Origin of the sequence: Rhodococcus sp. NPDC060090 (assembly GCF_042729855.1) — a bacterium.
GTDB lineage: Bacteria > Actinomycetota > Actinomycetes > Mycobacteriales > Mycobacteriaceae > Rhodococcus.
Genome location: NZ_JBHWXB010000025.1, coordinates 1 through 55,815, shown reverse-complemented (window position 1 = coordinate 55,815; position 55,815 = coordinate 1). Strand labels below are relative to the sequence as shown.

Annotated in this window: 58 protein-coding genes, 3 tRNA genes, 1 pseudogene and 2 riboswitches (1 of these 64 only partly in view); of the genes and pseudogenes, 21 read left to right on the top strand and 41 right to left on the bottom strand. The window is 64.3% G+C overall.

The window, feature by feature from the left end:
- Together ACFWCF_RS25005 and ACFWCF_RS25000 are read left to right on the top strand one after the other, a co-directional pair.
- Positions 1-1,017: the 3' portion of a DNA cytosine methyltransferase gene (locus ACFWCF_RS25005; RefSeq protein WP_378489462.1), read on the top strand. Its footprint begins 129 nt before the window's first position; 1,017 of the gene's 1,146 nt are visible here — the last part of the coding sequence; the start codon falls outside the window, past its left edge; it ends in the stop codon at positions 1,015-1,017.
- 22 nt (positions 1,018-1,039) lie between these two features.
- Positions 1,040-1,453 carry a very short patch repair endonuclease gene (locus tag ACFWCF_RS25000; protein WP_378489449.1) on the top strand — a complete coding sequence of 138 codons (414 nt, stop codon included), beginning with the start codon at positions 1,040-1,042 and terminating at the stop codon, positions 1,451-1,453.
- Positions 1,454-1,487: 34 nt separating this feature from the next.
- On the opposite strand, the gene ACFWCF_RS24995 is transcribed toward ACFWCF_RS25000, so the two are convergent.
- Together ACFWCF_RS24995 and ACFWCF_RS24990 are read right to left on the bottom strand one after the other, a co-directional pair.
- Entirely contained in the window at positions 1,488-2,636 is a 1,149-nt protein-coding gene (locus ACFWCF_RS24995; protein WP_378567459.1) for an acyl-CoA dehydrogenase family protein, read from the bottom strand.
- The gene (locus tag ACFWCF_RS24990) at positions 2,636-3,868 is read right to left on the bottom strand and encodes an acyl-CoA dehydrogenase family protein (protein ID WP_378489447.1); all 1,233 of its coding nucleotides are present in this window, start codon (positions 3,866-3,868) and stop codon (positions 2,636-2,638) included. The genes ACFWCF_RS24995 and ACFWCF_RS24990 overlap by 1 nt, the downstream gene beginning before the upstream one ends.
- A gap of 284 nt (positions 3,869-4,152) precedes the next feature.
- On the opposite strand from ACFWCF_RS24990, the gene ACFWCF_RS24985 reads away from it, so the two are divergent.
- Entirely contained in the window at positions 4,153-5,049 is an 897-nt protein-coding gene (locus ACFWCF_RS24985; protein ID WP_378489446.1) for a TIGR03619 family F420-dependent LLM class oxidoreductase, read from the top strand.
- Between the two features lie 61 nt (positions 5,050-5,110).
- Here the strand turns inward: ACFWCF_RS24985 and ACFWCF_RS24980 are convergent.
- The 3 genes from ACFWCF_RS24980 to ACFWCF_RS24970 form a co-directional block, all read right to left on the bottom strand.
- A tRNA-Arg gene (locus ACFWCF_RS24980) sits at positions 5,111-5,183 on the bottom strand.
- Between the two features lie 42 nt (positions 5,184-5,225).
- A tRNA-Ser gene (locus ACFWCF_RS24975) sits at positions 5,226-5,317 on the bottom strand.
- Between the two features lie 76 nt (positions 5,318-5,393).
- Entirely contained in the window at positions 5,394-6,140 is a 747-nt protein-coding gene (locus ACFWCF_RS24970; RefSeq protein WP_378489445.1) for a dienelactone hydrolase family protein, read from the bottom strand.
- A gap of 26 nt (positions 6,141-6,166) precedes the next feature.
- On the opposite strand from ACFWCF_RS24970, the gene hisC reads away from it, so the two are divergent.
- Entirely contained in the window at positions 6,167-7,246 is a 1,080-nt protein-coding gene (hisC, locus tag ACFWCF_RS24965; RefSeq protein ID WP_378567455.1) for a histidinol-phosphate transaminase, read from the top strand.
- Positions 7,247-7,345: 99 nt separating this feature from the next.
- Positions 7,346-9,031 carry a bifunctional metallophosphatase/5'-nucleotidase gene (locus ACFWCF_RS24960; RefSeq protein WP_378567452.1) on the top strand — a complete coding sequence of 562 codons (1,686 nt, stop codon included), beginning with the start codon at positions 7,346-7,348 and terminating at the stop codon, positions 9,029-9,031.
- A gap of 19 nt (positions 9,032-9,050) precedes the next feature.
- On the opposite strand, the gene ACFWCF_RS24955 is transcribed toward ACFWCF_RS24960, so the two are convergent.
- The 3 genes from ACFWCF_RS24955 to ACFWCF_RS24945 form a co-directional block, all read right to left on the bottom strand.
- Positions 9,051-10,022 (bottom strand): alpha/beta hydrolase, encoded by a 972-nt coding sequence (locus ACFWCF_RS24955; RefSeq protein ID WP_378489442.1) that lies wholly within the window; start codon positions 10,020-10,022, stop codon positions 9,051-9,053.
- Positions 10,023-10,168: 146 nt separating this feature from the next.
- Positions 10,169-10,840, bottom strand: a complete 672-nt coding sequence (locus tag ACFWCF_RS24950; protein WP_378489441.1) for a response regulator — start codon at positions 10,838-10,840, stop codon at positions 10,169-10,171.
- Positions 10,825-12,159, bottom strand: coding sequence for a sensor histidine kinase (locus ACFWCF_RS24945; protein ID WP_378489440.1), 1,335 nt, complete (start codon positions 12,157-12,159; stop codon positions 10,825-10,827). The genes ACFWCF_RS24950 and ACFWCF_RS24945 overlap by 16 nt, the downstream gene beginning before the upstream one ends.
- 133 nt (positions 12,160-12,292) lie before the next feature.
- Between ACFWCF_RS24945 and ACFWCF_RS24940 the strand changes: the two genes are divergently transcribed.
- From ACFWCF_RS24940 to ACFWCF_RS24930, 3 genes are read left to right on the top strand one after another with little or no spacing between them, the layout of a single operon-like run.
- On the top strand, positions 12,293-13,180 hold the full coding sequence (locus ACFWCF_RS24940; RefSeq protein WP_378567449.1) for an ABC transporter ATP-binding protein: 888 nt from the start codon (positions 12,293-12,295) through the stop codon (positions 13,178-13,180).
- Positions 13,177-14,715, top strand: coding sequence for a hypothetical protein (locus tag ACFWCF_RS24935; protein WP_378567446.1), 1,539 nt, complete (start codon positions 13,177-13,179; stop codon positions 14,713-14,715). Before ACFWCF_RS24940 ends, ACFWCF_RS24935 begins: the two co-directional genes overlap by 4 nt.
- A complete protein-coding gene (locus tag ACFWCF_RS24930; protein WP_378489437.1) occupies positions 14,702-15,346 on the top strand; it encodes a hypothetical protein in 645 nt (214 codons plus the stop codon). Before ACFWCF_RS24935 ends, ACFWCF_RS24930 begins: the two co-directional genes overlap by 14 nt.
- On the opposite strand, the gene ACFWCF_RS24925 is transcribed toward ACFWCF_RS24930, so the two are convergent.
- From ACFWCF_RS24925 to ACFWCF_RS24865, 13 genes and pseudogenes are all read right to left on the bottom strand, one after another.
- Positions 15,347-16,489 (bottom strand): LLM class flavin-dependent oxidoreductase, encoded by a 1,143-nt coding sequence (locus tag ACFWCF_RS24925; RefSeq protein ID WP_378567443.1) that lies wholly within the window; start codon positions 16,487-16,489, stop codon positions 15,347-15,349. It abuts the gene before it with no gap.
- Positions 16,486-17,256, bottom strand: a complete 771-nt coding sequence (locus tag ACFWCF_RS24920; protein WP_378567440.1) for a DUF1684 domain-containing protein — start codon at positions 17,254-17,256, stop codon at positions 16,486-16,488. The genes ACFWCF_RS24925 and ACFWCF_RS24920 overlap by 4 nt, the downstream gene beginning before the upstream one ends.
- Positions 17,253-18,629, bottom strand: coding sequence for an NtaA/DmoA family FMN-dependent monooxygenase (locus ACFWCF_RS24915; protein WP_378567437.1), 1,377 nt, complete (start codon positions 18,627-18,629; stop codon positions 17,253-17,255). Before ACFWCF_RS24915 ends, ACFWCF_RS24920 begins: the two co-directional genes overlap by 4 nt.
- 7 nt (positions 18,630-18,636) lie before the next feature.
- The gene (locus ACFWCF_RS24910) at positions 18,637-19,746 is read right to left on the bottom strand and encodes an LLM class flavin-dependent oxidoreductase (RefSeq protein ID WP_378567434.1); all 1,110 of its coding nucleotides are present in this window, start codon (positions 19,744-19,746) and stop codon (positions 18,637-18,639) included.
- Positions 19,736-21,187 carry a dipeptide ABC transporter ATP-binding protein gene (locus tag ACFWCF_RS24905; RefSeq protein ID WP_378567431.1) on the bottom strand — a complete coding sequence of 484 codons (1,452 nt, stop codon included), beginning with the start codon at positions 21,185-21,187 and terminating at the stop codon, positions 19,736-19,738. Before ACFWCF_RS24905 ends, ACFWCF_RS24910 begins: the two co-directional genes overlap by 11 nt.
- Positions 21,184-22,080, bottom strand: coding sequence for an ABC transporter permease (locus tag ACFWCF_RS24900; protein WP_378567428.1), 897 nt, complete (start codon positions 22,078-22,080; stop codon positions 21,184-21,186). Before ACFWCF_RS24900 ends, ACFWCF_RS24905 begins: the two co-directional genes overlap by 4 nt.
- On the bottom strand, positions 22,073-23,098 hold the full coding sequence (locus tag ACFWCF_RS24895) for an ABC transporter permease (RefSeq protein ID WP_378567425.1): 1,026 nt from the start codon (positions 23,096-23,098) through the stop codon (positions 22,073-22,075). Before ACFWCF_RS24895 ends, ACFWCF_RS24900 begins: the two co-directional genes overlap by 8 nt.
- 2 nt (positions 23,099-23,100) lie before the next feature.
- Positions 23,101-24,669, bottom strand: a complete 1,569-nt coding sequence (locus ACFWCF_RS24890; protein ID WP_378489461.1) for an ABC transporter substrate-binding protein — start codon at positions 24,667-24,669, stop codon at positions 23,101-23,103.
- Between the two features lie 260 nt (positions 24,670-24,929).
- Positions 24,930-25,024: riboswitch (SAM riboswitch) on the bottom strand.
- 242 nt (positions 25,025-25,266) lie between these two features.
- Positions 25,267-26,317 (bottom strand): annotated as a pseudogene (locus ACFWCF_RS24885) (LLM class flavin-dependent oxidoreductase).
- Positions 26,314-26,820: a GNAT family N-acetyltransferase gene (locus ACFWCF_RS24880; protein ID WP_378567422.1), complete on the bottom strand. Its 507-nt coding sequence runs from the start codon at positions 26,818-26,820 to the stop codon at positions 26,314-26,316. Before ACFWCF_RS24880 ends, ACFWCF_RS24885 begins: the two are co-directional and overlap by 4 nt.
- Positions 26,821-26,825: 5 nt before the next feature.
- Positions 26,826-27,791, bottom strand: coding sequence for an ABC transporter substrate-binding protein (locus ACFWCF_RS24875; protein ID WP_378567419.1), 966 nt, complete (start codon positions 27,789-27,791; stop codon positions 26,826-26,828).
- A 50-nt stretch (positions 27,792-27,841) separates the two neighbouring features.
- The gene (locus ACFWCF_RS24870; RefSeq protein WP_378567416.1) at positions 27,842-28,624 is read right to left on the bottom strand and encodes an amino acid ABC transporter ATP-binding protein; all 783 of its coding nucleotides are present in this window, start codon (positions 28,622-28,624) and stop codon (positions 27,842-27,844) included.
- Positions 28,621-29,592 (bottom strand): amino acid ABC transporter permease, encoded by a 972-nt coding sequence (locus tag ACFWCF_RS24865; protein WP_378567413.1) that lies wholly within the window; start codon positions 29,590-29,592, stop codon positions 28,621-28,623. The genes ACFWCF_RS24870 and ACFWCF_RS24865 overlap by 4 nt, the downstream gene beginning before the upstream one ends.
- 201 nt (positions 29,593-29,793) lie before the next feature.
- Positions 29,794-29,886: riboswitch (SAM riboswitch) on the bottom strand.
- Positions 29,887-30,105: 219 nt separating this feature from the next.
- Here ACFWCF_RS24865 and ACFWCF_RS24860 point away from each other — a divergent pair.
- Positions 30,106-31,338: a DUF222 domain-containing protein gene (locus ACFWCF_RS24860; RefSeq protein WP_378567410.1), complete on the top strand. Its 1,233-nt coding sequence runs from the start codon at positions 30,106-30,108 to the stop codon at positions 31,336-31,338.
- A gap of 79 nt (positions 31,339-31,417) precedes the next feature.
- On the opposite strand, the gene ACFWCF_RS24855 is transcribed toward ACFWCF_RS24860, so the two are convergent.
- Positions 31,418-31,633: a hypothetical protein gene (locus ACFWCF_RS24855; protein WP_378567408.1), complete on the bottom strand. Its 216-nt coding sequence runs from the start codon at positions 31,631-31,633 to the stop codon at positions 31,418-31,420.
- A 742-nt stretch (positions 31,634-32,375) separates the two neighbouring features.
- Here ACFWCF_RS24855 and ACFWCF_RS24850 point away from each other — a divergent pair.
- Complete coding sequence (locus ACFWCF_RS24850) at positions 32,376-32,609, top strand: hypothetical protein (RefSeq protein ID WP_378567406.1); 234 nt, start codon at positions 32,376-32,378, stop codon at positions 32,607-32,609.
- 117 nt (positions 32,610-32,726) lie between these two features.
- Here the strand turns inward: ACFWCF_RS24850 and ACFWCF_RS24845 are convergent, their stop codons facing one another.
- The 14 genes from ACFWCF_RS24845 to ACFWCF_RS24780 all read right to left on the bottom strand — a co-directional run bounded on the left by ACFWCF_RS24845 (position 32,727) and on the right by ACFWCF_RS24780 (position 40,280).
- Positions 32,727-33,260, bottom strand: coding sequence for a hypothetical protein (locus tag ACFWCF_RS24845; protein WP_378567404.1), 534 nt, complete (start codon positions 33,258-33,260; stop codon positions 32,727-32,729).
- Between the two features lie 386 nt (positions 33,261-33,646).
- A complete protein-coding gene (locus ACFWCF_RS24840) occupies positions 33,647-33,829 on the bottom strand; it encodes a hypothetical protein (protein ID WP_378567402.1) in 183 nt (60 codons plus the stop codon).
- Positions 33,830-34,094: 265 nt separating this feature from the next.
- Entirely contained in the window at positions 34,095-34,364 is a 270-nt protein-coding gene (locus ACFWCF_RS24835) for a hypothetical protein (protein ID WP_378567399.1), read from the bottom strand.
- 245 nt (positions 34,365-34,609) lie between these two features.
- Positions 34,610-35,401 carry a hypothetical protein gene (locus ACFWCF_RS24830; protein WP_378567396.1) on the bottom strand — a complete coding sequence of 264 codons (792 nt, stop codon included), beginning with the start codon at positions 35,399-35,401 and terminating at the stop codon, positions 34,610-34,612.
- A gap of 9 nt (positions 35,402-35,410) precedes the next feature.
- A complete protein-coding gene (locus ACFWCF_RS24825) occupies positions 35,411-35,686 on the bottom strand; it encodes a hypothetical protein (RefSeq protein ID WP_378567393.1) in 276 nt (91 codons plus the stop codon).
- Positions 35,683-36,039: a hypothetical protein gene (locus ACFWCF_RS24820; RefSeq protein ID WP_378567390.1), complete on the bottom strand. Its 357-nt coding sequence runs from the start codon at positions 36,037-36,039 to the stop codon at positions 35,683-35,685. Before ACFWCF_RS24820 ends, ACFWCF_RS24825 begins: the two co-directional genes overlap by 4 nt.
- Positions 36,036-36,212, bottom strand: a complete 177-nt coding sequence (locus ACFWCF_RS24815; RefSeq protein ID WP_378567387.1) for a hypothetical protein — start codon at positions 36,210-36,212, stop codon at positions 36,036-36,038. Before ACFWCF_RS24815 ends, ACFWCF_RS24820 begins: the two co-directional genes overlap by 4 nt.
- Positions 36,209-36,508: a WhiB family transcriptional regulator gene (locus ACFWCF_RS24810; protein WP_378567384.1), complete on the bottom strand. Its 300-nt coding sequence runs from the start codon at positions 36,506-36,508 to the stop codon at positions 36,209-36,211. The genes ACFWCF_RS24815 and ACFWCF_RS24810 overlap by 4 nt, the downstream gene beginning before the upstream one ends.
- A complete protein-coding gene (locus ACFWCF_RS24805; RefSeq protein WP_378567381.1) occupies positions 36,505-38,574 on the bottom strand; it encodes an AAA family ATPase in 2,070 nt (689 codons plus the stop codon). Before ACFWCF_RS24805 ends, ACFWCF_RS24810 begins: the two co-directional genes overlap by 4 nt.
- The gene (locus tag ACFWCF_RS24800; RefSeq protein ID WP_378567378.1) at positions 38,571-38,765 is read right to left on the bottom strand and encodes a DUF6011 domain-containing protein; all 195 of its coding nucleotides are present in this window, start codon (positions 38,763-38,765) and stop codon (positions 38,571-38,573) included. The genes ACFWCF_RS24805 and ACFWCF_RS24800 overlap by 4 nt, the downstream gene beginning before the upstream one ends.
- Positions 38,766-38,879: 114 nt before the next feature.
- Entirely contained in the window at positions 38,880-39,023 is a 144-nt protein-coding gene (locus tag ACFWCF_RS24795; RefSeq protein ID WP_378567375.1) for a hypothetical protein, read from the bottom strand.
- Positions 39,020-39,271: a hypothetical protein gene (locus ACFWCF_RS24790; RefSeq protein ID WP_378567372.1), complete on the bottom strand. Its 252-nt coding sequence runs from the start codon at positions 39,269-39,271 to the stop codon at positions 39,020-39,022. The genes ACFWCF_RS24795 and ACFWCF_RS24790 overlap by 4 nt, the downstream gene beginning before the upstream one ends.
- A complete protein-coding gene (locus ACFWCF_RS24785; protein ID WP_378567369.1) occupies positions 39,271-40,068 on the bottom strand; it encodes a hypothetical protein in 798 nt (265 codons plus the stop codon). The genes ACFWCF_RS24790 and ACFWCF_RS24785 overlap by 1 nt, the downstream gene beginning before the upstream one ends.
- Complete coding sequence (locus ACFWCF_RS24780) at positions 40,065-40,280, bottom strand: helix-turn-helix transcriptional regulator (protein WP_378567367.1); 216 nt, start codon at positions 40,278-40,280, stop codon at positions 40,065-40,067. The genes ACFWCF_RS24785 and ACFWCF_RS24780 overlap by 4 nt, the downstream gene beginning before the upstream one ends.
- 112 nt (positions 40,281-40,392) lie before the next feature.
- Between ACFWCF_RS24780 and ACFWCF_RS24775 the strand changes: the two genes are divergently transcribed.
- Positions 40,393-40,905, top strand: coding sequence for a helix-turn-helix domain-containing protein (locus tag ACFWCF_RS24775; protein WP_378567365.1), 513 nt, complete (start codon positions 40,393-40,395; stop codon positions 40,903-40,905).
- Entirely contained in the window at positions 40,892-42,055 is a 1,164-nt protein-coding gene (locus ACFWCF_RS24770) for a tyrosine-type recombinase/integrase (RefSeq protein WP_378567363.1), read from the top strand. The genes ACFWCF_RS24775 and ACFWCF_RS24770 overlap by 14 nt, the downstream gene beginning before the upstream one ends.
- 36 nt (positions 42,056-42,091) lie before the next feature.
- Here the strand turns inward: ACFWCF_RS24770 and ACFWCF_RS24765 are convergent.
- Both ACFWCF_RS24765 and ACFWCF_RS24760 read right to left on the bottom strand, forming a co-directional pair.
- Positions 42,092-42,179 (bottom strand) — tRNA-Ser (locus ACFWCF_RS24765).
- Positions 42,180-42,206: 27 nt separating this feature from the next.
- Positions 42,207-42,677, bottom strand: a complete 471-nt coding sequence (locus ACFWCF_RS24760; RefSeq protein ID WP_378489419.1) for a MarR family winged helix-turn-helix transcriptional regulator — start codon at positions 42,675-42,677, stop codon at positions 42,207-42,209.
- 110 nt (positions 42,678-42,787) lie between these two features.
- Between ACFWCF_RS24760 and ACFWCF_RS24755 the strand changes: the two genes are divergently transcribed.
- Entirely contained in the window at positions 42,788-43,774 is a 987-nt protein-coding gene (locus tag ACFWCF_RS24755; protein ID WP_378567360.1) for an NAD(P)H-quinone oxidoreductase, read from the top strand.
- 13 nt (positions 43,775-43,787) lie between these two features.
- Here ACFWCF_RS24755 and ACFWCF_RS24750 read toward each other — a convergent pair whose 3' ends face one another.
- Positions 43,788-44,987 carry a cysteine desulfurase-like protein gene (locus ACFWCF_RS24750; protein ID WP_378567357.1) on the bottom strand — a complete coding sequence of 400 codons (1,200 nt, stop codon included), beginning with the start codon at positions 44,985-44,987 and terminating at the stop codon, positions 43,788-43,790.
- 153 nt (positions 44,988-45,140) lie between these two features.
- On the opposite strand from ACFWCF_RS24750, the gene ACFWCF_RS24745 reads away from it, so the two are divergent.
- The 6 genes from ACFWCF_RS24745 to ACFWCF_RS24720 all read left to right on the top strand — a co-directional run bounded on the left by ACFWCF_RS24745 (position 45,141) and on the right by ACFWCF_RS24720 (position 51,798).
- Entirely contained in the window at positions 45,141-45,722 is a 582-nt protein-coding gene (locus ACFWCF_RS24745) for a bacterial proteasome activator family protein (RefSeq protein ID WP_378489416.1), read from the top strand.
- A gap of 59 nt (positions 45,723-45,781) precedes the next feature.
- Positions 45,782-46,615, top strand: coding sequence for an ABC transporter ATP-binding protein (locus ACFWCF_RS24740; protein WP_378567465.1), 834 nt, complete (start codon positions 45,782-45,784; stop codon positions 46,613-46,615).
- Complete coding sequence (locus ACFWCF_RS24735; RefSeq protein WP_378489415.1) at positions 46,608-47,498, top strand: glycosyltransferase; 891 nt, start codon at positions 46,608-46,610, stop codon at positions 47,496-47,498. The genes ACFWCF_RS24740 and ACFWCF_RS24735 overlap by 8 nt, the downstream gene beginning before the upstream one ends.
- Before the next feature lie 303 nt (positions 47,499-47,801).
- Positions 47,802-49,586 carry an AMP-dependent synthetase/ligase gene (locus tag ACFWCF_RS24730; protein WP_378489414.1) on the top strand — a complete coding sequence of 595 codons (1,785 nt, stop codon included), beginning with the start codon at positions 47,802-47,804 and terminating at the stop codon, positions 49,584-49,586.
- A gap of 174 nt (positions 49,587-49,760) precedes the next feature.
- Positions 49,761-51,050, top strand: a complete 1,290-nt coding sequence (gene nhaA, locus ACFWCF_RS24725) for a Na+/H+ antiporter NhaA (RefSeq protein ID WP_378489413.1) — start codon at positions 49,761-49,763, stop codon at positions 51,048-51,050.
- A gap of 49 nt (positions 51,051-51,099) precedes the next feature.
- Positions 51,100-51,798 carry a universal stress protein gene (locus tag ACFWCF_RS24720; RefSeq protein ID WP_378489412.1) on the top strand — a complete coding sequence of 233 codons (699 nt, stop codon included), beginning with the start codon at positions 51,100-51,102 and terminating at the stop codon, positions 51,796-51,798.
- 112 nt (positions 51,799-51,910) lie between these two features.
- Here the strand turns inward: ACFWCF_RS24720 and ACFWCF_RS24715 are convergent, their stop codons facing one another.
- Positions 51,911-52,891, bottom strand: coding sequence for a DEAD/DEAH box helicase family protein (locus tag ACFWCF_RS24715; RefSeq protein WP_378567354.1), 981 nt, complete (start codon positions 52,889-52,891; stop codon positions 51,911-51,913).
- Between the two features lie 137 nt (positions 52,892-53,028).
- Here ACFWCF_RS24715 and ACFWCF_RS24710 point away from each other — a divergent pair, with 137 nt between their 5' ends.
- Positions 53,029-53,151 carry a hypothetical protein gene (locus ACFWCF_RS24710; RefSeq protein WP_378567351.1) on the top strand — a complete coding sequence of 41 codons (123 nt, stop codon included), beginning with the start codon at positions 53,029-53,031 and terminating at the stop codon, positions 53,149-53,151.
- Between the two features lie 223 nt (positions 53,152-53,374).
- Here ACFWCF_RS24710 and ACFWCF_RS24705 read toward each other — a convergent pair whose 3' ends face one another.
- Positions 53,375-53,515 carry a hypothetical protein gene (locus tag ACFWCF_RS24705; protein ID WP_378567348.1) on the bottom strand — a complete coding sequence of 47 codons (141 nt, stop codon included), beginning with the start codon at positions 53,513-53,515 and terminating at the stop codon, positions 53,375-53,377.
- A gap of 243 nt (positions 53,516-53,758) precedes the next feature.
- Between ACFWCF_RS24705 and ACFWCF_RS24700 the strand changes: the two genes are divergently transcribed.
- Positions 53,759-55,444 carry an RNA-binding domain-containing protein gene (locus tag ACFWCF_RS24700; protein ID WP_378567345.1) on the top strand — a complete coding sequence of 562 codons (1,686 nt, stop codon included), beginning with the start codon at positions 53,759-53,761 and terminating at the stop codon, positions 55,442-55,444.
- Positions 55,445-55,815: the final 371 nt, after the last annotated feature.

Below are 55,815 nucleotides of genomic sequence, written 5' to 3'. Positions count from 1 at the left end.
CCTCTACATCCCGATGTGACACGCCTCCGCTCTCTCCCTCGGAACACAGAACTGGTCGCGGCCGGATTCCCCTGCCAAGACCTGTCCCAGGCCGGGCGGACGGCGGGCATCACCGGGTCGAAGTCGAGCCTCGTCGACGAGGTCTTCCGCCTCGTGAAGAGAAAGAACGGTCCCCGCTGGCTGGTCATCGAGAATGTGCCCTTCATGCTGCAGCTCGGACGAGGCGCTGCGATGCGACACATCACGGACGCGTTGGGTGAGCTCGGCTACGCGTGGGCCTACCGGGTCGTCGATGCTCGCGCCTTCGGTCTACCCCAGCGCCGTCAGCGCGTTCTGATGGTTGCCTCCCGTACCGACGACCCCCGCACCGTGCTGTTCGGCGAGGACGCCGGCATGCCCAGCGAAGGCAATCCCGACCTCTATCCATGCGGTTTCTACTGGACCGAGGGTGTTCGCGGCCTGGGCTGGGCGGTCAATGCAGTCCCCACGTTGAAGGGCGGCTCGACCCTGGGTATCGCGAGCCCTCCGGCGGTGCGGTTGCCGTCAGGAGAGATCGTCACCCCCGGGCTGATCGACTCCGAACGACTCCAGGGCTTCGATCCCGACTGGACGGCACCGGCCGTTCAGGCCGCAGGCGTCCGGCCCGGGCACCGGTGGCGGCTCGTCGGCAACGCAGTGAGCGTGCGGATGGCGTCGTGGGTGGGCCATCGGCTCAGCCACCAGGTCGAGTACTCCGCCGATCACGAGACGCCCATGGCACCGGGCGATTCCTGGCCGAGCGCGGCCTGGGGTGTGCAGGATAAGACGTTCCGCGTCCACGAATCGCTGTGGCCGGTCAACGCTCCGTACGAGGACCTGGGCGGATTCCTCGAAGAATCACGGTTGCTGTCGGCCAGAGCCACCGCAGGGTTCCTGCGCCGGGCACGCTCTGGCACGTTGCGTTTTCCTCCCGGATTCCTCGACGACGTGGAGAACCATCTCGACCGCATGGGCGGGTTCCCGATCGTCGCGGCATAGACAACGAGCACAGGGAATCCGTATGGCGTCGTCCGACCGACCCTCCACCGATCCGCGCACCCGCGCACGGATGAGCCGGCAGCGTCGGCGCGACACGGCACCCGAAATGGCCCTGCGCCGGGAACTGCATCGACGGGGGCTGCGGTTCTTTGTCGATCGCGCTCCGATTACCGGCATGCGACGACGTGCCGATCTGGTCTTCCCCCGGCGACGCGTCGCGGTCTATGTGGACGGATGCTTCTGGCATCGGTGTCCTCTGCACGCGACCGCACCGAAGAACAACGCACAGTGGTGGGACGAGAAACTGGCAGCGAATGTTCGACGCGACCGCGATACGGACGCGCGACTGACCGACGCCGGATGGACCGTCGTGCGGGTATGGGAACACGAAGACGCGACGACGGCGGCCGACCGCGTCCAACTTTTCCTCGAGTGAGGAAGCGCCGTCGCGGTCGGCCGCCGTTCCGTACCTATGCCCTGGTCAGTTCTGCGTATCGAGCGATGTGCTGTTCTGCGCTGCCGAACTCGTACTCGATAGCCGTCAAGCGCTTGAAGTAGTGCCCGACTGCGAGTTCCTCGGTCATGCCCATACCGCCGTGCAGCTGGACGGCGTTCTGGCCGATGAACCGGGCGGCGCGACTGATCGTCGCCTTCGCTGCCGAGACGGCACGTGCCCGGTCGGCGTCGTCGGAGTCGAGGTGCAGTACCGCCAGGTACACCGCGGAAACGGCCTGCTCGAGCTCCATGTACATGTCGACCATGCGGTGCTGGAGGACCTGGAAGCTACCGATGGCCTGGCCGAACTGCTGACGTTGTTTGCAGTACTCGACGGTGTCGGCGAGCACCTTGCGCATGAGCCCGACGGATTCGGACGCGACGGCGGTGATCGCCTCGTCGACCGTCCGGGAGATCGCACTCCAGGCCCGACCCTGCTCGCCCAGCAACGAATCGGCGGGCAACCGCAGTCCGGTGAACTCGAGATCGGCGGCACGCCGGTCGTCGATTGTCCGGTACGAGTGCACCTCGACTCCGGCGGGCGGGCTCGCTGCGTCGAAGTCCATCAGGAACAGCGAGATCCCGTCGGTGTCCAGGCGCCCGCCCTCGGTGCGTGCGGTGACGAGAAGATGTGTGGCCAGCGGTGCGCTCCCGGCGACGATCTTGGCGCCGTCGAGCACCCATTCGTCGCCGTCGCGTCGCGCGGTCGTGGTGACGTCGTGCAGCACGTATCCGGATGTCGGCTCGGTGGCAGCGAACGCGGTGACGGCTCGACCTTCCGCGATGGCCTCGAGGACGGACTTCGCGCGGTCGCCCCCTGCGCGGCCGAGAAGACCGCCCCCGAGAACCACCGTGTCGACGTACGGTTCGATGACGAGCACATGGCCGAGCGCTTCCGCGACCACCATGAGTTCGACGGGGCCGCCACCCATGCCGCCGACGTCTTCGGGGAGGGTCGCGCCGAGGATGCCGAGTTCGTCGGCGAATGCGCGCCACACTTCCGGTTGCCATCCCACACCTGTGGTCGCGGCCTTCCTGCTGCGGGCCAGGTCGTACCGGTTCGCAAGGAATTTGTCGACCGAATCACGAAGGAGCTCCTGCTCCTTGCTCAAACCGAAGTCCATCAGAGCCCCAATGCTGCTTTGGCGAGAATGTTTCGCTGAATTTCGTTGCTACCGGCGTAGATCGAGCCGGCGCGGTCGTTGAAGTAGCGCAGCGGTGCGACCGCCTGCCACTCCTCGCCGCTGAGGTAGTCGTCGCTCGGGGGCACGAAGTCTGCGACCGGACCGCCCGGCTTGGTCGCGTGCGGTTGGTAGACGCGGCCGCGGGGGCCTGCGGCTTCGAGCGTGAGCCGTGTGAGTGTCTGACTGAGCTCGGTGCCGAGCACCTTGAGCATCGACGACGCCGGCCCTGGGTCCTTGCCCGCCGCCAATGCGGCCAGCGTGCGGTATTCGAGAATCTCGAGGACTTCGGTGCGGATGCGCGCTTCGGCGAGTGCGGCGGAGAACGCCGGATCATCGATGAGTGTGCCTCCTGCCGGGCCTGGTTGTTCTGCTGCGGCGGTCGCGATCTTCTCGGCCATCACCTGCAGGGCCGGTGCCGCTGCTGCACCACCGCGTTCGAAGACGAGCAGGTACTTCGCGACGGACCACCCCCCGTCGATACTGCCGAGGACGTTGCTCTTGGGCACCCGAACCTCGTCGAAGAAGACCTGGTTCTGCACTTCTTCACCGGAGGTCATCACGAGCGGTCGGATCTCGATGCCCGGCGTCGTCATGTCGATGAGCACGAACGTGATTCCGTGCTGCTTCTTCTCGGACTTCGTCGTGCGTACGAGCGCGAACATCCAGTTCGCCTCGGTGGCGTGCGTCGTCCAGATCTTGCTGCCGGTCACGACGAGGTCGTCGCCGTCGTCGAGCGCCGCCATCGTGAGCGATGCCAGATCCGACCCGGACTCCGGTTCGGAGTAGCCCTGACAGAAGAACACCTCACCGGTGAGGATCCCGGGGAGGAAGAAGTCCTTCTGTTCCTGGGTTCCGTACGCGATGATCGCGTGCGCGACCATCCGGATGCCCATGGGCGACAGCGTCGGAGCGCCGGCGAGGACCGATTCGCGGCCGAAGATGTAGTGCTGGGTCTGCGTCCAATCACAGCCTCCGTGCTCGACGGGCCACGAGGGAGCGGCCCAACCACGTTCGTGCAGGATGCGCTGCCACTCCATGCTCGCATCGTGATCGGAGTACACGCTCGTCGCAAGCGTTCCTGCACGACGCAATTCGGGTGTCAGCCTATCGTCGAGAAACGAGCGGACCTCGTCTCTGAAGGCGGCTTCGGCCGCTGACCACGCAAGTTCCATGTTGTCTCCCAGCAGGGTCGCTCGCCGCAACCGCTTTGGTGCGAATCTCCGTTAACTTTTCAGGATGAAACGGAGGTTACTGGCGCGCGTACCCGAACGTCAACAGGAAATCTGTGAATGCAGAAACGGATGCGACCGACCGGATGGGCGCGACCCAGCGTTCACGTAACCTCCAGGCACCCCCGGGATGTAGAACTTCATTCTCAAATCCACCTATAGTGACTCTCATCACGGAGATTTCTCATCTTGCCAGGTGGACACATCCGACACAGGGAGCCGAGTACATGAAGTTCTGGAGCGGCACAGCGTTCATGAAGACCGCAGAAATGCCTGCGATCGCACGAATGCTCGACGAAGCGGGGTTCCACGGCATTCTGATCTCCGACCACCTCGTCTTCCCCAAGGAAATGAAAACGGTCTACCCGGGCCACGAGAGCGGAAAAATGTTCTGGCCTGCCGACACCGAATGGCCGGACGCCTGGGTCCTGGTCGGCGCCATGGCTGCCGTCACCGAGAACCTGCACTTCGGCAACAACGTCTACATCGCCCCCTCGCGCCCCATCATCGAGGTGGCAAAACAGATCGGCACCGCTGCGACGATCGCCGGCGGACGCGTCGCGATCGGGCTGTCCGCGGGGTGGATGCGCGAAGAATTCGAACTGCTCGGCCAGGACTTCGACAACCGGGGACCTCGACTCAACGAGATGATCCAGGCGCTACGCGAACTCTGGAAGGGCGGCTGGGTGTCGTGGAAGGGCGAGTACTACGACATTCCCGAGATGATGATCGAGCCCCATCCGCCGGAGCCGGTTCCGATCCTCTGCGGCGGCGAATCGAAGGCGGCCCTGCGACGTGCCGCGCGCTACTGCGACGGCTGGGTCGGCACCGCTTACACACTCGAAGACGCCGAGCAGTGGATCAACCGCATCAACGAACTCCGCCGCGAGTACGGCCGTGAGAACGAACCGTTCGATTTCATCATGGGGTTGCGCGACACCCCGTCCCTCGAGCTGTACAAGCAGGCCGAGAAGATCGGCGTCACGGGCGTCATGGTGTCGCCGTGGGCCAACTGGGAGCGCACGCACTCCGGCGACCAGGACCATCTACGCGGGACCGCCGAGCACTACCGTGCGTCGATCGAGGATTTCGCGGAGAAGATTGTTTCCGAGTTCACGAAGTAGGCACCACAGCTTGCAACATGAAGATCCCCTCGCCGCGAATGCGACGAGGGGATCTTCTGTGTGCGCCCGAAGGGATTCGAACCCCTAACCTTCTGATCCGTAGTCAGATGCTCTATCCGTTGAGCTACGGGCGCATAGGTATTCAGTTTTCTGTCGACGGTGACGCTACACCATCGTGGCGGAGGCGAGAGGATTTGAACCTCCGGTCCCCTGTAAGGGGGACAACTCATTAGCAGTGAGTCCCATTCGGCCGCTCTGGCACGCCTCCTTGCGGGGTTTCGATTCTCTCGAACCGCCGGGGCAAAACATTACACAACCCCGCCACAGAAAAGCAAAACACCTGGTCAACGCAGGTTACTGTCGAACCAATCGAAGATTCTTCGCCTCGCGTCGACGATCGCAGCCTCCCGCGGGTCTTCATCCGGGTCGACGGCCGAGTGCGTCGCCGGCGGTTCGTCGGGACGATGCTCGAGGCCGTCGTAGGTCACGACGAGGGTCGGCGCATCCGACTTGGCCGCGGAGTCGCTCAGTTGCTCGATGTCCTGCCGGGGAGTGGTCGGGTCGTCGATGCCGTACAGGCCCAACCACGGCGCGCGCAGCGACCGCACCAGATCGACGAGCGGCGGGACGACGGGCCGCAGCGACTCGATGATGCCCGGCGCCGCGACACTCACAACCGCGCCGACGGGACGCGTGGTCCCGACCCACATCGCCGCGGTACCTGCCTCGTCGAAGCCGATGAGGCCGACCACGTCCATTCCGATGCCTGCGTTCTCGATCCACGCGAACGTGGCGTCGGCGTTCACGCGGGCCGCCTCTGCGAACAGGGCTGCCTCATCCGATCCCGGACCCCGACTGTGGAGGTCGGGCGCCACGATCAACCAGCGTTCGTCGGCCAACGCCTGCATGAACTCGAGGAGCGTGGGCGAGAACACGCGTGCGCGGTGCAGCAGGACGATGCACCCGCGGGGACTGACATCCGGACGGACCACGGTAAGCGGCAGCTCACCCGCACCCCCCACCAACGGCGCAGCAACCTTGCTGATTTCCGGCATGGTCTCCACCATGGCACGACCATCGGAGTCGCGCATGCAAACTTCGGGAGCATAATCGGTTGGTGACTCCGCGTACTCGCCCCGACCTTGCATCGATCCCCGCCTACGTTCCCGGACGCACTGTTCCGAACGCGGTCAAACTCGCCAGCAACGAGACGACGCTCGGTCCCCTCCCCAGCGTTCGCGACGCGATCCTCGAGGCAGCAGCGACCGTCAACCGGTATCCCGACAACGGCTCCGCATCGCTGATCGCCGCGCTGGCGGCACGTCTCGATGTGCCTGCTGACCGCATCGCTGCGGGATGCGGATCGGTCAGTCTGTGCCAGGAACTCGTGCAGATCACCTGCAATGCGGGCGACGAGGTCATCTATTCGTGGCGGTCGTTCGAGGCGTATCCCGTGGTCTGTGCGGTTGCGGGCGCCACTGCGGTGCCTGTGCCGAACACCCCCGATCACGGCCACGACCTGAAGGCCGTGGTCGCCGCGATCACCGACCGCACCCGACTGATCTTCGTGTGCAACCCGAACAACCCGACGGGCTCATGCCTCAGCAAGGACGAGCTCGAACAGTTCCTCGACGCCGTCCCGGAAAACATCGTCGTCGCCCTCGACGAGGCGTATTTCGAGTACATGCGCAACGTCCCCGGAGAAGCCCTACCGGACGGAATGGCGCTCGCGGCCGGTCGCAGCAACGTCGTGGTGCTCCGGACCTTCTCGAAGGCCTACGGCCTCGCAGGTCTGCGGGTCGGCTATGCCGTCGCCGACCCGGACATCATCGTCGCGATGAGCAAGGTGCACACGACGTTCTCGGTGAACGCGCTCGCACAGAAAGCCGCGATCGCGTCGCTCGAGGCCGCGGGCGAACTGCTCGCACGCACCGACGGTGTCGTCGCCGAACGTGAACGTGTGCGTGGCGCACTGATGGAAGCCGGCTACCCGGTGCCGCAGAGCGAAGCGAACTTCCTGTGGCTTCCCCTGGGCGACACATCGGCAGATTTCACGGCCGCCGCCGCCGAGGCCGGTGTGATCCTGCGCAACTTCACGGGGGAAGGAACCCGCGTCTCGATCGGCGATCCACACGAGAACGACCTGTTCCTGACCTATGCGACCGGTGCCGGTCGGGAGATCGCGGGCGTCGCATGAACATCGCGAGACTCAACCGTTATCGCCGGGTATCGGGCACGTTATCCGGTGCTGTCAGACTCGACCGGTTGAGCTGACCGGACGAATACGGGGGAACGGATGGGTGGATACGCGGCACTGCGTCGTGCCCTGTCCGCCATCGCGACGGTCGCCGTGGTTGCCGCTACCGCCATCGGACAGGCCGGAGCACTACCTCCCGACACGGTCCCGCTACGTCTGATCACTTTCGGTGACCTCCACGGCAACCTACTGCCACCACAAGAGCCGCGCAGCGAGGTGGTCCGCTCCGACGGCCAGTCCGTTCCTGCAGGCGGCGCCGCCTATCTCGCGGCGTACGTCGAGCAACTCCGCGGACAGGCCGACGACTCGCTGCTGTATGCAGTGGGTGACTCGTGGGGATCGTCGCCGATCGAATCGGCGATGTTCCATGACGAACCGACCATCGAGTTCCTCGGCGATCTCGATGTGACGGCCGCAGCGCTCGGCAACCACGAGTTCGACAACGGATTCGCGGAGCTGCAGCGACTGCGCGACGGTGGATGTCATCCCGAAGACGGCTGTCGGTTCACCGAGTCGTACGAAGGCGCGAAATTCCCCTTCCTCGGGGCCAACGTCACGAACGTCGACGGCGCGCCTGCGGCACTGCCCTTCGATATCAGCTATGTCGACGGAATCCCCGTCGGCGCGATCGGCGTCCTGCCCCGCAACACCCCCGAATACATTCGCAGCGACGCGATCGAGGATCTCCACTTCGGCGACGAAATCGAGGCGGTGAACCGCACTGCCGACGCCCTCGATGCGCTCGGGGTCCGCTCCATCATCCTGCTGTACAAGGGTGACATCGCCGCCGGAAACGGAACCGATCCGTGCAGTCTCGACAGCGGTCGCGCCAAAGAGGTCACCACCACCGTCTCCCCGCTCGTCGATCTCATCGTCACGTCCGACGGTGACGGGCAGTTCAACTGCAGCTACCCCGACCCTGCAGGAAGACAGCGCACGGTCCTGCAGGGCGCCTCGCACGGGCGGATCCTCTCTGTCGCCGATCTCACGATCGACCGGGCGACCCGCGACGTCGTGCGCGACCGGACTGTCTCGTTCAACCAGGTGATCACCCACGACATCACACCGGATCCGCGCACTGAGGAATTCGTGGCCCGGGTCGCCGACAGGTCCTCCGACACGGCCGCGCAGGAGGTCGGGCGCATCGCAGCCGACATCACCCGCGACCAGTCCCCCAGCGGCGAATCGTCGCTCGGAAATCTCGTCGCCGACGCCCAGCTTGCCGCGACCGCACCGCTCGGAGCGCAGATCGCCTTGACCAATCCGGGTGGGCTCCGCGGCGACCTGCACTTCGACGACAGCGGTGTCGTCACCTACGGCGAGGCCTACGGAGTACAGCCGTTCGGAAATCTCCTCCAGATACTCGAACTGACCGGTGCTCAGGTCACAGCTGTGCTCGAACAGCAGTTCCAGACGGACGCCGCCGGAGCCGCCCACGAACGGATCCTGGCGCCGTCGCACAATCTGCACTACACCCTCGACCGGCTCGCACCCGCCGGGCATCGGATCCGCGACATCACCCTCTCAGGTGCACCACTCGATCCCGAAACCACCTATTCCGTCGCCGTCAACGACTATCTCGCCGGCGGCAGCGACGGATTCACCGTGTTCACCGAAGCGCGATCACGCGTCGGAGCCGGCGAGGAACTCGCTGCCCTGACCACGTTCCTGTCGCGCCCGACGCCGACCCGGCCGCCGGCAACCGACCGCATACGCGTGCACTGAGATCAGTCCGCTCCGATGGTCAGAGCCCGAGCGCATCTTCCAACGTGGGCCATGCCGTCTTGATGTCGTCCTGCCAGTACCCCCACGAGTGTGTCCCCCACGGGCGATACACGACGGTCGCAGGAATATGCAGATCGCGGAGTCTGCGATCGAACGTGAGGGTGCAGACGAAGGCACCCATCTCGAGGGGGACGCCCGTCGACATCGGTTCGTCGACCGACGCGAAATCATGGGGACCCAGCAGACCATTGCCGGTACTGATGAAGACTTCCTTGCCGCGCAGCTGATCGGCATGCACGTACGGGTCGTGCGCAGCCCAGTCAGGATCGTCCGGCGGACCCCACATGTTGTCGGGGTTGCCTCCCTTGTAGACGACCGTGGCACGGACCGAGTTGCGGGTCGAGTCCTGTTGCGTGTCGAGGCAACCGCTCAACGCGGCGACGCCCTCGTACAGCTCCGGGTTGCGGGTTATCAACATCATCGCTGCGGTCGCGCCCATCGACAGCCCGGCAACCGCATTGGTCCCGTTGCCGTTGAACCGCGCGTCGATGATCGGCGGGAGTTCCTCGGTGAGGAACGTTTCCCACTGGTTGACTCCGAGAATCGGGTCCGGATGCTGCCAGTCCGTGTAGTAGCTGGCGGTTCCGCCCACGGGAAGCACCACGTTCACGTTCTTGTCCGCAACAAAGTCGACGATGTCGGTCTCCTGCGTCCATGTGCTTTCGCGGTACTCGGATTCGGCACCCGCGCTGACGCCGTCGAGGAGGTACAGCGTCGGGCGCGGTCCGTCCCACGCGGGGTGCAACACCTGAACCTGGATGACTTTGCCCATCGAAGGCGAGAAGACGAACAGCGCCGTGCGAGTGTCGGTGATGCTCTCGACACGATCGATCACCGCAGTCTGCGGCGATGGTTGCGCATGTCCGACCGCAGGGCCGGACAGTGGTAGCAGCAACGCCGCGGCAAATGCAGCGATGGTCCTCTTGTGCATACAGCTCCTCGTCCCCCCGACGACCGGAGTTCGATCTCAACCCGTCCGGCACGCCCGGGTCAAGTCAACTGGAAGCGACCCTAGTAGTAGGCGCCGCGCACTGTGCGAATTCTTTCCATTTCGGATGATTCGGGCGTCGAAAATGCTCAGCAGGGCTCATCCCGACGCAGGTACGCGAGCACCGCCAGTACGCGACGATTCGTGTCGTCGGTCGGGGGCAGCACCAATTTGCTGAAGATGTTGCCGACGTGCTTACCGACGGCCGATTCCGTGATGAACAGCTGAGCGGCGATCGCAGCGTTCGAATGCCCTTCTGCAATCGAGGCGAGCACCTCGCGTTCACGCGGCGACAACTGCGCCAACGGATCCCGCCGACGACGGAACAATTGCTGCACGACCATGGGATCGATCACAGTGCCACCGGCCACCACCTGACGCAGCGTGGAGACGAATTCCTCGACATCGACGACGCGGTCCTTCAACAGATAACCCACCCGCCCCACGTCTGCCCCCAGAAGTTCGTCGGCGTAGCTCAATTCGACGTACTGACTCAGCGCGACCACGGCGAGTCCTGGGTAGCTGCGCCGCAATTCCACTGCCGCACGCAACCCTTCGTCGGTGAACCCTGGCGGCATCCGCACATCGGTCACGACCAACTCCGGACGGTGCTCGGCGACAGCCGATTCCAGTGCAACTGCATCAGGAACCGAGGCCACGACGTCGAAGCCGAATCGTTCGAGCATCGCGGCGAGGCTTTCGCGCAGCAGCGCACCGTCGTCTGCAAGGACCACGCGGACGGCGCTCAATTCTCGATCCACGGCAACTCCACACGGACGACGGTGGGCCCGCCGAGCGGGCTGGACAAGAGCATTCTGCCGTCGATCACGGCGACCCGGTCGGCCAGGCCGGTCAGACCGCTCCCCTGCTCCGGATCCGCACCGCCGCAGCCATCGTCCACGACCTCGACGACCAGCAGATCCCCCTCGCGTCGGGCGGTCACGTCGACTGCCGTCGCACCCGCGTGTTTGGCGATGTTGTTGAGCGCTTCGACCACCACGAAATAGGCTGCGACCTCGACGTCCGGAGACGGGCGCTGTGGAATATCCGCAGTGACTGTGACCGGCACCGCGAAGTCCTCTGTCAACTCACGTAGGGCATCGGGTAGGCCGCGGTCGGTGAGCACCCTGGGGTGGATTCCCCGGATGAGTTGCCGCAGTTCCGCCATCAAATCCTTGGCCTGGTCATGTGCCTGCGACACACTTTTCGCGGCGGCGGAATCCGGGGGGAGGTCGAGCTTGGCCATGCCCAACTGCAGAGTGAGATTGACGAGCAACGACTGCGCGCCGTCGTGCAGATCGCGCTCGATTCGGCGGCGTTCCGCCTCGAACGCATCGACCAGTCGGGCTCGGGACCGTGAGACCTCGACCAGCCGAGCGTGAATCGTGTCCGCATCGTCGCCGCACAACAACGATCGGGCGAGCGCACCGTGTAAGCCCGCGAGCAGGGCAAGGACATACGGGATCGTCGGCAGCAGAAGCACACCGACGATCGCGTAAGGGACCGCCTGATCGACAGAGGTGATCTGGCTGAAGCCGAGTGCCACTGCCTCGTCGCCGTCGCCCACCACCAGAGGGCCGACCACCATCACCACGATGAGCCCGACGAGCACCACGCCCAGGAACAGCAACCCTGGGACCAGGGTGAGCAGCAGCAATGTATAGCCGAGTTCCCTCCACGTCGCAGCCTCGGTGTAGCGGGTGTGCACCCACGGCCACAGACCCGCAGTGGGAGGACGGCGGTGAGCCGAGAGCGCCCGGTCGCTGCTCACCAGACGCAGCCGCGTTCGCTCCAGAGTCGCCAGCGGTATCGCCACCAGCGGCCCGAGCCCGAACACCAGCACCGCGCCGAGGACACCGAGGAACAGCACTCTGCCGAGCGGTTGTGGATACATGCCGTCGCCTGCCCACACGACCAGGACGAGCCACGGAACGCACAAGGCTGCGAACGGGAGCGCCACCGCTCCCACGATCGGGACGGTGGTCAGCAAGTATCCCAGCGACCGCCACACCCATCCCGTCAGAAGGAAGCGCCGCCGTGTGATGGCGGTGAGCACCGTGGTCGGTTCATCGGAGGACACCCGAGTGAGCTTATCGACGCGGCCGTGGTCCGAGGATGAGGCGAGGTGCAGCCGAAAGGTGGTGCTGGCACCACCTTCGATTCGCCGCGTGGACCCCGTGACCGCACCGCCTGCCGAATGGTCGGCTGTAGTCATGCAACTGGAGCTGAGCAATGTCACCAAGACCTATCGAGGCAAACAGGCCGTCACCGACGTCAGCATGCGGATCGGGCCCGGAGTCCTCGGCCTCCTCGGCCCCAACGGAGCCGGCAAGTCATCATTGATGCGGATCCTCTCCACGATCACCCGACCGACCGCAGGCACGGTCACGTGGAACGGTACCGACATCGTCGCTCGACCGGAGCCCCTTCGGCGCGTCCTCGGCTACCTCCCACAGGATTTCGGGGTCTATCCGAATCTCACCGCCGGCGAGTTCCTGCGATATCTCGCCGCCGTCAAAGGCCTGAGCACGCGGTCGGCCCGGGCGCGGGTCGACGAACTGCTCGAACTCGTCAACCTGACCGACACGGGCTCGCGGCCGGTGGGCAAGTTCTCCGGTGGCATGCGCCAACGCGTCGGGATCGCACAGGCGCTTCTGGGCGACCCCGAGCTTCTCGTCGTCGACGAACCCACGGTCGGGCTGGACCCCGAGGAACGCATGCGGTTCCGCAACCTGCTCGGGGATCTGGCGACCGACCGGATCGTCATCCTGTCGACCCACATCGTGTCGGACATCGAAGCGATCGCCGACGACATCGCGATCCTCACCGCCGGGGAGTTGCGTCGGCGCGGCACGCCCGAAAATCTCCTTCGTTCCGCGGACGGTCTGGTGTGGGAAGCGACCGTGCCCATCGATGCCGTGTCCGATATCCGGCAACGAGCGACGATCACCCGCACAGTCCGAACATCACACGGCGTGCGTGTCCGTGCGGTCGCGCAGACGCCCCCGGTTCCGGGGGCTCGCCCTGTCGAACCCGACCTCGAAGACGCGTACGTCAGTGCGGTCCATACTCCGATCACACCTGCCGGGGTGACCCGATGACGAGCGTCGTTGCTGCCGTCGCGATGGCAGATTTCCGGGATCGTTCTCGGCGTCCCGCGTTCTTGGTGACGGTGCTCGGCGCCGTCGCGCTCGGGTATGTTGCAGTCCCGCCCGCCTCCGCGACGTACGCGATGGTCAAGGTCGGATCGTTCCGGGGAGTGTACGACAGCGCGTACATCGGCATGATGCTCGCAATGATCGGTAGTCTGTGGCTGCCGCTGTTCGGATTCTACGTCGTCCGCAGCAGCATCGCGCGCGACATCTCCACCGGCGTAGGCGAAACGCTTTCCGCATCCCCGCTGCGTACGTCGATGTATCTGCTGGGCAAGTACCTCAGCAACCTGCTGGTGCTGGCAGCAATGGCTGCCGCACTCGCCCTGATCGCACCCGTGATGCAGCTTCTCCGCGGGGAATCCACGAGCCTCGACATGACGGCGCTCTGGCTTCCGCTCGTGCTGTTCTGTCTTCCGGTCCTGACCGTGGCCGCGGCGGCCGCCGTTGTGTTCGAGACGATCCCACTCTTGCGCGGTGGTTCGGGAAATATCCTGTGGTTCTTCGTATATCCGTCGATGTTCCTTGCCGGACTTCCGCTGATCTACGGCACGACCACCGCGGGGTTCCAGGCCGACCTGGCGGCACAGCACCCTGGTATGGACGACGAGATCTCGATCGGGCTCACCGAAGAACCCAGTGCGCTCGGCCAGTTCACCTGGTCCGGAATGGACATCGACGCGACTCTCATCGCCGCGAGCGCAGGATTGATCGTGGCCTCGATGCTCGTCGCCGTCCTACCTACCTTTTGGTTCGGTCGGTTCGATCCGTCACGGCACCAACACCTTCCCTCGAATTCGTCTGTCGGATCTGCAGTCGAGCCTCCCGTTGCACCGGCGTTCTCACAGGGTCCGCGAACACTGTCCCCGGCCGAGTGTGGACACGCGTTCCTGGGGTTGCTGATCGGCGAGGTACGCATTCACCTCGGAAGCGTGTCGCGGTGGTGGTGGCTCACGCTTGCGATCGTGACGGTCGCAGCCCTCGCGGTTCCCGCTGACCGCGTCGGCACCGCACTACTCTTCGCGTGGTTGCTGCCGCTGTTGCTGTGGTCGCGTCTCGGCACGCTCACCTACGAACAGGGCGTCGACCCCCTTGTGGAGTGCGGTGTCTCGCCGCGCATCCGTCTCATCGCCGAGTGGGGCGCGGGGGTGCTCATTGCGGCCGTCGCCGGTGTGGGCCCGCTGGTGAAGATGCTCCTTGCACTGGACTCGACCGGCGTAGCCGCGTGGGTTGCGGGTGCCGCGTTGATCCCTGCCCTTGCGCTGTTGATCGGGTCGATCGGACGGGGCGCACGTGTATTCCAGGCGGTCTACCTGGTGATCTGGTACGCCGTTCTCAACGGGGTCACGTCCGTCGACGTCATGGGCGTGCTCCGCACCGACGGGTCGCTCAGCGGCCCGTCTCCCCTGTTCTCCCTCGGCATCAGCGCTGTGTTGATCGCCGCCTCCCTACTCGTACTGGAGATTCGTCATGCCCGTCGTTGAAAACCTACCTAGGAAATCCCTTCTCTCTGCCGGTGTTGCGGCACTGACACTCTCGACTCTCGTACTCACCGGATGCACCGCCGGTTCCACGAGCCAGGAACAGCGGAGCGACAACTACAGCGGCGCGATCACCTCCGTCACACTCGATCTCGATGATGCGGGTGCGAAACAACTCGGTGTCACCACCGCGTCGCTGAGCGCACAGGTGATCGGCTCCGACCGCGGCGACATCGAGATCCGACGCACCTTGGAGTTCACCGACGGCGACAAGCCCGAGGAGAGCATCGACACCGACGCGACCGGCCTGACGATCAGCGCGCGGTGCCCCGACAGGTTCGCCGTGGGCAGCCCCACCTGCGTCGCCCGATACGAGATCTTCGTACCTTACGGCACTGTGGTCCAAGGAAATTCGAAGTTCGGAGATCTGACGGTGACCGACACCCGTGCCGCAGTCGACCTGAACTCCCGCTACGGTGACGTCGCGTTGGTCGTGGGTCCGGGCAGTTACGCGGTCGACGCCGTGTCCGCAACGGGGGCGAGCACCGTCGAGGTGCCGCAGGATCCTGCCGGGATTCCTGCGCGGCTGCGATCCGGGGACGGGTCGGTCTCTGCGACGACCTCGATCGGATAGCTACTGCGGCGTGACGATCCCCCACTCGTGTGCCAGCAGCTCGTACGAACGGATCCGATCGTCGTGCTCGTGTGTCACCGAGGTGATCACCAGTTCGTCGGCGCCGGTCACTCGTCGCAACGTCTCGAGGCGTTCCGCGACGGCGCTCGGGGACCCGACGAACTGGGTGATCAACCGATCGTCGACGAGCTCGCGTTCGCGGTCGGTCAGAGGTGGCGACGTCTTCGGATCGGGATACGAAATTGCACCGTGTCCGGACCGGATGCTGTGCGTCCAACGACCGTAGGTCGATGCGAGTTCCCGTGCGGTCGCATCGTCTTCGGCCACCACCGCATCCGCGGACACGACGACGTACGGCTCCGCCAGGATCCGAGACGGACGGAACGCCGCACGGTAGGCATCGACGGCCTCGACCGTCGTACCTGGGCTGACATGGTAGTTCGCGCCGAACGGCAGTCCGAATCTTCCTGCCAGATCCGCGGATGGCCCAGCGCTCGAACCGAACACCCACAATTCCACATCGGCGTCCTCACCGGGGCTCGCGTGAAGGGCCGTTCCGTCCGCGGATTTGTAGTTGCCGTCGAGGAGGGCGCGGATGTCTTCGACCTGGTGCGCGAAGTTCGGGGCGTCGGCACCCGGTTGCTGCAGCACCGCCAGGCTCGACGCCAGCCGCGACGACGTGAGCAGCTTCGCTGTCGGGAACGGAGCGGGGATGACGAGACCGTCCCGGATCTCGATGGCTCGTGGCGCCGGCTCGTCTCCCTGCGAGTCGGCGGCTTTCAGCGCTTCGGCCCGCCTCTGCCCCGATCGTCCCAGACCGAGGTCGATCCTCCCCGGGTACAGCGCGTCGAGAGTGCCGAACGCTTCGACGACGGCGATCGCGGTGTTGTGACCGAGCTGCACCGCCGCAGCACCGACCCGAATCGTGTCGGTGGCGGCGGCGATCGCTCCGATCAGCAAAGCGGGCGACGACGACGCGACAGCGACGAAATGATGCTCCGCGACCCAGTAGCGCTTGTACCCGAAGTGTTCGGCACGCCGTGCAAGGTCCAGGGTGTTGTGCAGCGCCGCAGGCGCGTTCGACCCCTCGCTGATCGGTGACAGATCGAGAACCGACAGCGGAGTCGGATCCGACGGACTCATGCGCCCGAGTCCCTTCCGTGGGGAGTGCGCTCGCCGGCTTCCACAGCGAACGGCAGGCGATTCTCCGACGGTGCGATCGGGCAGGTCGCGGCATCGGTGAACGCGCACGGAAGGTTCGAGGCACGGTTTAAATCGAGGGTGACCACCCCGCGCTCGACCGCGCCGACCTGCAGGATTCGTGCGGCGGGATACGTCGTGACACCACTCGTGGCGTCCGTGAACAGGATGCGCAGCGATGCCTCCGAATCGCCGAACGCAACGAGTTCGTATTCGGCACCATCGTGCACGAAGCGGATCAGACCGAGCGCACGGTGGTGGTGTTCGAGTCCGTCCACCACGGCGCCCGTGGTGACGGTGCGCGGCGGGTCGAACGGCGTGAACTCCCCGGTGATCACCCATGCTGGGTCGGGTTCATATGTCGGAATCCCCGTGAAGGACGTGAGTGCCTGCGCGGTCCGGTCGTGGATTCGAAGCGCGAACCGTCCTGTTCGCTGGATGATCTCGATATGTCCGCGATCGAACTCCACCTCGACCCCGGGTGCACCCTCGACCGGATGGTATTCGGTGCTCTCACCGCCGAGTTCCCGAACCACTGCGTCACCGTCGACCCACCAGGAACCGGGAACGTCTCCGTAGTCGGCGGCGGTGTCGTCGAGCCAGTACAGCGCGGTCAGGCTCAGCCAGCCGAGCGGCTGCCGCAACGACTCCTCTCGCTCGGAGTGCCACTGCTGCCACTCCGCGATGAACCGATCGAGTGTGGTGGTCATGATGCGCGGACTCCTTCGCTCGTGCTGTGCGGGTGACGCAGCCCGAGATGGCTACGCAGGGTTGTACCCTCGTATTCGGTGCGGAAGCTGCCGCGTTCCTGCAGCAGCGGCACCACCTTGTCGACGAACTCGTCGAGACCACCGGGGGTCAGGTGGGGAACCAGGATGAAGCCGTCGCTGGCGTCGGTCTGCACGTACTCGTCGATCTCGGCGGCAACGTCCGCGGGAGTACCGATGAACTGCTGCCTGGCGGTGACCTCGATGATCAGTTCACGAATGCTCAGGTTCTCTGCCACCGCTTTCGCGCGCCACTCCTTCGCGACAGCAAGTGGATCCTTCGCGTGCCGGACCCGCCCGCGAGTGATGTTCACATTGTCCTCGGGTTCGATGTCCGGTAGCGGACCGTCGGGGTCGTACGTAGACAGATCCTTGCCCCACACCTGTTCGAGGAACGCGATCGCCGTCCGAGGACCGACCTGCTGCAGGCGGATACGCCGTGCGTTCTCGTGGGCTTCCTCGCGAGTGTCGCCGAGCACGAACGTGGCGGCGGGAAGGATCTTCAGGTCGTTGTAGGTGCGTCCGTATTTCGCGAGTCGGCTCTTCACGTCGGTGTAGAAGGCACGCCCTTCCTCGAGGGTGCCGTGCCTGCTGAAGATGGCGTCCGCCTTCGCGGCTCCGAATTCCCGGCCCTCGTCCGAGTCGCCGGCCTGGAGTAACACAGGGTGCCCTTGCGGGCTCCGCGGCACTTCGAAGCGGCCGTCGATGTCGAACTGGGTGGTGTGGATATCGAACGGCGCAATGTCGGTGTCTGTGGCGAAGGTTCCCTTCTGCCGGTCGATTGCCGGTGCTCCCGCACGCCAGCTGTCCCAGAGTTGCCGGACGACGTCGACGACCTCCTCGGCCCGCACGTACCGCTGCGAATGCTCGAGGAATCCCCCGCGCCGGAAGTTCTCACCGGTGAACGCGTCCGACGAGGTCACCAGGTTCCAGGCTGCCCGGCCGTCGGAGAGGTGGTCGAGTGTCGCGAACTGTTTGGCCAGTTCGTACGGTTCGTTGAATGTGGTGTTGATCGTGCCGGCCAGCCCGAGGTGGGTGGTGGCTCCGGCGAGAGCCTCGAGCACAGTGAGGGTGTCGGGACGACCGACGACGTCGAGATCATGTATACGGCCGCGGTGTTCACGCAGACGCAATCCCTCGGCCAGGAAGAAGAAGTCGAACTTGCCGCGCTCCGCCGTCTCGGCGAGGTGCACGAACGACGAGAAATCGACCTGACTCCTGGATTCAGGGTCGGCCCAGACGGTGGTGTTGTTGACCCCCGGGAAATGGGCGGCCAGATGGATCTGCTTGCGGATTTCGTTTCCGGACAAGGTCATCGTTCCTTCAGTTCGACGTGACATAGCGGTTGGCGGGCAGGCCCAGGCCCAGGCGCTCGCGCAGCGTTCCCCGCGTCGGCGCCGCGGTGGGGCGAAGGGCGGGCAGTACATCGTCGACCAGCCGGTGCACGGTCGATGCGAGCGCAAGGGGCCGGAGGGTCACGCCGTCGACACCCTGCAGGCTCTCGATCAGTTCGCGAAGCCCGTCCGGGCCGCCACGGTAGAACACCGTGTCCGGCGTGTATGTCTGGCCGGTCCAACCGTCGAGCGTTGCGAGAGCCGCCACTGCGGCGTCCTCGTCGGCGGCGAGGAGAACATCCACATCGAGCAATACCCGGATCGGACGACTACCTGCCGCATCGCGAAGACGTACGGCCAGCGCGGCGGCTTCCTCAGCGCTCTTCACGCGGATGCGTACGAGATCTGCTCGCGCCACGGCGAATTCGAAGGACTCCTCGCCGTCGACGGTCGCGGCGACGAGCGGTTGCCCCTGCGGCGACCGCGGGGTGATGGACGGGCCCTTGACGGAGAAGTACTCGCCTGTGAAGTCGATGTAGTGCAGCTTGTCGCGGTCGATGAAGCGGCCGGTCGCCACGTCGCGGATCTCGGCGTCGTCCTCCCAGCTGTCCCACAGCCGAGCCGTGACCTCGGCGGCTTCGTGCGCCTCCGCCCACAGCGAGGCGGTGTCCTGCTGCGTCTCCTTGCGACCGAACAACCGTGTGGCCTCCGAATTCTCGGTGACCGCGACCTCCCACCCTGCGCGCCCCGCGGTGGTGTGATCGATCGTCTGGATCGCCTTGGCAAGATGGAACGGTTCGGTATGAGTGACGGTCGCGGTGGGAACGAGACCGATCCGCGAGGTGGCGGCACTCAGCCGTGCCGCGATGCCGACCGCTTCGAGGCGGCCACGTACTTCGCTTCCTGTCGACGCCACGCCGAAGTCGTCCGGAAGGAAAGCGAGATCGACGCCTGCACGATCGGCACTTCCGACGAGGTCGACCCAGTAGCGGGCGACGAAGAGGTCTTCGGCACGGGAGTCGTCGCGGCGCCAGGAACTCGGATGAGCACCGGTGCCCGCGAACTCGATTGCCAACAAGAACTGTGAACTATCGGACATGCCGAACCTTCCCGGGGATAGCATCGAGCAGCACTCGGGTGTACTCGTGCTGTGGGTTGTCGAAAATATCTGTGGTGGTGCCGAATTCCACGACCTCACCGGATCGCATCACCGCGACGGTGTCGCTGATCTGCCGAACCACTGCCAGGTCGTGCGAGATGAACAGGTAACTGAGCCCGAGCTCGTTCTGCAGGTCGGTGAGCAGGTCGAGGATCTGCGCTTGGACGGACACATCGAGCGCCGAAACAGGCTCGTCGAGCACCAGCAGCTCCGGGTGCAGTGCGATGGCACGCGCGATCGCCACTCGCTGCCGTTGCCCACCGGACAGTTCTGCCGGTGTGCGATCGAGGTGCGCAGTCGACAGGGCGACCTGGTCGAGGAGTTCGGCGACGCGCATCGCCCGCTCGGCTTTCGAGCCGATGCCGAACGCGCCGAGCGGTTCGGCGACGATGTCGCGGATCTTCAGCTTCGGCTTGAGCGAGGCGTACGGATTCTGGTGCACGATCTGGACCCGCCTGCGCAATGCCCGCAAGTTCCGTCCCCGAAGCCCTGTGATGTCGTTGCCGTCGAACCGGATCCGGCCCGAGGTGGGGGTCTCGAGCCGGATCGCTATGCGCGCGACGGTGGACTTGCCCGACCCCGACTCGCCGACCAGCGACAATGTACGTCCACGCGGAACCTCGAAGGAGACGCTCCGCACCGCGTCGAGCGAAGTCCGTCGATCGATCCGGAAGGTCTTCGACACATCGGTCACGGTGAGCAGCGGTTCAGCCGGCACGCGGTCGGGCCGTACGGTATCCGTGAGGCTCGGGGCCCCGGTCTCGGCAATGCGTGCTTCGAGGTGATCGAGGATGCGTCGCTGCACGGTGACGTCGAGTGCGCTCGTCGGTTCGTCGGCGATGACCAGGTCGGGGCCGCAGGCCAGGGCAATCCCGATGAGTACCCGCTGACGCTGCCCCCCGGACAGGGCTTGGGGGTACTGCTTCGCTCGCAATTCCGGGTTGTCGAGTCCGGCCTCCTCGAGGATGCGCAGCGCCTCGAGTTTCGCGGTCCGGCGGTCCGCGAGCCCGTGGATACGCAATGTCTCCGCAATCTGGTCGCCGATCCGGATCACCGGGTTGAGCGAAGTCGTCGGATCCTGCGGGACCAAGCCGATTCTCGCACCTCGTACCTTCTCGAAGGCGCGTTCCGGCAGTGTGTCGAGGCGCTGCCCGTCGAACGTGACGGTGCCGCCCACCACGCGTCCACTACCGGAGAGCAGACCGATGATGGCGTGCGCGGTCGTCGACTTACCCGAACCGGATTCTCCGACCACAGCGACCACTTCGCCGCGGGCGACCGTGAATCCGACACCGTCGACTGCCACGACCGGGTCGTCGTCGCTGCCATAGGCGACGCGCAGATCGTCGACTTCGAGAAGCGGTGCGGTAAGTGTGCTCATCGGCCACTCCGATCGTCGACGGCATGACCGATGCGGTGTGCAGCCAGAACGACGGCGACGATGACGAGACCGGGCAAGGTCGTCATCCACCACGCGGTGGCCAGATAGTTGCGACCCTCGGAGATCAGGGAACCCCATTCGGGGGTGGGTGGAACTGCACCGAACCCGAGGAAACTCAGGGACGACACGGCCAGGACCGCCATTCCGAATTCCACCGCTGCCAGCGCGATCACCGGAGCGTACGCGTTGCGCAGCACATGGCGGATCAGCACGGTATGCCAGCGGACACCGGAGGCGAAAGCTGCTTCGACATACAAGGCGTGACGCACCCGCAGGACCTCCGAACGCATGACGCGGGCGAAGTTCGCGACAAGCCCGATACCCACGGCGATCGCAACATTGAGAGTGCCGAAGCCGAGAGCCGTGACCAAGGCGAGCGAAAGCAGCAAAGCGGGGATGGACAGCAGCACATCGACGATCCGCATGAGAACCGCATCGACGAGGCCGCCGGCTGCACCGGAGAGCAGGCCGATGAGCGAGCCGATCACGATGGCGATGCCCACTGCAACCAGTGTCGCGGTCAACGACAGTGCCGCGCCGTGCACGACTCGGGTGTAGACGTCTCGGCCGATGTTGTCGGTGCCGAACCAATGCGCGAGACTCGGTCCCTGCAGTTTGTCGGCGGGCACGCCCTGCAGGGGGTCGCCGGACGCGAAGAACGACGGGAACACTGCGAACCCGATGGCGATCAGCAGCACGGCGGCGGAGATCACCACGACCCAGTTGCGCCGCACGGTTCTCACCGCGCTGCGGAGGGCGGATGGTTTCGCGGGTGTCGCTACCCGGACCGGGGAACCGGCTCGAACCGGCTCTCGAATCAATGTGTCAGACATGGGCACTCACTTTCGGATCCTTGTCGATCGCCGGGTCCGTTTCTGCCCCACCACGTACCGATTCGCCACGCTCCGAGGCACCGCGTCTTCCATCGACGATCCGCGGATCGATCAGAGGGTAGAACAGGTCCACAACGAGGTTGACGATCACGAACACGACCGAACCGAACACCACGATGCCCAGTACCACCGGAATGTCCTGGGCCATCACGGACATCTGCGTCAGGCGCCCGAGACCCGCACGGGAGAAGACCGTCTCCACGACAACCGATCCTGCGATCAGATTGCCGACGATCACGCCGGCGATCGTGAAGGCCGGGATGCTGGACAGCCGCAGAGCGTGTCGCGTCTGGACGCGCCACCTCGATGCCCCCTTCGCTCTGGCAGCCTCGATGTACGGCTGACGCGCCGTGGTCTGCAGGCTCACCGCAAGCACCTGCGCGATGACTGCACCGGTCGGCAGCGCAAGTGTGATCGCGGGAAGTAACAGATGCTCGATGCCACCTTCACCGAACGCCGGGAACAGCTTTACACGGAACGAGAACAATTGGAGCAGAACGAGTCCCATCCAGAATGTGGGCACAGCTACACCCAATGGAGGCAGCGAGAACAAGACGTTCCGCAACCAGCCGATACGCGTGTCGGTGGCGAAGAAGGCGACCACAGTACCGAATGTCACCGCCAACACCAGCGCGAACGACGCGAGGGCGAGGGTGCTCGGCAACGCGTCGGCGATCGCCTCCGTCACCGGCCTGCCGGTGGAGATGGAGATACCGAAATCACCCCGGACTGCATTGCTCAGAGCATTCCAGTACTGAACCCACACCGGCTGATCCAGGCCGTAACGCGCCTGCAGCTGCTCGATTGCGGCAGCGTCGACCGGTGTTCCGTTGTCGGAGCCGGCCATCACACTCACCGGGTCGGACGGTAGAAGGAACAGCACGCCGAACGAAACGGTGAATGCAGCCCACAGCACGCCGACGGCCTGGAGGAAGCGGGAAGCGAGGTAGCCGAACATGATTACTCGCTGAGCCAGGTGTCGAAGAACTGCAGGCGTGCCGACGCTTCGAACTTCAGATCTTGCACCTTCGGTCCGGCACCGATCGCCTGCGACAACTCGACCGTCGGAATGAACAGGGCGTTGTCGATCACGAGCTGCTGAGCCTCCTCGATGTAGCCGTTACGGGTCGCCGGATCGGTCGCGGTGAGCTGTACTGCGAGAACGTCGTCGAGTTCCGGGATCGGACCACGCTGGTTGAGGTTCCGGCCCTCGGTACCGAACGCTGTGCGCAGGATGTCGCCATCGGCGCGTGTGCTGTTGTAGTACGTCGTGTCGTAGTCTCCGGTGTTCTGTCGGGCGGTGGTCTCTGGCGTCGACACCAGATCGAGTTGCAGGTCTACACCCACCTCCCGCAGTTGCTGCTGGACGAGTTCGAGAATCGCCTGGTTCCCGGCGAACACCGAGCTGAACAGCACCGAGAAACTCAACCTCTCCCCGTCCTTGACGCGGATACCGTCTTCGCCCGGAATCCATCCGGCGTCGTCGAGGATCCTCGCCGCCGCATCGGGGTCGTAGGTGACCGCGTCCACCGCGAGGTACCCGGGTGTCACCGAGGCGAGGGCGCTTGTCGCGGGCTCGAAGTCGGGGCCGAGAACCGTGTCGACGAGTTCGGTGCGGTTGATCGCAGGGATCAGTGCGCTACGGACGGCGGGATCGGAGAGCACGCCGCTGCTCACATTGGGCTGGAAACCGAACGGGAGACCGGGATTCGGCGTGGTGAGAATGCGGCCACCGACACCTTCGATCTGCGGGGCATCCTGAGGAAGAGCATCGGAGACCGCGTCGAGCTGACCGGACGCAAGAGAACCTGTGCGAACACCGGACTCGGGAACGATGGTGAATTCGATCCGGTCGAGGTAGGCCTCACCGTCGTGCGCGAAGACCTCCGATCCCCAGGCATATCCGGCGCGCTTGACGAGCGTTGCCGACCGGTCCTGCTGGTAGTCCTCATACGTGAACGGTCCCGTGCCGGACAACTCGCCTGCACACCGTTCCTCAGCGCTCTTCGCGACGTCCTCGGCAGAGAGGAACCCGAGTTGATGAGTCGAGGTGGCCTGGAGGAACGGCGCGTTGGGCGCCGAGAAATCGACCCTGGCCGTGTGCTCGTCGATCACGGTGGTGCCGGTGTAACCGGCGAGGTACCCGGTGGCCTGCGGAGCCTTGACCCCGCCGAGAGTATTCACGATGGAATCGAAGTTGCCCCGCACCGATTCAGCGGTGAAAGAGGTTCCGTCGCTGAAGGTCACCCCCTTCTTCAAGTGGAAGGTGAATTGTGTGGAGTCCTCGTTGACGTCCCAACTCTCGGCAAGCCACGGCGTGATCTGCCCGGTCTCGGGGTCTTGATCTGTGAGTGAGTCGACGACCTGACGAGCGGCGTAGATGGTCTGGTTGCTGCCGGCCTGCGCGGGATCGGCGCACGTGGGAGCCTGCGACAGGCCGTACCTGAGCGTGCCCCCTGCCTGCGGGGTACCACCACCCTGCGTGACGGCCGACTCCGATCCGCACGCGGACAACCCGACGACCAGCATCGCAGCGACACCCACTACCGGAATCACACGATGGGATGCATGAATGAACGAGAAGGACACCTGAACTCCGTGGTCTCTACATAACAGCGAACTCTGCAGGGCAGCGATCACTACATGACAGCGGCGACATCGAACCGGAGCGATGCCGCGAGATGAAGGTTGGACGGGTCGACCGTCAACAGATGTCAGCACTGTGCCGGCACAGGTCGATGTGCAAGCACGACCACGTCACCACGACATCTTCGTGCGTCATGAACAGTCCTCCATCGTTCCCGGCGGTAGCACCCTCACCCGCGGATGCAGGGGGTTGCTGCGACGTCATCGAGCCAGGTCTCTCGGTCGCTCTGGATGGTCGTCACCGACGTTAGTCATTTCTTCGGCCGCAGCGAACCATTCGCCTCACCACGATTCGAACTATTTCGTGCTACGCCGAGGGCCACTATCGTCACCGAATCCGCGACTGCGCACCCGACCCCGCCGCACAGGACGGCAGCGCGCTGTCCGGTCTGCCCGCGAGCGCAGGTGATATGGATGCAACGGATCCGATATTCACCACTTCAGGATTGTCTCCGGGAAGAAGGCCTCTGGTTGGTTCTATCAGTGCACCGACGCGGGCTCACGGTGCGGAATCGCCTTCCGCAACACGGGAGCCACCTCCGCCTGGAAAAGCTCGAGACTCGCGCGCTGCTCCGCTGCCGTCAGCCCCCCCTCGGTCGGCTGTCACGTGCATGACTTCATGTCCGAGACGCTCGTGATAACGGAGCACCTTGTCGATCACTTGCTGCGGGCTGCCGATGAGCGCGGAACTGCGTTCGACGAAGTCCTCGACGCTCTCGAAGACCACCGGCAGTCCGGAATCCCGCGCGAACTGCAGCCGCTGCTCGAACAACGGCCGGAACCGCTCGACTGCTTCCTGTGACGTCGGCGCGACATACAGTCCCGCCGTTCCCGCTCCCACCCGTGCGTCCGACGGGTCGTGCCCGTATGCCACCCACCTGTCGCGGTAGTACTCGATCAGTTCGGCGTAGGGCTCGATCGGGTTGGTGACGTTGGCCGAGAACACCGGATCGCCATACTGTGCTGCGGTATCCACGGATTCGCGGCTCGTAGCGCTGCCATGCCACATCGTCAGACGTGGTTGCAGCGGACGAGGAACCGTGACCGCGCCGGTGAGCGAGGGGCGGAAGGATCCTTCCCATGTGACCCGCTCGTTCTCCCACAAGAGCCGGAAGAGTTCGTAGCCCTCACGGTTACGATCCCACTGGTCGTCGGGCGTGACATGGAACAGGTCGGCCTGCGCTGTGCCGTTACCCTTACCGATTATCAGCTGCAGCCGACCCCCGGAGAGATTGTCGAGAGTCGCATAGTCTTCGTAGGCGCGGACCGGATCGAGCAGACTCAGTGTCGTTACACCGGTCCACAGTTCGATGGTCGATGTCCGCGCCGCGATGTTGCTCAACACCACCGGAGGCGACGACGACAGGAACGGTTGCTCGTGTCGCTCGCCGACCGCGAATCCTTCGAAGCCGAGTTCCTCGGCCAGTACTGCGGTGTTCACAACCTCACGGAGTCGGCCGGAGGGGCTGAGCAATTCTCCGGTCACAGGGTCCGGGTGGTGTGTGATCAGGCTCAGGAGCAGAAATTTCACGCGGACTCCACCTTTCGGATCAGATGCTTTTCGAATGGGTGCGGGCCGATTTCCTCGGCCGGGCGCGTCGGGTCGAACAGGGCGGTGTAACCGGCCGAGAGGTAGAGGCCGACGGCCTCCGGTTGGCGCCACCCGGTCGTGAGATAGATGCGGGTGTAGCCGCGCAGCACCGCCTCGGCTTCGAGTTCTGCGAGGACGATGCGCCCGAGCCCGCGACGCCGGTGTTCACTGGATGTCCAGATTCGCTTGAGCTCAGCCGTGCTCTCGTCGTACCGGCGAAAAGCGCCGCCTGCGACGGGTCGACCGTCTTCGGTGACCACGAGCAGGGCACCGTCCGGCGGTGCGAACTCCTCTCCCGGGTACGTGGTCAAGGACTCGACCTGCTCCTGGAGTGGACGCTCGTAGCGAGTGCTGTACTCCACCGCCAGCTCATCGAGCAGTGGAGCGGCCAGCGGATCGCCCTGTTTCACGGCCTGAATCTGCAGGCGTCGGGTTCTGCTCATCGCGGTTACGCTGTCGTGGGCAGACCCGGCGGGTTGATCCGCGAGCTTTCGACGGCCTCGGTGCTGATCCCCCATCGCTCGAGCACCTCCGCATAGGTTCCGTTGTCGATGACGTGGTTGAGCGCCTCGTTGATGGCCTCGATCAGTCCGTTGTCCTTCTTCGTCAGGACCGCGATCTCGCCCTGCAGCTCATCGCCTGCGCCCGAGAATGTTCCGGCGATTTCACTCTCACCCGCTTGCAGGACGTGGAACGCTGACGTCGGGTTGGGTCCGACGTACGCGTCGATACGTCCCGAGCCGAGCGCCAGAAAGTAGTCGACGGCGTTCTGGTAGTAGAGAATTTCTGCAGGCTCGAGCCCGGCTGCGATGTTCTGCTCGTTCCATGCGACGAGCAACGCTTCCTGATTGGTGCCCGAGCCGACACCGATCGTCAGGCCCGCGATGTCCTCCGAGCCCTCGAAGGTGATTCCACTGTCCTTCTTCACCTCGACCGCGACACTGTCGAGACGGTAGGTGGCGAAGTCGTACTTCTCCTTGCGCTCTTCCGTGACGGTGACGTTGGAGATGAACACGTCGGCCTCACCGGAGTCGACGCGCACGAAGTTCTGCGCCCAGTCTGCGGCCGTGAGTTCGATATCGAGGTCGAGGACATCGCCGATGAGGTACGCGAAGTCGGTTTCCGAACCGATGATCGTCGTGTCGTCGTCGGCGTAGAAACGCAGCGGTGGGGCGGTACCTGCGCTGCCTGTGACGATGAGGGTGCCGCGGTCACGAATCGCCTGCGGAACCTTTGCGGCGATCTCGTCTACCGTGTCCGTGGTGATGCGATTCTGCTCGGCGGTGAGGTTGTAGCCGGCGTCGGTGGCTGCGTCGGTGGCCGCGTCGGACGAACTGCAGGCTGCGCTGCCCAACAGGGCGACCGCAGTCATAGCCGAAACCAGCAACTTCGATCGACGGGGTGAAGCGAACATCGTTACCTTCCAGGGGGTGTGGTCGAATCTTCCGGTTGAAGTACCGGAAATCAGAGAACTCGGGACAGAAACGTGCGGGTACGTTCGTGCTGCGGATGGTCGAGAACGGCTGCCGGTGAGCCTTGCTCGACGATGACGCCACCGTCCATGAAGACGACATTGTCGGCGACTTGACGCGCAAAGCCGATCTCGTGGGTCACGACCACCAGGGTCGATCCTCCGCTCGCGAGATCTTCGATCACTTCGAGAACCTCCCCGACCAGTTCGGGGTCGAGAGCAGAGGTCGGTTCGTCGAACAGGATGACGCTGGGTTGCAAGGCAAGCGCCCGGGCAATGGCAACACGTTGCTGTTGGCCACCGGACAACTGCCGCGGGTAGGCGTGGATCTTGTCGCCCACACCGACGCGCTCGAGCAACTCCCGGGCTTCCACCTCGACTTCGGCACGTACGCGCTTCTGCGCGGAAAGCGGTGCCTCGGCGACGTTCTCGAGTGCAGTGAGATGCGGGAAGAGATTGAAGTTCTGGAACACGAACCCGATCCGGGCCCGCTGACGGAGGATGTCGCGGGTGCGCAGTTCATGCAGTTTGTCGCCGCGACGACGGTAGCCGACGAGTTCACCGTCGATGCGGATGGTGCCGCGGTCGACCTTCTCGAGGTGATTGAGAGTGCGCAGCAGCGTGGACTTCCCCGATCCCGACGGGCCGAGAATGACTGTCACCTCACCCTTGCGGACCTTCAGATCCACGCCCTCGAGCACCTTCAGCGATCCGAAGGATTTATGGACTCCCCGCACGTCGACGGCGTAGTCGGTCCGCTGTTCGGCGGCGGTCATCGGGTTGCTCCTCGGGGTGCACCGACACCGGTGTCGCGGATCTCGCGGTATTTCGTGACGACTTTCTGCCACGGAGTGAGAGGCAACTCGCGGGCCGAGCCGCGCGCATAGTGCCGTTCGATGTAGTACTGCACGATGGACAACACCGTGGTGAGGATGATGTACCACACGGTCGCGACCATGAGCAGCGGCACTACGCGCCCGCTGCGACCGAAAATGACCTGTACCTGGTAGAACAGCTCGGCGATCGCCATCGTCGAGACGATGGATGTGCCCTTGAACAGGCTGATGACCTCGTTGGCTGCATTCGGCAGGATCGAGCGCATCGCTTGCGGCAACACGATCCGGAAGAACTGACGCAGCCGCGGGATACCGAGCGCGTTGGCCGCTTCGATCTGCCCGTGGTCGACGGAGATGATGCCGGCGCGGATGATCTCCGCCGAGTACGCAGCCTGGTGGAGTGCAAGGCCAATCACCGCGGCCGTGAAACCCGAGATCACTCCTGAGACCTCGAATTCGAAGAATCCGGGTCCGAACGGTATTCCGACCGACATGGTTTGGTAGAGATACGCGATGTTGAACCAGAAGAGGAGCTGCACGATCAGCGGGATGGATCGGAACGCCCAGATGTAGGTCCACGAAATAACCTGTAGAACCGGGTTGTTCGACAACCTACCGACCGCGAGGAGCACACCGAGTGCGAATCCGAGGAAGGTCCCCCACAGGGTGAGCTTGATCGTCATCCATAGTGCAGAGAGAACCGATTCCGCCGTGAAGTATCGAGCGAAGGTCGGCCAGTCCCAACCCGGGTTGGTGGCGAGGCCGTGGATGAACTGCGCAACAACGATCAGCACCGCGGCGCTGGTCACCCATCGCCACGGGTGCCAGGTCCGGGCCACCACCAGGTCTGCGTCGTCCGTGCGCTCAGCGGCCGGGTCGGTGGTGCGGATATCGGTCGGCGCGCTCACGCCGACCTCCTGCGGACAGGAGACATCGAAACATGCCTTTCACGGAGAATGGAAGTCGTTATTCCGCAACCGGTTTCGATGGCGGCATACGCGCAACGGCGTTGTTGGTGACGTTCAGCAACAACGCGACGACGCGCCGCGACGCAGATCGATGTGCCTGCGGCGCCACGAAGCGCGCTCGATACTGCTAGTCATCTCCGACCTCCATCGGTCCCGGCGGTAGCACCCGCACCCGAAAGCGGGGGGTTGCTGCGACGTCATCGAGCCAGGTCTCTCGGTCGCTCTGGATGGCGCCTCGAACTGTAAGGCAATTCGGACATCCGGTCAATAGCTACCCCTGTCGAATTCCGTTGAATTATGTTGGTAGGCAATTAGAATCGTGCTGATCCGAATTCTCCACCGGTAGGAAGTCCCCACTGCACCTTCGAGTTGGAGCTGAGACCATCACGGTCGACATCGAATGCATGTTCCAATTTCCTTGCAACTCGAATGTAAGTTCGATATAGTTTGATCATGGGTGGGGACCTCTGGAAACTCGACAACACACAACTCATGGCCGAGACGCTCGCCGTCTCCGCCGAAATCCACACCTGGCAGGTACACCGCGTCGACCTGGTCATCGAAATGGTCGAACGCGACACCGTCAAAGAACACGGCTACCGCAGCCCCGCACACTGGCTGTGCGCCGCCACCAACCTCGAACTCGGTGAATGCCACCGCATCGAATCGCTGGCACGGCTACTGCGGCTGGAACCGGAAGTACGCGAAGCGTATTCATCCGGTCTGTTGGATGCGGAGAAGGCACGGCAGATCGCCTACTTCTGCCAGCACTACCCCCGCACCATGAACCCCTGCGACTTCGAGAAAGCCCGCACCATCCTGATCGAGCATGCCTCCGAGCGGGTCGCCACGAAAGCGACCGTCCGGGCCCTGATCCGCCGACTCGAACATCTCTACAACACCGGCGACGGACCACCACCGGGTGAAGACTCCTCACGCAACGAACTGTTCGTCTCCACCACCTGGCACGGCCGGGTCGTGATCACAGGCGAGTTCGACGCCGTCACCGGTGCCCGCCTGCGGCATCTGCTCTCCCCACTTTCCGCGCCGAGGCCTGAAGTCAACGGTGTCAAAGATGATCGGCCGGCGTCGAAACGCACCGCCGATGCGTTCGATCAACTGTTGCAGTTCGTCGAGGCCGCCGGCCTCGTCCCAGTCGAGGGCGGGGTGAAGCCGCACGTCACGGTCACCGCCTCGATCAAAGATCTGACGACGAACACTGCGGTGAAAGAACTGTTCACCCACAGTCCCGAGCACGGGTATGCGACCGAACCCTGGGCGGGCCCATTGTCGATCGATGCCGCCCGGATGCTCGCGTGCGATTGCCAGGTCACCCGGATCCTGCTCGACGAACACGGCGTGCCGCTGGCACACGGGCAGACCCGCCGCACCGCAAGCAGGGAGCAGCGACGCGCTCTGGCGGTCCGAGACGGCGGATGTGCCTTCCCCGGGTGTTCGACACCGCCGGCATGGGCCGATGCCCATCACCTGACCCAATGGGTGGACGGCGGCGATACCGACCTCGACAATCTGGTGATGTTATGCGGACATCACCACCGGTTGATGCACCACACCGAGTGGGAAGTGGAGATGACCGACGAGCGTCGGCCGCAGTTCATTCCACCCTCGAGTGTGGATGTGTTCCGCACGCCGATCCCGGGGAACAGACCGGAGTTGGTCGCCTAACTCCACAACAGAACACGACAACAGCCACCGTTACCAAGGCACACCCGTGCCTTGGGGCCGGTGGCTGTGTTGCGTCCGCCTACTTGGCAGCGGTGTTGAGTGAGCGCGTGGCTTCGGCCATCACACGAACGGCTTCGTTCCGCGTCATCGTCGAGAAATACTGCTCCGACTGCTGCAACTGCTCCCCCACAAGACACCTCGGCCCTTTGTCCAAATTCTCGAGAGCGCGAACAACAGTCTCTTCGGGGCTCGTCGCGCCTGGAACCTGCGTGTCGAGGCTCTCGATCTGCCCCATTTCGATGCCCTCGCTGCCCACCGCGACGGCCAGGGCCGGGTCCTGTCGAACGGCGTTGCAGCAATTGAGCAGAGATGCGGCTGGTGAACTGCACTACGGCGTGAAAGCAATAGTGCGGCTGGAGCGTCGTCACCGGAGGGTTCTGTGGTGATGGTTGGCGCCGGTGGCTGGTCAGGTTAGTCCGAGTGCGATCGCGAGATCGACCCGACGAGAGGGTCAGCGGCGCCGAGGGGGACGGCAGTCGGAACACCAGGTTTCGGCGTTGTGGTTATCCGTGCGGCGAGGACCGTGTAGAGGCCCACTGCTGGACGCACTGGCCACGATCCGCCGCACCTGATCCATGTGCCCGCACGCACCGCCACCAGTCGCGGTCGCCTGACCATCGCCGTAACCGCGGCACGGCCCACCCAAGGCTCATCGGTGGATCGAGGCAGCCGACGTCGAGCGTGTCACGGACAACCACAACCCCGAACAGAAAACGGCCCCAACCAGAAAAACGGCCCCGACCAGGCGATATAACCCGGATCGGAGCCGTTCCATCGAGCGGAAGCGGAGGGATTTGAACTCTCCCGGACGTCCAGGTCAGAAGGTATGAAACGCTTCTACCTGCAGATTCGCCACTTCGGAGATCTCACCCAATCGCACCGAATCGACAGCGGGTGTGCCCAAAATGTGCCCGGCGAGGCGGACCTGGAAATCAGTTCATCCATGGACGCGTTCTATATGGTGCATACTTCTGCCCATGATCAACGCGAAACTCACACTTGAGACGCTCAGGGATTCCATCACGGCCGGGGTTCTTCCTAAGGCGTTTGATCAATTGGTTTCTGAGGCCAACAGCTCCGAGCCGAGCACTCGTCAGATCGGCTGGATCAAGGGTCGAGTAGATGTGGCGCTTGAACTCCTTCAGACGATTGACAAGGACGCGTACAACGAGAAGCGCGCAGAATACTTGGCATTGGATGTTAAGGGCTAACCAGCCCGTTCAGCCGTAGCGGTCGTACTCAGCGCTTCCCTACCTCCTCCGCTGAGCGACAAACCGGGCTTATCCCCGCGCTCGGGACCGGTCGGCATACCGTTCATCTGCGGGACGTCAGGCGTCGATCGGAGTGCCCTCGTTGAAATCCTCGAAGTTGAGAAACATGCGGTTCGAACCTTCGATCGATTGGAAGCCAAAAGTCTCGTACAGCTTCCGCAGCCGATCCCGGTTCTGCTTGGGCTCGATCACCAGGAACACACCGCCGACGAGGCTAACCGCGTCGTACGCGTTCAGGTACGCATCGGCAAGCAGATCCAGTGCAAGACCCTTGTTCTGAAGATCATTGTCGAGAGCGAATTTGCCGACCAAGATGCCAGGAGCCTCTTCACCCCGGTACTTCGGCGGACGGATCTTCCGAAACAACCCGGGCTCATCCTCCGTCTCGCGGACCGTCGTTTGCGACAGGGTGTAGTAGCCGACCACATACTCGCCACCTGCGTCGACCCACACGTGTGTGCGCGACTTGCCGACGCGCTGCTCGTTCAGCGCATGGGTGTCGAGCCAGTTATCAAGCTTGGATTCACCGCAGTCGAAAAAATTGGTTTGGTGCTGTTCGGTAAGTGGAACCGACAGGGGCGTGTCGCTCACTTACGACGAGCTGAAACGCGGGCAACCGCGGCGCGGGCAACTTCCGAGGGCCGAGTGTGCTGACGGACCATACGGTCAATTTGTCCAGGGCGAACGCTGGTCACATCCACACGCGCCGCAGGTGCATTCTGCTTGGTGCTCACGAATCGCTCCCCTCTCCAAAGGTCAGCACAGTATGCACTAGTTTACTCAAGTCCACTTCAGTCGGGTGGACTCTTTCATCACACCTGCCGGCAACAGCGGACACCGCCGCTTAATCCGTAGTCCAACGAGGACTCAGATCACCGACGAAGGCCGCGGCGTTTTTTCTCAGCGCACCACAGACTCGACGGGGAGGCACGAAACCGGCCCCACGATGGGGAGACGGGGCCGGTACGGTGCGGGCCTCAACCGACGAAAGCGCCACCACTCTTCGGGGACCGCTTCGGGCCGGCCTCGATTACCAACGCGAACGTCTCAGCGAGCGTCTTCAACGACCCAGGATCTGCATTGTTCGGATCCATGGCCGCCACCCTGATCTTCTCCAGCAACTCGAGTGCAACCTCTTCACGCATCTTTTCGACAGACAACGTGTCCCCTCTCGTACCGACCCGACCTGATCAGATTCAACACCAGTTCACCGAACGTCGCGGGCGAACGTTTCCCGGCTTCGCACCCGCTGATTCTCCCGTACCAACGCCACCGCACCACCCGGCCACGGATTCCCCCGCGCCCATTCCCGCCGAGCAGCACACCACGCATGCACCCGATCCGCCGGCGACCCCGACCACTCAGCCGGATCGAACGTCCACAAGATCGGCGGAACCTGCGCCGGCCGATCATCAACACGCCGCCTCACCCCACACCCCGAATCTGATAGACACCCCGCACCGGAGCAGCCGATTGACCGGCGTCCGTGTCGGGAATCTTGAGCGCAGCCAGCAACCGAGCCAGCACAATGCGCTGCTGACGCATCTCCGCCACCGCCGGATGCACCCGACGTCCCTGCGGCGACTCCTGCATCACCCCATCCGCCTCGACGATCGCATGCAAACGATCAATCTGGTCGACCGTGCGCACCGCTTCTCGAAGCACCTGCAGCTCGTGTTCGGCGAGTTCGTACACATCGACGACGGCAGCCCACAGTTTTCGGCCACCGGCCCCGGTCCGGGGCGGGCACTTCGGTCTCATAGGTCCTGTCCTTTCGAGGGCGGGGAGGGATTGGCCCAATGCCAGAGGTGGGCCGTGGTGGCTGCCAGCGGGGGCCCCGGGTGGGCCAGCGAGGCACGTGGCCGGTCGCCTGGCCAGGAGAGGAGCCAGGCGACCGTCCTGTTTCCCTGCGTGGAAGGAGTGGCCACGCAGGGAAGTCTCTAGACCAGCTCGTCTTCGGGGTCGACTTCGACGCGGACGGATCCGGCGTACTGCCCGCCGCTTCGGACGTACTTCACTTCGATGGGTGCGGGCCGGCGGTAGTGCTCGTACTCGTCGAGGCTGGCTGCTCGGAGGGTGACTCCGAGTGTGACGAGTGCACCCCACTTGGTGGTGCGTCCGGTGTCGGTCTCCCATGCTTCCCAGACTCGGCGTCGATGCAGTCCTGTGGTGTCGCAGGTCAGGCCCAGGTGTGCGTCGTTGCCGTTGATGCGGAGGCCGGCGAGGGCTGCGGCTGTGGCGAGGGTAGGTATCTGTTGGTCGAGTTGGAGGGCGAGGATCGATGCGTCGGCCCAGGCTTTGCGTGCCTTGTCGGGTTGGGTGGCCATCTGCTCTGCGCTGCTGTCGGGGTCGATGGTGCGGACGGCTTTGGTGAAGTCGGTTGCGGTGGTGGTGAACCGGTCGGCAAGGAGTCGGTAGTTCGCTGCGGCCTGAGGTTCGTATGCCTGCCTGAGGGCGAGCAGGACGGGTCCGCGCATCTGGTTGGACAGGTCGGCTTTGTCGGTGGCTGGGGCCTTCTCGGCGAGGGCCAGGGCTCGCAGCATGTCGAGGTCTGCGTCGATGTTGGGGTCGATGATCGCGTCGATGAGTTGCTGTCCAGCGGGGTTGAGGGTCTCGAGGTAGTCGACCCATCGGGTGTGGATGGCGGTGTAGGTGTCGGGGATGGTTGCGCCTGCGGCGGCGATGATGTCGACCTGTTCGCGGAAGTGTTCGAGGGGGTGTTGTCCGAGCATGGGGATCTCCTACTGGTTGAGGTCGCGGGTGATCCGCGAGGCGTCGGTGGGGTGGGCGAGTTTGGCGCCGATGATGCGGGCGAGGCCGTCGTCGTCGTTGAGGGCGAGGGGTTGGTCCTGGGGTTGCTGCTGTGTCTCGGGTTCGCGGTTGAGTTCGCGGTGGATGAGGTCGCGGATGTTGGCGGGTCCGGGGTCGACGCCTCGGGCTTCGCTGACGGTGCGGCGCAGTTCGTCGTCGGTCATGGCGGCGAGCGCGTCGAGCAGTTCGTGTCTGGTGGGTTTCACGCTGCGGTTCCTTCTTGGTGTTCGAGGACGGCGCGGCGGTCGAGTAGCCATCGGCCGCCGGTGAGTCGGCCGCCGAGTTGTGGGGCGAGGCGCCGTGCTTGGCGGTTGCTGATGCCGAGCATTCGCGCGGTCTCCTCGGTGGTGATGAGTTCCTCGTCAGTGTCGAGGGCGGGTGTGGATTGCGTGTCCGCTTGTCCTGCTGCGGAAGCCAGGGCTGCGAGGGCACGTGAGGCTGGTAGGCCGTTGCGGGCGCGGGCTCGTTGGGTGACGGCGACGGCGTAGGCGAGTGCTCCTATGGCGTCGCCGGTGAGCAGTAGTACGTCGGGTGCGAGTCGTTGGATGGGTGGGGTCATGATCGGCGTTCCATCCGGGAGGTGAGCTTTTCGGTGGCGTCGACGAGGAGGTCTGCCAGTTCGATTGCTTCGGCGTCGGTCAGTGCGTAGTGGTCGTGTCCGAGTTCGAGGACGACGCGATCGGATGACACGTGGATGCGGTGGGGCACGTCGGGGACTGCGGCGCGTTTCATGCGGCACCTACCTTCGGTCGTCCTTCGATGCCGTACGCGACAGCGGCCCAGACGCCGCGGGGATGGTCCTGTTCGACAGCTGCGACTCGGCAGGCTGCTTGCACTGGGCACTGGCGGCATTGGTTCGCGGCCCAACTGAGTCGCGACGATCGGTGTTCGGGCTCCTCCTCGGGAAGCTCAGCATCGAACCAGGGGGCTTTTCCGGCGCAGCGGGCACCTTCGAGGCGAGGATCGACGAGACGCTCGAGGAGGTCGACCTTCGCGGGGAACTTCGAGCGCGGCTGTCGTTTGGTCACGCGGTCATCTCCTTCTGGCAACTGTGGTGGAGGGTGAACCCAAACTTCGGCGGCAGGGAGTTGCCGCATCGACTGCACGCCGTCGGGTAGCCATGCGCGGCGATGCACCCGGCACAAACTTGGTGCGACTGGGCAGCCTTCCCGCGGTGTTCGGTACCGCAGATCGGGCACGCGGCCGGTCCGGAATCGACGATCGTGAGATGCCGTTCTGCAGTCGGATCACCAGTGGGCTCATTCACGGGAGCGTGAGCCGACTGTGTTTCTGCCCCAGTCGGCTCACAGCATTTCCCCTGGTCAGCCCCAGTTGGCTCAGTCGGCTCAGTCGGCTCACGTGTAAGGCCCGACTGATCCCACTGATCCGACTGCATCGGCAGCGACCAGAGCGACGTCCGCGGGAAGCCGGCCATCTCGTAAACGACCCCGAGCGACTTCGCGGCTCGTTTGATCGTGGGCTCTGAGAGGCCGGCTTTTCGTGCGTCCGCCTTCACGTCCTTGGCGGCGGTGCGCCCGTTTTCGGTGAGGTAGTCCTCGAGCCATGCTGCGGCTTCGCTGCGATCCTCGCGGTCGGTGCCGTCCGGCTCAGCGAGAAGCTCCCGAGCATCCCTATCGGTCTCCCCTAGCCACTTCAGTACACCGACCTCCGCGGGCCCGTCCTCGGTCGTGATGGTCGTCGACTTGATCTCGGCTTTCATTGACCGGGTACGGGGTGCGAGGTTGCCCTTCGTGTTCGTGACGACGAGATTGTCGTCCTCTTCGTCCTTGGCAACCGAGAGCACCGACCGGGCGACCTGAGACCATGCGATCGAACCGAGGATGAGCTTTCCGGTGTCGGCGCCGTCTCGCTTTCCGAAGTGGCACAGACCGAACACCACACAGCCTTGCCGTGAGGCGAGCTGCGCGAGTGGTTCGAGGTACTGCCGGACTGCCCGGTCGTCCTTGCCGGATAGCTCGGACGACATGCTCGACGTCGCGGCGTCGAGGACGACGAACGCGACATTGTGTTGAGCGATGACCTTTTCGAGCGCCAGGGTGTCGAGGGGAAGGATCAATGTCCCGGTGTCGGTGTGGGAGGTCTCCACGTCGACGAACAACACGCGGTTCATGTCGGCCCCTGCCGCTTTGAGCCGTGGCGCGACTGTGAACTCCCGCGAGTCCTCAGAGTGGACGTACAGCACGTTCTGAGGAGTGCCGTGCAATTCCCCTTCGAGCGTGCCGCGGGTGACCTGGGCGCAGATCTCGGCGGCGATCGTGGACTTACCGAGACCTTCTCGGCCGGCCAACAGGGTGAGTGAACCCGCGGGGATCCAGTCCTCCATGATCCAACGGACGCGTTGCATCTTCACGTCCGCACCGCGGGTGACCTTCAGTCGTCGGCCTGCCTGCCCGCCGAGGTCGACGAGCTCGAGTTCGTCGAGTCCGTGCCCCGCGGCGATATGGTCGGCGGCGTCCTTTCCCGCGGTCGCGGTCGCTATGACTGCACCTGCAGCGATCGGATCGACGAGTTCGTGCACCTGCAGCGCGTGCTTACGTCCGGGCTCGTCGTTGTCGGCGACGATCACCACGGTGTGCCCTGCCAGTGGGGACCAGTCGAAAAGGCCGGCCTTTCCTGCGCCCATTGCGGAGCACACCGCGACGCCACCGATGGATTCGACGGCGTGCACGTCCTTCTCGCCCTCGACGACGTAGACGGGTGTGCCGGTTACGACCTGGTCGAGCTTCTCGACGCGGTACAGGTCGCGACCCTTCGTGTTGCCCGACTGCCGGAATTTCTTGCGCCCACGGTCGTCGTAGGTGCGGAAGACGGTACGACCGTCGCGGTAGTCGTAGCTCGTACCAGCCGGGTCGTCGAACAGGTCGCGCATAGTCAACCCGACCGCGTCGAGCACAGTCACCTTGTCGTCAGCGTGTGAGTTCATGAGAACCTGACCGCTGATCTGTCGGAAGGTCACCGACCGGTCGTCGGCGGAGTGTCCCGGAGCTTGCGCGGATGCGGTGTCGCCGGGGCCGTCCTTCCAAACGAGCCCTTGGTCATTCCAGCGGTCACGCATGCGGTCGAGTGCTGTCACGCTGCACCACCCTTCTGGCATTTCGGACCGGCATGTGCGGCACGGGATTTGGGGGCGACGAGCCAGCGCCCGCACACGCTGCAACGGGTCGCGATGCGCGCGCCGTAGAGGCGGGCCTCGGCGTCGAGCCCGGCGACAGGATCGGGGTCGGGTGTGACAGCTTCGGATCGAATACGATGATCTTGACGCACTGGTCGGCGTCCTTTCTGGGAATAGGGGCTGGGAGCCTTGGATCGGGGCTCCCAGCCCTTGCGTTCAACGAGGTGTGCGGGTTCGTTTGAGCGCGGGTGGATCTGAGCGTCAGGTCACGTCGTCGACCTCCGCATCGAGCGCGTGGCGTCCTCACCGAAACCGTCGCGGCACATCTGCCGGTCGTGCGCGTGAGCGAGGAGAAGCCCCACGTTCTGTGCTGCGACGATCGAGATCAGCAGGATTTCGAGGAGGCTCACAGACCCTCCCGTACTTCAGCAGCACCGCGGATCTGGTCCTCGTCGCGCAGGAGGTTTCGCGCCTCGGCGCGGGCAGCCTGTCGGCATGCTTCCTGGAGCTCGTCGACGAGCCGGTGCGCCTCGTCCGGGCTGAGGTATGCGCGGATATCCCGGCCGAAGGCGACGCTGATTTCGGATTCGGTACCGACGTTGCCGATGTAGCGCGCCGACACCGGCGCATCAAAGGCTTCGACGAAAATGGAGGACATCACTTCACCTGCCCGACGATCGCGCGATACTCCGCGGCGATCGCATTGACGACGTAGGCGAAGTCTTCGAACTGGCCGTCGAGGATCGTGAGGTCGGAGAACATTTGCCCGCCGGCCTGGTCTCGGGAGTCGATGGTTACCTCAAGTTCGTCGAGGACGATCTCGCCGTTCTCTGCGCGTCGGGCGTACTTGGTGATTTCAGCGGTGAACGGGCCACGTTTGACCTGGGCGAGTACCACGAGGTTGCCGTCGAGCTGCTCCTCCTCGGTCAGTGCGCCAAGGGCGTCGGTGGCGGCTTCGACCTGGTCGACGGTGGGTTCGTCCGTCGGCACCGGCTGGTCGTGCGGGAGGATGCGGTATTCGACTTCGAGACCGACCGTGGTGGTCATGCGGACGTAGTCGCCGGTGGTGACCGTGTGCTCGATCTCGTCCCAGCCGAACCGTCGGGTTGTGTCCGCGTTGATCAGCGCGATCGCTCCCTGGAAGTCCGGGGCGTGGGCGACGATCTGGTGAAGGCCGGCTGCGATCAGTAGGACGAGGTAGCTGGCGGGATTGTCGGTAGACTGCATTGCAGAATCTCCTTCTTGCTGGTTGGTGGATTCCTCGCCCCCGGTGTCGGCTGCTACCGACTCGGGGGCATCTCTTTGCTCGCGGATCACGACGTGGCGGTTCTGGACCATCGAAAGCGCCATGCCTTCGTCGACGAAGTGCACGACCGACCATCCGGGTGCGCCGGGACGAGACGAGTCGATCTGGTGCTCGGCGCCGGCCTCGTCGACCCAGAACGCGGCGGTCACGCCGCACCCGGCGTGTCGTCGGTGCGCTGCATCAGATTCGCTTCCGTCCAGGCGTAGACGTCGGCCCAGCGGTAGAGCACCCGGCGCCCGTGCTTGACGAACTTCGGGCCGATACCGCGGTAGCGATCGTTGGCGAGCTTGGTGGTGGTCGTGCGCAGGTACTCCGCGAGTTCCTCAGCGGTCGCGAGCTGCGAGCCGTCTTTCTGATTCATTGTGAACCACTTTCATATCAAAATGATCCTGACAAGGACCACTATGCACATACAATGGGCGCGAGTCAAGATGAACCTTGGAGCGATCATTTTGATATGCCAGACTGTCTGCATGGCTGAGAAGAAGAATCCATTGGGGCCGATCGGCGAAATCGCACGTCAGAACGTGTCACGGCTCCGTGAAGCGCAACGACTCACGTACGCAGAACTGTCGCGACAGCTCGACGATCTCGGCCGGCCAATCGCACAACTCGGTCTGCGACGCATCGAGGCGGGGGAACGACGCATCGACGTCGACGATCTCGTGGCCCTGGCCGTCGTACTGAAGGTCTCCCCTCTTGCGCTGATCCTCCCGACAGACTCCTCGGCACTTACGCCCGACGGGCCCGAGTACCGCGCGCGCGACATCTGGGAGTGGGGGCAGGGACTCGCAACGCTGGATCGCACTCGAGACCCGGCTGCGGAACTCGTCTTTCTCCGTGAATCGAACCCGGTGATGTACGAGCAGGTACGAGCGGAACAAGAGGCAGGCAAGGTGAATTCAAACCCGGTTGCAGTAGGTCGAGTAATCGCGAAGCGGCAGCGGCAGGACCGGCGGGGCAGGTTGACCAATGGCGACGATTGAGTCGTACGAAACATCTTCTGGGAAGCGGTATATGGTTCGCTTCCGCACACCCGACCGCACCCAATCGAAGAAACGCGGATTCAAGACCAAGCGCGACGCCGAAGCATTCGCCGCCACAGTCGAAGTCGAGAAGATGCGCGGCGAATATGTGCCGCCGTCCCTCGGTCGCATCACGGTCGGCGAGCTGGCACCGGAATGGCTGGCGCGCAAACAGGTCGACACGAAAGCCTCGACGTACAACGCGATCGATTCATCGTGGCGCACACATGTGGAGCCTCGGTGGTCGTCCACGCGGATCGCTGACAGCAAGCTCGGCACCGTCGAACGGTGGATCGCCGACATGGGACGCGACGAGCTCGACGACAACGAGGAGATCGTCCAGAAGGGATCCGGGGCCACCGTGGTGATCCGCGCGTACGGGATCCTCGCGGGCATCCTCGACGACGCCGTGAAGAACGGGCGGATCGCGAAGAACCCAGCGCGCGGAGTCGAGAACCTGCCACGGAAGACGAAGCGTCGACACAAGTACCTCACGCCCGACGACGTTGCGACACTGGTGCACGAGGCTGGGCAGAACGGTGCGCTCGTCCTGGTGCTCGCCTACTGCGGACTTCGGTGGGGCGAAGCGATCGGGCTACGGGTACGCGACATCGACTTCCTGCGGCGACGGCTCACCGTCCACGAGAACGCGGTCCAGGTCCGAATGAAACACGTCGTCGGCACCACGAAGGGCGACAAGGTCCGATCCGTGCCGGTGCCGGCCTTCGTCCTCGACGCGGTGGCGAAGCAGTGCGAGGGACGCGGACGTGAGGATCTCGTGTTCCCCGGCCGCGACGGCGAGCACATGCGCCGACCGGTCAGCCACAGCGGATGGTTCGAGCTGGCAGTGAGACGCGCGGGAATCGAACGCGTGACTCCTCACGATCTTCGGCACACTGCGGCATCGCTCGCGGTCGCGGCGGGAGTGAACGTGAAGGCACTACAGAGGATGCTCGGACACGCCTCGGCGGCGATGACTCTCGACACATACAGCGACCTGTTCGACGAGGATCTCGACGCCGTTGCGGTCGTGCTCGATCATGCCTATTCGGGGGCAGGTGTGCCCAAAATGTGCCCACCGAAGCCAGCCGATCAATCAGTGGAGGCATGAAAAAGCCCCCCACCTGCTCGAACAGGTGAGGGGCTATGGCGGAAGCGGAGGGATTTGAACCCCCGGTCGCTCTCACGACGCTCGCTTTCAAGGCGAGTGCATTCGGCCGCTCTGCCACGCTTCCGTGCCAAATCCTAACCTCATCACTGAGCTACTTGTCGGCGAGGGCTCCGTCGACGCGCGCAAAGATGCGAGCGAGCGTGGCCAACTCGCTCTTGCTGAGCAGGTCGATGAGGTTGGTGCGCACGTCGTCGACGTGGGTGGGAGCAGCCTCCGCGAGGCGACGGCGGCCCTCATCGGTAATCGTGGCGAGCACGCCACGACCGTCGTCGGGGCACGAACTCCGGACGACCATTCCGTCCGACTCCATCCGCCGGATCTGGTGAGTGAGGCGACTGCGGGACGACAACACGCCGTCGGCCAGTTCACTCATTCGCACCGAGCCCTCTTCGGCTTCGGTCAGCATGACCAGGATCCGGTATTCGGCGAGAGACAGCCCATGCTGATCGTGCAGATTTCGATTGAGCACTTCCATGAGCCGGCTGTTGCCGTCCATATACCGCCGCCACGCGTTCTGTTCCTCCGCGGTCAGCCAGTTCGGTGTGTCATGTTCGCCGGTCACGCGGGAAGTGTAATCACGGACATGCGCGAAAAGTTACCGCCAGGTATTCCGGGAGCAGCGGTGCGCGAGTCATTGCCATATCGCGAGCCGGTCACGATAGCGTCGACGTCATGCACGCAATCGTCGCCACCGAACCCGGTGGGCCCGAAGTTCTCCAGTGGATCGAGCAGCCGGACCCCGAGCTCGGTCCCGGCCAGGTTCTCGTCGATGTCGCCGCTACCGCGGTCAATCGAGCCGACCTTCTGCAGCGCCGGGGTCTGTATCCGCCGCCCCCTGGCGCGAGCGAGATCCTCGGGCTCGAGTGTTCCGGTGTGATCGCCGAGCTCGGTGAGGGAGTGTCGGGCTGGAAGATCGGCGATCGGGTCTGCGCGCTGCTCACCGGCGGCGGATACGCGGAACAGGTCGTGGTTCCCGCTTCGCAGTTGCTTCCGGTACCCGAAGGTATGGACCTCGCTGTGGCAGCGTCACTGCCCGAGGTCGCGTGCACGGTGTGGTCGAACGTCGTGATGAGCGCAGGCCTGGGCCGAGGGGATGTCCTGCTCGTGCACGGTGGCGGCGGTGGCATCGGTACACACGCCATCCAGGTCGGCAAGGCGCTGGGCGCCACGGTGGTGGTCACGGCATCCGCCGGCAAGCTCGACCGCTGCCGCGAGCTGGGCGCCGATCTGGCGATCGACTACCGCAACCAGGATTTCGTCGTCGAGGTGAAGAAAGCCTACGGCGGAGCGAACGTGGTCCTCGACAACATGGGTGCGGCATACCTGTCGCGGAACATCGATGTCCTCGCACCCGACGGCACGCTGGTGGTGATCGGGATGCAGGGCGGCGCCAAGGGCGAGTTGAATCTCGGCAAGCTGCTCGCCAAGCGCGGCCACGTCACCGCAACGGGCCTGCGCGGCCGACCCGACACCGGCAAGTCGGGTAAGAGCACCATCGTTGCGGCCGTCCAAGAACACCTCTGGCCGCTGGTCGCCGAGGGCAAGGTTCAGCCCATCGTGCACGCCGAACTTCCGATCACGGAAGCAGCCAAGGCCCACGAACTGCTCGACTCCCCCGAGACGGTGGGCAAGGTGGTACTGAAGATCGACCGCAGGTAGACGAGCTGCCCGCTCAGAAGTTGCGGAGTTCCCGGACGAGCTGGTCGATCTCGAACGCTGTGGTGTAGGGCGCGAGGCCGACGCTGACAGCGCCGCCCTCGTCGCTCACTCCCAGTGAGTCGAGCAATCGGCTCGTTCCGCGCGCACTCGCGACGGTCGCGATGCGGCGATCTGCGAGGTGCGCGGCGATCTTGTCTGCGGGCACACCGTCGATCGTGAAGCTGATCGTGGGCACCCGGCTCGACGCCCGCCCGAACACCATGACGCCGCTGAGGCTGTCGAGTTGGCGAAGGAGCCGGTCGAAGAGCTTGTCCTGATAGTGCTGCATCGAGCTGATGGACACCTCGAGCCGCTCCCGCCGGGTGCCTGTGGCCTCGTCGTCGAGGGCGGCCAAGAAGTCGATCGACGTGGTGACGCCTGCGAGCAACGCATATTGATGGCCGCCCACTTCGAGGCGTTCCGGTCCGCGCGCCTGCGCGTCGAGCGACATCACGGGAATCCGGTCGAGATGCGCGGGATCGGCGAAGACCAACGCCCCGATCTGCGGTCCACCCCAGGCGGCCGCGTCGATGGTGACGATGTCGGCGCCGAGATCGGACATGTCGAGGTGGGCGTACGGCGCGGCACCCGCGGCGTCGACGACCATGAGACCGCCCACCTCGTGTATGAGGTCGGATACCGCGCGGACGTCGGGCGCCGATCCCACGATCGACGAGGCCGCCGACAACGCGACCAGGCGCGTCGTCGGGGTGATCAGTTCCTCGTATTGCCAGGCCGGCATGTCACACGTCTCGATCTCGACTTCGGCCCATCGCACCTGCGCGCCGTAACGGCTCGCCACCCGCAGCCATGGCGCCACGTTCGCTTCGTCGTCGAGGCGTGAGAGGACCATGCCGGTGCCGAGCCCGAGCCGCGGGCTCAGTGATTCGGCCAACCAGGCGAGCAGCACCGCGCGACTCGGTCCGAGGACGACGGCAGCTGGGTCGCCGCCCACGACGTCGGCGATAGCGGTGCGTGCATCGTCGAGAATCCCTGCGCTTCGACGGTTCGAGATATGCCGGCCGGCCGCAGATCCTGCAGCATTTCGGAACGCCGTCGACACGGTGCGCGACACCGCGTCGGGGATCTGCATGCCGGCCTGAGGATCGAGGTGGATCCAACCGTCGCCGAGCGAGGGGATCAACCCCCGAATCCGGGCAACGTCGTAAGCCATGGCAGACACTCTAAATCTTGGAGTCAATCGGCGGTTGCGCACTCCCGGGCAATGCTCGACCGGTCGGAGCCCTCGGACAGGGAAATCGCGGACATTCCGCTCATCGATCGGGTCGGCGCCGCAGCGATCCCCGGGAGAGGCCAGAATTGACCCATGACGCATCCCGAGAATGACGATGTTCTGGTGATCGGCCCGGACGGTCGGCCCGTCCGCGTTCCTCGAGGCGACGAGGGACAAGGCGGAATGCCTCGTTCCGATGAGGAGGCCCCCGCAGGCGAGGCGGGATCCGGCGAAACCCTGTCCGACATGGTCGAGCAGCCCGCGAAGGTCATGCGAATCGGCACGATGATCAAACAACTGCTCGAAGAAGTGAAGGCCGCTCCCCTCGACGATGCGAGCCGTGCCCGGCTCAAGGAAATCCATCACTCGTCGATCCAGGAACTCGAGCAGGGCCTCGCGCCCGAACTGCGCGACGAACTCGAGCGGCTCGCACTGCCGTTCAGCGAAGACTCCGTGCCGTCCGACGCGGAACTCCGCATCGCTCAGGCCCAGCTCGTCGGCTGGTTGGAGGGCCTGTTCCACGGTATCCAGACCGCGTTGTTCGCCCAGCAGATGGCGGCCCGCGCGCAGCTGGAGCAGATGCGTCAGGGCGCGCTGCCTCCCGGATTGAACCTTCAGAGCGGGCTCGATGATCAGCAGGGTCACGGTCACACGGGCACCGGCCAGTACCTGTAGGCGTCGGCCCATGGAAGCGGACCGGTAGGCTCGAAACTCGTGTCAGCGTCTGGAGCAGCATCGTGAGCCGAGTCAGCATCGAAACCCGAGACGCATGCGTCGACTTTCCGATCTTCGACGCCAAGACCAGGTCGCTGAAGAAAGCGTTCCTGGGCAAGGCGGGCGGCGCGATCGGCCGTAACGACTCCGACGTCGTCGTCGTCGAGGCGTTGCGCGACATCACCATGTCGCTGAAGGAAGGCGACCGCGTCGGCCTGGTCGGGCACAACGGTGCCGGCAAGTCGACGTTGCTGCGCCTGCTGTCCGGTATCTACGAGCCGACGCGCGGCGCGGCGCGGGTGCGTGGGCGGGTCGCGCCGGTGTTCGATCTCGGTGTGGGTATGGATCCGGAGATCTCCGGCTACGAGAACATCCTCATCCGCGGCATGTTCCTCGGCATGACCCGCAAGCAGATGCTCGCGAAGGTCGACGAGATCGCCGAGTTCACCGAGCTCGGCGACTACCTGTCGATGCCGCTGCGCACCTATTCGACGGGTATGCGCGTGCGTGTCGCGCTGGGTGTGGTCACCAGCATCGATCCGGAGATCCTCCTGCTCGACGAGGGCATCGGCGCAGTCGACGCCGAGTTCATGAAGAAGGCGCGGATCCGGCTGCAAGAGCTGGTTGCGCGCTCGGGCATCCTCGTCTTCGCGAGCCACTCCAACGAGTTCCTCGCGCAGCTGTGTGATCGGGCAATGTGGATCGATCACGGCCGGATCCGCAAGGAGGGCGGCATCGAGGACGTGGTGCGGGCCTACGAAGGCGACGACGCAGGCGACCATGTGCACACCGTCCTCGAAGAACTCGAACGTGAAAGCGCCGCCAACTCCGGGCCGGGCGGTAACGGTGCCTGACGAACGCATCATCGGCGTCGTCGTCACCCATCGCCGACGGGAACTTCTGGCCGAATCGCTGAAGGTGCTGGCGGCACAGACGCGGCCGCTCGATCACCTCGTCGTGGTGGACAACGCGGACGAAGACGAGGTGCGTGCGCTCGTCGATGGGGTCGGGATGCCCACGACCTATCTCGGGTCGAAGCACAATCTGGGCGGTGCGGGTGGTTTCGCGCTCGGCATCCTGTACGCGCTGTCGCTGGGCGCCGACCGGGTGTGGCTCGCCGACGACGACGGTCGCCCCGACGGCGACGAGGTTTTGGCGACACTGCTCGACTGCGCGCAGCGCAACGGCCTGGCCGAGGTGTCCCCGGTGGTGTGCGATATCGCCGAGCCCGACCGGTTGGCGTTCCCGCTTCGTCGCGGTGTGGTGTGGCGGCGGTGGCGTCATGAACTCGGCGACGAGGACCTGCTGCCGGGTATTGCGTCGCTGTTCAACGGTGCCCTGTTCACGGCGGCAGCGATCGAGGCGGTCGGCGTGCCCGACCTGCGACTGTTCGTGCGCGGCGACGAGGTGGAGGTCCACCGTCGGCTCGTGCGCTCAGGTCTCCCGTTCGGGACGTGCTTGCAGACCGCGTATCTCCATCCCGACGGCGCCGACGAGTTCAAGCCGATCCTCGGCGGCCGGATGCACACCCAGTTCCCCGACAACGACGTCAAGCGGTACTTCACCTACCGCAACCGCGGATACCTGCTGTCGCAGCCCGGGCTGCGGCGTCTGCTGCCTCAGGAGTGGGTGCGGTTCGGCTGGTACTTCCTGGTCACCCGACGCGACCCGGCGGGTCTGCGCGAGTGGGTGCGGCTGCGCAAGCTCGGTCGCCAGGAGCATTTCGAGCGCCCCTGACGACCCGTCCGACAACCAGCTGCCACCGCCGCTGATTCTCAGTTCTTCACAGCGACGATGACGGCGTGGATGATCCACACCGGCAACCATGCGCCATACGTTGCTGCTGCTCGGCAATTCTCCGCTGCTGCTCCTCCAGTTCCCACTGCTGATGATGCATCCGCAGTCGTACCTGCGTGCAGGAGCCGGTTTCGTCGCGGTAGGTCGCGCGGATCCGCTGCACCCCAAGATTTCACACCAATCCGACCACGAACGTGCGCAGTCCGCTTTACGCTTTTCGCACCATTCCTCCCGGGAGCGAACATGACACCACGAGACAGTGCACCGTCCACCCTCTGTGATGCCTTCCAGACCACCGCCTCGGCGTATCCCGACAGCATCGCGCTGCGCACACCGGACGACTCCGTCCGATACACCTGGCGTCAGTACGCCGACCGCGTCGAGAAACTCGCTGCCGGACTCGCCGGGCTCGGGGTCCGGCACGGCGACACCGTCGGACTGATGCTCACCAATCGGCCGGAGTTCCACCTCGTCGACACGGCAGCATTCCACCTGGGCGCGACACCTTTTTCGATCTACAACTCGCTTACGTCCGAACAGATCTCGTACGTCCTCGGCAATGCCGGAAACCGGGTCATGATCTGCGAGGAGCAGTTCGTTCCTGTACTGCAGCAGGCGCTCGGCGCCACGAAGGTCGAGCATCTGATCTGCATCGACGCACACCCCGAGGGCACGCTGTCGCTCGACGATCTGGATGCCGCCGCAGATGCAGAGTTCGACTTCGAGGCCGCACGGAAAGCCGTGCAGCCGTCCGACCTGCTCACCCTCATCTACACGTCCGGCACCACCGGACCGCCGAAGGGCGTCGAGCTCACCCATGCGAATCTTCTCGCCGAGCTGAAGGCGACCACGACGTTCCTGCCCACCGGCACCGACGACCGGATCGTGTCGTATCTGCCCGATGCGCACATCGCGAACCGGTGGGGCTCGCACTACTCGAGCATCTACGGCGGCATGCAGATCACCACGCTCGACGATCTCAAACAGGCAATCGCGGTGCTGCCGAGTGTCCGTCCGACACTGTTCGGTGCCGTGCCTCAGGTCTGGTACAAGCTCAAGGCTGCGATCGACAAGACCCTCGCCGAGGAATCCAGCCCGGTGAAGAAGAAGCTCGCATTGTGGGCGATCGACGTCGGTCGCACACGCGCGCGGCTGCAGTCCGACGGCAAGCCCGTCCCCAAGACACTCGAAATGCAGCATGGCCTCGCCGACAAGCTGGTGCTGTCGAAGATCCGTCAGAAGCTCGGACTCGACCAGGTTCGCGCCGCCGTCACCGGCGCCGCCGCGATCTCACCCGAAGTTCTCGAATTCGTTCTGGCACTGGGCATCCCATGCTCCGAGGTGTGGGGCATGTCAGAGACATCATGCGTGGTGACCATGAACCGTCCCGGCGCGATTCGCATCGGAACCGTCGGTCAAGCGGTCCCCGGCGTGGAGATCAAGACGGCCGACGACGGTGAACTTCTCGTCAGGGGCCCTCTGATCATGAAGGGATACCGCAACGATCCGGAGAAGACGGCCGACGCGATCGACTCCGACGGGTGGCTGCACACCGGCGACATCGCCGAGATCGACGCCGACGGCTACGTGCGACTCATCGACCGCAAGAAGGAACTGATCGTCAACGCCGCGGGAAAGAACATGTCGCCCGCCAACATCGAGGGTGTACTCCGCGCGGCGTGCCCGATGCTCGGCGGGGCCGTCGCCATCGGCAACGACCGGCCGTTCAACGTCGCGTTGCTCGCTCTCGACCCCGACGCCCTCACAGCCTTCGCCCAGGAGCACGGTCTGTCCGGTTCGCACGAGGAACTCGCCGAGAATCCCGTCGTGCTCGACGCGATCGAGAAGTCGGTGCAGGTGGCGAACTCGAAGTTGTCCCGGGTGGAGCAGATCAAGAAGTACACGGTGCTCCCGACCATCTGGGAACCGTCCGGCGACGAGCTGACACCCACGATGAAGCTCAAGCGCAAGCCGATCGACGCGAAGTACGCCGTGCAGATCACGGACCTCTACGGGTCCACCTCGTAGGTTCTCCGCACCGTCGACCCCTCTCGTACCGCACCGGTAGCCCGCCGGTGCGGTACGGTTACGAGCGGTGTGCCGGGAAGTCTGGTCGGCGAGTGTTTTCTGCTGTCGAACCGGAGGTCTCATGATTCCGTCGTGCCATCGCAACGATTCCTTTTCCGTATCCGGAGGCGTGTGATGCCCGGAATCTTCTCGTCACTTCCTTTGCTGTCACGCGGTTCCCGGGAAGAATCACGCCGTGTCTCGGACATTCTCCGCAAGGAAACAGTCGGCGGAGCCCTCTTGCTGCTTGCTGCACTCGCGGCGCTGATCTGGGCGAATTCCCCGTGGTCGGACTCGTATCACGCGCTACGCGACACCACGTTCGGCCCGGAGTCGTTACATCTGCATCTGTCGCTGGGAACGTGGGCGGCCGACGGATTGCTGGCAATCTTCTTCTTCATCGTCGGTGTCGAACTCAAACGCGAATTCGTCGAAGGCGACCTGCGCGATCTCCGGCGCGCAGCGATGCCCATCGTCGCCGCAGTCGGCGGGATGACGGCCCCGGCACTGATTTTTGTCGCAATCAACCTGCAGGGCGGCGCCGAGGCGCTGAACGGGTGGGCGGTACCGACCGCCACCGACATCGCGTTCGCGGTGGCTGTTCTCGCGGTGATCGGGTCGCATCTGCCGACGGCACTGCGGACCTTCCTGCTCACCCTGGCAGTCGTCGATGACCTGCTCGCGGTGACCGTGATCGCCGTGTTCTACACGGATGATCTGAACCTGCTGTATCTGGGCGCCGCGCTGCTTCCCCTGGCCGCATTCGGCTTCGCGTTGCAACGCGGTGTGACCGCATGGTGGGTACTGGTGCCCTTGGGCTTCATCACGTGGTGGCTCGTCCACCAGTCCGGGGTACACGCCACCATCGCCGGTGTATTGCTCGGCTTCCTCGTCCCCGTGGCTCGGCATGTGAACGGAAAGAAGATCGCCGTCGCCGAACATGTCGAACACCGGATCCGCCCCCTGTCCGCCGGCGTCGCGGTGCCGATCTTCGCGTTCTTCGCCGCCGGCGTCACGGTGGGAGGACTCTCCGGCCTCACGTCCACGCTCACCGACCCTGTTTCCGTGGGTGTGACGACGGGGCTCGTCGTCGGCAAGGTCGTCGGGATCTTCGGCACCACCTACTTGATGGCGAAATTCACGCGAGCCCGACTCGACGACGACGTGCGCTGGATCGACGTATTCGGTGTCTCGCTGCTCGGCGGTATCGGATTCACCGTTTCCCTGTTGATCGGTGATCTCGCGTTCGGTGCCGGATCGATCGAGGCAGACCATGCGAAGGTAGCTGTGCTCTTCGGATCGGTGCTCAGCGCTGTTCTCGCATCGATCGTCCTCACCATCCGTAACCGTGAGTACCGACGCGTCGCCGAACGCGATCAGATCGACGACGGCGACGGAACCCCCGACATCTATCAGGGACGATGAGCACCATGATCCGGCTCGACTTCGCCCCTTCATGCATCAGGAGGACACCGTGAACTGGACGGCACTGTGGGTTTTTCTCGGCGTGTGGGTGATCACCGGTCTGGCCACCGGATTGTGGATGGCCCGCAAGGGACACGATCCACGCTGGACGCTCATCGCGGTGATCCTCGGCCCCCTGTTCGTTCCCATCGCGTTCGAGCGTATCGAGCGGAATCCTCGGTCCGTGGCATCGGAGCCGGTCGCGACGTGGGGGTCGGGCAGCACGGAACCCGGCGGTCTGCGAGTGATGGTGGGATTCGACGGCTCGAAGGAGGCAGAGCAGGCACTGCGCACCGCGCGGCAACTGTTCGCCCCGGGCGGCGGAGCGCTCGAACTCGTCGCGGTGGTGTCGTACGACGACGGAGCCGACGGCGACTCGGAGGTACTCGGCAGGGCAAAGGAACGCCTGGAGGCCGCGGCCGCGGACACCGAAGAGATACCGGTCGGTTACGCCGTCATCGCCGGGCCCGCGGGGCAGAGTCTGAGCTGGTTCGCAACCGATCAGCATGCCGACGTGCTGGTGATCGGCAAACGCGGACGTGGCATGTCGAACCGGATGCTGGGAAGCGTGGCCGCGTATCTCACCGAGCACTGCCCGGTTCCGGTCCTCGTCGTCGACCCGACACAGCACGCGCCTGCCGGACAGAATCCGTCTGCGCCGGTGGCACTGCGTGTTTCCGCCGAGGATGTCGAAGGATCGGCTCGGTAGTCCTTTCACGAATCACGTAGGCATCAAGGTTTATGGGTCCAACCTTCAGTAGATGGCGAGATCATGAAATGTTGGGGATCCGTGGCACAACTCCGACGTAGCCTCCGTGCTGCTACGCGCTCAGAGCGTCGGCGGACTCGTTGACCGCGCGGATGGCCTGCACGAGGCGCAGAGCCTGGTCGGGCGCAAATACCTGGTCCGGCCCCTGCGTCGCGTAGTCGGTGAACGGCGGCTCGTACAGCAGACCGGGGTCCATGGCGCCGTGCTTGGTCAGGTGCGCGACGCCTGTTTCGAGGTTGAAAAGCTTGTAGGTGTTGTAGTCGACCTCGTTCTTCGGAGTGGCGGTGAGCCCGAGGAGAAGAGAATCGAAGTACTCGAAGATGCGCCGGTACTTCTGATACACCGACCGGTGCGCTTCGTCGATCACGACGAGATCGAAATGGCCGGGGCCGAACCTGCGCTGCTCACCGTCCATTTCGTTGATGAGTCCCATCATCGTGGGGTAAGTGGCGACGTAGACGCGGCCTTCGGTGTGCTTGTCGGTGAGCAGGTTGACGGGCGCGGAGTCGGGTAGGTGCGTCTTGAACGCGTTGACGGCCTGCTTGACCAACGCGACACGGTCGGCGAGGAAGAGCACGCGCTTGGCCCAGTTGGCACGCATCAGCATGTCGGTGAGCGCGATGACCGTCCGTATCTTACCGGAACCGGTGGCCATCACGAGCAGCGCCGCCCGCTGCTCGTCGTTCTCGAAGTGTTCCGCGACCCGCCGGATCGCGTTCTCCTGGTATGCGCGACCGGCGATCTGCTTGGGGATTTCGATGGTGGCGAGCGACTTACGGCTCTTGCGTCGCTGCATCTCGAGGGTCAACTCGTCGCGCGTGTGGAATCCTTCGATCTCCCGCGGCGGGTAGCGAAAATCGTCCCAGATGTAGTGTTCGAATCCGTTCGTGTAGTAGATGATCGGGCGCTGCCCGTACATGGCTTCGAGCCGGTCGGCGTACAACCTGGCCTGGTGCTGCCCGGCCTGTGAATCGACAGAGGTGCGTTTCGCCTCGACGACCGCGAGAGGCAGCGAGTCGGCACCCCACAGCACGTAGTCGACGAACCCCTTCTTTCATCGGGCATCCCGTCGACGGGGAACTCGCGGTCGCGTGCGTCGTCGAGCGTCCAACCTGCTTCGGACAGGAGCAGATCGATGAGGTCGCGGCGGGTCTGCGCCTCGTTGTAGTCGTGTGTGTCGGGTACGGCGCGGGCGGCGACCTGCGCCTCGGCGACCTGCTGCTCGAGTTCAGCGATGAGTTGCTCGAGGTTGGCAGTGGCGAGCTCCTTCGCCTCGATCTCGGCGTCGCGTAGGTGCGGGCCAGCCACGACAAGATATGGAAAAGCTCGGCAAGTACCCGATGGCCGATGTCTTTCGACACTGGTCGAGCTTCGTGGACCGCCTTGTTTCCTCGGTCTCGGATGAGATCCATCTTGGGTAGCAGCGGAGACGGCACCACAGCATTGAAGGCGGGGGCGTGGAGCCGTGCGGCGAGATCGTCCTTGTAGGGCACATCGAGCGACTCCACCCGGTCAGTCATTTGACGACTTGCTCCACGGTGCGACGCGCGTAGAAGCAGGTAGTGCGCGGGTCGAACAGAGCGTCGCGCTCGGCCTTCTTCGCCTCGGCGTGCAGCTGCGGCCACTCGGCCTGCAGGAAGTCGAAGTTCCCCGCCATACCCTCTGGTCCTCCTCGCGCTCGGGCCGTGCCTGTATCGGTGTCGAGCCGCGTGACGCTACACGAAGGTTGCGACAGACAGCGCGAGATACTCGAGGAAATACTCCACCAGTGGTTGTCAGGCGGCGCGCCGCATCCGACCATGCAACACACTTATGCGTAACTATGCGTAGTTACGCATAGTTTATGCGTAACTACTGCACAACTCCACGGCTTACGCATACTTATGCGTAACATGGCGGAGTGGACATCCGAACGGCCCGCACGTTGATCGCAGCAGGTGAGTCTCTGACGACAGAGTTCAAGCGCGGTGAACGCAACAAGTTCAACGATACCGAGCTGGTCAATACTGTTGTCTGTCTCGCGAATGGAAGCGGCGGAACGCTGCTCATCGGCGTTGAGGACGACGGCCGGATCACTGGAGCCGCTCATCGACACGGAGCGCTTACCAACCCGACGCTCATAGATGCACTCATAGCGAACCGCACCTCGCCAATCCTGCAAACTTCCACGACGGTACTCGAGATCGACGGACATGAGGTGATCGCCACCGAGGTGCCTGATGCGGATTTCGTGACGGGCACGACCGAGGGGCGCTACCTCAAACGAGCGATCAGAGTCGATGGCACACCCGAGTGTGTACCATTTCCGGCCCACGAGATGCTGGCGCGGGAGATAGACCGTGGTGCGGTCGATTTCGCACGTCTCCCAGCACGCGGAGCCACCTGGTCAGACATCGACGCCCAAGAAGTCCAACGCTTCCGGCAGCTTGCGACCGCCTCGAATTCCGACCCGTCCACCGCAAGCCTCGACGATCGGGGAATCTGTCAGGCACTACAACTCACCATCGTCGACCTGAGCGGCGAGGTTCATCCCTCACTCGGTGCAATCCTCCTGTTCGGAACACAGCCGGCTGTCGAACGCTTCGTGCCCAATCACGAGACCGCGTTCCAGATCCTGACCCAGGACATGTCGATCACGGCGAACAGGTTCAGTCGATCACCACTGTTCACCACCGCACAAGAGTTGCTGACCTCCTTCCGTGCATGGAACACCGAAGAAGAGGTCGAGTTTGGAATGCTTCGAGTTTCATTGCCGCTGGTGCCGGAAACCGCTGCACGAGAAGCTATCGCAAACGCGCTCGTGCATCGCGATTACACCGCGACAGGCGCAGTACGCGTGGTGATCACTGAGGATGCCTTTACCGTCTCCAGCCCTGGAGGCTTTCCTCCGGGCGTACGACTGGACAACCTTCTTACCACGTCGCGGCCCCGAAGCCCCGTACTTGCAGATGCATTTCGCCGAGCGGGTCTCGTCGAGCGTTCGGGACGCGGCATCGATAAGATCTACTCCTCTCTCCTGAAGATCGGTCGTGACGCACCCGACTACAGTCGGTCCAGCTCGTTCTCTGTCGAAGCTGTCATCCCCCTAGGGCACGCCGATCTCGCTCTGGCTCGGTTCATTGCAGAGCAGGAGGCTCGCGGAAAGTCACCTCTCCGGCTATTCGATCTGCGTGTGCTCCACGAGTTGCGGACGGAATCGAGGCTCTCTGTCCCTGAGCTTGCGTCACGACTGGAGCTTGCCGAAGGCGAAACGCGTGCTGGCATCGGTCGTATGACGGAATCTGGGCTGATCGAGCCACGCGGTAGCGGAAGAAGCCGTACCTATCACTTGTCTGCGATGGTCTATCGCGCACTCGACAATCCACCTGCCTACGTTCGTGCTCGTGGTACCGATCTGATCCAGAGGGAACAGATGGTGAAACAATTCGTTGCCACATACGGGTCGATCACACGCGCCCAAGCGGCAGACTTGTGCATGATCAGCGTCCACACTGCGAGCACGATGCTTCGACGGATGGTGCAGCAGGGTCAATTGGAGCTTCGCGGAAGTCGTCGAGCGTCTCACTACGTCGCACCAGCGGACTGACGGTCCCGCACGGGCCCCACTGGCACAGACCTGAAACACACCGGCCCAACCGACCTGCACCGACACCGTCGGACGATTTCTGTCAGAGGCGTGTGCCAATCTGTCCGGCTCGGCACCCGCCGAAACAGCGGTGGATCGGTTTGCTGCTGGCAAGGTTCCAGCGGCACCAGCGGTGAGTTCGGCGAGACCCTCGCGAACGGCTCCGCAGTAGTCACGATCCCGCCGAGCGACGTTGTGCTCACCAGTAAGCGTTGCGAAAGTTGGGCACTCGTCAGCTAGCCCGGGGCTTTCACGGAAATAACGAGCCGACCGAGTGTTGAAAGCAAAGAATGGTGCCCTGAACTGCGAAGATATGGCTTGTCTAAGGTCAT

Bases quoted from the DNA above. Each gene is read 5' to 3' on its own strand.
- ACFWCF_RS24955 (WP_378489442.1), bottom strand. From the start codon at position 10,022: ATGCACAAGAGGACCATCGCTGCATTTGCCGCGGCGTTGCTGCTACCA.
- ACFWCF_RS25000 (WP_378489449.1), top strand. From the start codon at position 1,040: ATGGCGTCGTCCGACCGACCCTCCACCGATCCGCGCACCCGCGCACGG.
- ACFWCF_RS24905 (WP_378567431.1), bottom strand. From the start codon at position 21,187: ATGAGCACACTTACCGCACCGCTTCTCGAAGTCGACGATCTGCGCGTC.
- ACFWCF_RS24770 (WP_378567363.1), top strand. From the start codon at position 40,892: ATGGCGACGATTGAGTCGTACGAAACATCTTCTGGGAAGCGGTATATG.
- ACFWCF_RS24860 (WP_378567410.1), top strand. From the start codon at position 30,106: ATGGGTGGGGACCTCTGGAAACTCGACAACACACAACTCATGGCCGAG.
- ACFWCF_RS24895 (WP_378567425.1), bottom strand. From the start codon at position 23,098: ATGTTCGGCTACCTCGCTTCCCGCTTCCTCCAGGCCGTCGGCGTGCTG.
- ACFWCF_RS24970 (WP_378489445.1), bottom strand. From the start codon at position 6,140: ATGCGCGACTCCGATGGTCGTGCCATGGTGGAGACCATGCCGGAAATC.
- ACFWCF_RS24870 (WP_378567416.1), bottom strand. From the start codon at position 28,624: ATGACCGCCGCCGAACAGCGGACCGACTACGCCGTCGACGTGCGGGGA.
- ACFWCF_RS24920 (WP_378567440.1), bottom strand. From the start codon at position 17,256: ATGACCACCACACTCGATCGGTTCATCGCGGAGTGGCAGCAGTGGCAC.
- ACFWCF_RS24960 (WP_378567452.1), top strand. From the start codon at position 7,346: ATGGGTGGATACGCGGCACTGCGTCGTGCCCTGTCCGCCATCGCGACG.
- ACFWCF_RS24750 (WP_378567357.1), bottom strand. From the start codon at position 44,987: ATGGCTTACGACGTTGCCCGGATTCGGGGGTTGATCCCCTCGCTCGGC.
- ACFWCF_RS24745 (WP_378489416.1), top strand. From the start codon at position 45,141: ATGACGCATCCCGAGAATGACGATGTTCTGGTGATCGGCCCGGACGGT.
- ACFWCF_RS24830 (WP_378567396.1), bottom strand. From the start codon at position 35,401: ATGCTCGGACAACACCCCCTCGAACACTTCCGCGAACAGGTCGACATC.
- ACFWCF_RS24925 (WP_378567443.1), bottom strand. From the start codon at position 16,489: ATGAGTCCGTCGGATCCGACTCCGCTGTCGGTTCTCGATCTGTCACCG.
- ACFWCF_RS24790 (WP_378567372.1), bottom strand. From the start codon at position 39,271: ATGTCCTCCATTTTCGTCGAAGCCTTTGATGCGCCGGTGTCGGCGCGC.
- ACFWCF_RS24990 (WP_378489447.1), bottom strand. From the start codon at position 3,868: ATGGAACTTGCGTGGTCAGCGGCCGAAGCCGCCTTCAGAGACGAGGTC.
- ACFWCF_RS24775 (WP_378567365.1), top strand. From the start codon at position 40,393: ATGGCTGAGAAGAAGAATCCATTGGGGCCGATCGGCGAAATCGCACGT.
- ACFWCF_RS24850 (WP_378567406.1), top strand. From the start codon at position 32,376: ATGATCAACGCGAAACTCACACTTGAGACGCTCAGGGATTCCATCACG.
- ACFWCF_RS24855 (WP_378567408.1), bottom strand. From the start codon at position 31,633: ATGGGGCAGATCGAGAGCCTCGACACGCAGGTTCCAGGCGCGACGAGC.
- ACFWCF_RS24995 (WP_378567459.1), bottom strand. From the start codon at position 2,636: ATGGACTTCGGTTTGAGCAAGGAGCAGGAGCTCCTTCGTGATTCGGTC.
- ACFWCF_RS24880 (WP_378567422.1), bottom strand. From the start codon at position 26,820: ATGAGCAGAACCCGACGCCTGCAGATTCAGGCCGTGAAACAGGGCGAT.
- nhaA (WP_378489413.1), top strand. From the start codon at position 49,761: ATGCCCGGAATCTTCTCGTCACTTCCTTTGCTGTCACGCGGTTCCCGG.
- ACFWCF_RS24755 (WP_378567360.1), top strand. From the start codon at position 42,788: ATGCACGCAATCGTCGCCACCGAACCCGGTGGGCCCGAAGTTCTCCAG.
- ACFWCF_RS24900 (WP_378567428.1), bottom strand. From the start codon at position 22,080: ATGTCTGACACATTGATTCGAGAGCCGGTTCGAGCCGGTTCCCCGGTC.
- ACFWCF_RS24915 (WP_378567437.1), bottom strand. From the start codon at position 18,629: ATGACCTTGTCCGGAAACGAAATCCGCAAGCAGATCCATCTGGCCGCC.
- ACFWCF_RS24940 (WP_378567449.1), top strand. From the start codon at position 12,293: ATGCAACTGGAGCTGAGCAATGTCACCAAGACCTATCGAGGCAAACAG.
- ACFWCF_RS24820 (WP_378567390.1), bottom strand. From the start codon at position 36,039: ATGACCCCACCCATCCAACGACTCGCACCCGACGTACTACTGCTCACC.
- ACFWCF_RS24815 (WP_378567387.1), bottom strand. From the start codon at position 36,212: ATGAAACGCGCCGCAGTCCCCGACGTGCCCCACCGCATCCACGTGTCA.
- ACFWCF_RS24890 (WP_378489461.1), bottom strand. From the start codon at position 24,669: ATGCTGGTCGTCGGGTTGTCCGCGTGCGGATCGGAGTCGGCCGTCACG.
- ACFWCF_RS24935 (WP_378567446.1), top strand. From the start codon at position 13,177: ATGACGAGCGTCGTTGCTGCCGTCGCGATGGCAGATTTCCGGGATCGT.
- ACFWCF_RS24705 (WP_378567348.1), bottom strand. From the start codon at position 53,515: ATGGCGGGGAACTTCGACTTCCTGCAGGCCGAGTGGCCGCAGCTGCAC.
- ACFWCF_RS24875 (WP_378567419.1), bottom strand. From the start codon at position 27,791: ATGTTCGCTTCACCCCGTCGATCGAAGTTGCTGGTTTCGGCTATGACT.
- ACFWCF_RS24985 (WP_378489446.1), top strand. From the start codon at position 4,153: ATGAAGTTCTGGAGCGGCACAGCGTTCATGAAGACCGCAGAAATGCCT.
- ACFWCF_RS24730 (WP_378489414.1), top strand. From the start codon at position 47,802: ATGACACCACGAGACAGTGCACCGTCCACCCTCTGTGATGCCTTCCAG.
- ACFWCF_RS24910 (WP_378567434.1), bottom strand. From the start codon at position 19,746: ATGTCCGATAGTTCACAGTTCTTGTTGGCAATCGAGTTCGCGGGCACC.
- ACFWCF_RS24780 (WP_378567367.1), bottom strand. From the start codon at position 40,280: ATGAATCAGAAAGACGGCTCGCAGCTCGCGACCGCTGAGGAACTCGCG.
- ACFWCF_RS24930 (WP_378489437.1), top strand. From the start codon at position 14,702: ATGCCCGTCGTTGAAAACCTACCTAGGAAATCCCTTCTCTCTGCCGGT.